Consider the following 55,187-nt stretch of genomic DNA (forward strand, 5'->3'; position numbering starts at 1 on the left):
TCGCATAGCACTTCTCCTCACACGAACAGGCCTTCGAACGGTCGACACGATACCGGGATACTGCCACGCCCGGCTAGCCTGTCATAGAGGACAAGCGCTCATCGCGCCGTCGGACATCGCCCCGGTGCGCCACCCTTCCCGGCCCCGCACTATGATCGACCACCTCACCCACCGCAGCGAAGGAGAAAGGATGAACCGCTTCCAGGATCACGTCGTACTGGTCACCGGCGCCGCTTCCGGCATCGGCCTGGCCGCCGCCCGCCGCTTCCTCGATGAAGGCGCCCGGGTCGTCATGCTTGACATCGACGAGGCCTGCCTCAAGGAATCGGCCGCGCCCCTCCCACAGGACCGCATCCTCGTGCTGGTCGGCGACACCGCGCACCGGGACACCGCGGCCCGGGCCGTCAAGGCGGCCGTTGAACGCTTCGGCGGCCTGCACGTCCTGATCAACAACGCCGGCATGGCCACCGAAGGCGACATCCTGCACACCAGCGAAGAAGACTTCGCGCGCGTGATGGCCGTCAACGTGGGCGGCTATTTCCACATGGCCAAGGCGGCGATGCCGGAACTGGTGAAGACCCGCGGCGCGATCGTCATGACCTCGTCCGTCTCCGGCCTCGGCGGCGACTGGGAACTGTTCGCCTATACCACCTCCAAAGGCGCGGTCAGCAACATGGTGCGCGCGATGGCCATGGATGCGGCCCGGGACGGCGTGCGCGTCAACGCCGTCAATCCCAGCTTCACCGTGAGCCGGATGACCGAGGACATGCTGGCCGACCCGGACCTGGTCGCCAAATTCAGGGAACGCATGCCGCTCGGCGCGCCCGAGGATCCGGAAGGCGTCGCGGCAGCCATCGCCTTCCTGGCAAGCAAGGAGGCGCGTCTCATTACCGGTGTCAACCTGCCAGTGGACAACGGCCTGCGCGCGTCGAACGGCCAGCCACCGATGTCCTGACCCATAAAAATGTCTGAATAACAAGCACTGTGTACGGCCGCGCACGGATCAACCAGGGTGCGAGGCGGATGATGGACGCATCGGGATCGCAGACAGCGCCAGGTCTGCTCCCTCATCCAACGGAGGTCAACATGCTGTATACCATTGCCATCATCCTGCTTGTCCTGTGGCTGCTCGGCCTGGCCACCTCGGTCGCCGGTGGACTGATCCACATCCTGCTGGTCGCCGCCGTCGTCGTCATCCTGATCCGCCTGTTCACCGGCAGGAAGGTGCTTTGACGACCTGCCGCGCACGCGGCTAGCGCCAGAGCCAGGGCCGGAACCAGGGGGTTCCGGCTTTTTTCTCGTCCAAGCATGCGACACGGCCTGGCAGGAGTTGTTAGGATTTCGTCAATTCCATCATACGAGGACACTTCCATGTCGACGTCCGTCACGGCCCGTCCGGCCTACCGAAGCCCGCCGGGCACGCTCCATACGATCCTGCTGGCAGGAACCGTTCCCCTCTTCCTCGGCGCCTTGCTGAGCGACATCGCCTACTACCAGAGCTACCAGATCCAGTGGAGCAATTTCGCCTCCTGGCTGCTGGCGGGCGCCGAACTGTTCGGCGGCCTGGCGCTGCTGTTCGCGCTGGTGAACCTGGTGCGCTCGCCGCGCAAGGGTGGCCGTCCCCTGCACTATGTCCTGCTGCTGCTGGCCACCTGGGTGGTGGGCCTGATCGCCTCGTTCCAGCATGCCAAGGATGCCTGGGCCGTGATGCCTGCCGGCCTGCTACTGACGATCGTCGCCACCGTCCTGGCCTGCGCCGCGGCCTGGGCCGGGCTGAATACGCGGTCGGAGGTGGCGCCATGAAACGGTCGATGCCCTTCACCCTGCTCGGCGCGGCCCTGCTGCTGGGCGCCTGCTCGAACGAAGCGAACAACACGCAAGCCTACGGGGCCGATCCGAAGCTGCCGGAACCGCAGCGCGGCATGCTGCCCAGCATGAAGATCGCCGAGCCCACCGCCTGGGGCGACCGCAAGCCCAGCGTGCCGCAGGGCTTTACCATCACGGCGATCGCTACCGACCTGGGCATCCCGCGCCAGACCCTGGTGCTGCCGAACGGCGACATCCTGGTGGCCGAAGGCCGCGGCGGCAAAGCCGCCAAGCTCAAGCCCAAGGACGTGATTGCCGGCTACATCAAGGCCAAGGGCAATACCAAGGTCAAGAGCGGCAACCGCTTGACCCTGCTGCGCGATGCGGACGGCGATGGCAAGTACGAACTGAAGACCGTGTTCGCGGACCAGCTCGATGCGCCCTATGGCCTGGCCTTCGCCAACAACAAGATCTACGTCGCCAACCAGGGAGAACTGGTCAGCTTCGACTACCAGCCGGGCCAGACCCAGGCCGCAGGTGCGCCGGCCAGCGTCGCGAAACTGCCGTCCGAGATCAACCACCACTGGACCAAGGCGCTGACCGTCAGTCCCGACGGGCGCTTCCTGTACGTCGGCATCGGCTCCAACAGCAACATCACCGAACGCGGCATGGAAGCCGAAGTCGACCGCGCCATGGTGTGGCAGATCGACGCCGCCACCGGCGCCTACAAGCCCTATGCGACCGGCCTGCGCAATCCGACCGCGCTGGCCATGCATCCCGAGACCGGGCAGCTGTGGTCGGTCGTCAACGAGCGCGACGAACTCGGTCCGGACCTGGTGCCGGACTACCTGACCTCGGTGCGCGAAGGCGGCTTCTACGGCTGGCCCTATAGCTACTGGGGCCAGAACGTGGACCCGCGCGTCAAGCCGCAGGATCCGAAGAAAGTGGCGGCCGCCATCAAGCCGGACTACAGCCTGGGCTCGCACGTGGCCGCGCTCGGCCTCTCGTTCTCGATCCCGGCCATGGGCGAGCGCTACGGGAATGGCGCCTTCGTGGGCGAGCACGGCAGCTGGAACCGCGACCATCCGGTCGGCTACAAGGTGATCTTCGTGCCTTTCCGTGATGGACGCCCGGCCGGCGAGCCGATCGACTTCGTCACCGGTTTTCGCGACGCGAACGGCAAGACGCGCGGGCGGCCGGTGGGCGTGACGGTCGATCCGCGCGGCGCCCTGATCGTCGCCGACGACCTGGCCAACACGGTGTGGCGGGTGACGCGCACCCCGTGAGGACTGGCCTGCCTCAGGCCGGTGCGTGGCGTTCGAAATGCAGGCGGTCGTACCACCGGCCGCCGTGCTCGACGCTGCGGCGCGAATGGCCGAACTGGACGAAGCCGTTGCGGATCAACACCCGCGCCGAGGCCAGGTTGTCGATGCGGCAGTCGGCCTCGATGCGCTGCAGGCGAAGCCGGCCGAAGGCGATCTCCAGCAGCTGGCGCACGGCCTCGCCGGCATGGCCCTGGCCGCAGGATGCCTGCCCGATCCGGTAGCCTAGCACCGCGCTATGGAAATGCGCCCGCTTCACCAGGCTCAGGTTGATCCGCCCGATGATCCGTCCTGTTTCGTCGAGCGCCAGGAACTGGTAGCCGGTATCGGCGAAGGCATCCGCCATCGCCTGCGCCACCGCCAGGCCCACCCCTTCGCGCGAATAGTAGGAAGCGGGACGCGCATTGATGCGGGCCTCGAAGAAGGCGCGGTTGTCCAGCTCGAAGGCGAGCAGCGCGTCGATGTCGCCGTGCGCCGGCGCGGCCAGGCGGATCATAGTTCGGCCCACATCCTGAGCAGGTTGTGGTAATGCCCGGTGATGCCGACCGTGGCTTCGTTCTCCCCATGGACGGCGCGGATCTTCTGGATGTTGGTGTCCAGCTCGTACAGCATGGCGCGCCTGCCGTCGTCGCGCACCATGCTCTGGGTCCAGAGGAAGGATGCGACGCGGTCGCCGCGCGTCACCGGCAGCACCTGGTGCACGCTGCCGGCCGGATACACGATGGCGTCGCCGGCCGGCAGCTTCACCTCGTGCGTGCCATAGGCATCGACCACCACCAGCTCGCCGCCTTCGTAGTCGTCCGGGTCGCTCAGGAACACCGTGGTCGAGACGTCGGCCCGCACCGGCGGCAGGCCGCCGCGCTGGGCGCGCACGGCGCCGTCCACGTGCAGTCCGTAATGCTCGCCGCCGCCGTAGGCGTTGAAGTAAGGCGCCAGGATGCGCAGCGGCAGCACCGCCGAGAAGAACTGGGGGTTGGCCATCAGGGCCGCGCTGACCAGCTGGCCCAGCTCGACACACAGGGGCGACCCTTCCTTCAGCTGGCGGTTGCGCTTGACCTGGGCGCCCTGCGGGCCGACGCTCTCGCGTCCGTCGACCCATTCCGGCGCCCCCGCCATGCGGGCGCGGATGGCGGCGACCTGCTCGCGCGTGAGCACACCCGGGATATGCAGCATCATGATCGTCGTCCTTCTCGAAAGAAAAAAGCCCTCCGGATCATATCAGGAGGGCGAATCCGGTTGCCCGGCGGGGGGTGGTACCCGGAAATCAGAACTTGAGGTTCGCCATCAGCGAGGCCGAGCGGCCCGCGCCCACGCCGGCGTAGTGCGGCGAGGAAACGCGGTCGAAGTACAGCTTGTCCGTCAGGTTCTGGATGTTGAGCTGGAACGACAGGTTCGGATTCAGCGTATAGGTGGCCATCGCATCGAAGCGGGTGTAGGCCGGCGAATACTTGGTGTTGTTGACGTTGGCGAACTGGCGGTCCACGAAGTTGGCGCCGCCGCCGATCGTCAGCGACTTGTTGAGCGCGTAGGTGGTCCACAGCGAAGCGCTGTGCTTGGGCGTGGTCGGGAAGGCATTGCCGTTGAACGGCGACGGCGTCCAGTTCGGCGCCGCCGCCGTGCCGCTGTTCACGTAGCCGTTGTCGGCGATCACGCCGTGCAGGTAGGTGTAGCCGCCAAACACGGTCCAGGCATTCGTGATGCGGCCGGACAGGCCGAACTCGACGCCTTCCAGTTCCTTGCGGCCCACGTTCTGCGTGCTGCCGTCCGGGGCGGTGACGCGGGCATTGTCCATGTCGCTCCTGAACACGGCGGCACTGGCCGACAGGCGGCCGCCCGGCAGCACTTCCCACTTGGTGCCCAGCTCGATGCTGCGGCTCTTCTGCGGCTGCAGGTTCTGCACCTGCACGGTCAGGGCGTCCAGGCCGTCGCCGCCGTCATTGCCCGGCGGGGTGGCCGAGGTCGCCCACGAGACGTAGATGCTGCCGTTCGCCTTCGGCTTGTAGACCAGGCCGGCCTGGTAGGTATCGAAAGTCGAATTGACTTCGGCCCGCGTGGCGGTGGCCGGGGTATCCAGGCGGCTCTGGAAATCGTCCCAGCGCGCGCCGATGTTGAGCAGCCACTGCGGCGTGAATTCGATGGTGTCGAAGCCGTACACGGCGCGGGTGCGGGTCTTGACGCTGGTCAGCGTCGGCGACTGGCTGCGGGTATAGGCCCAGGGCTCGTAGGGATTCGGATTGACCAGCGTGGTGCAGTTGTACAGGGTCGTGCTGCCTGCCGTCGGGCAGGTGAAGGTGCCGGTCAGCGGGTTGTTGGTGCCGGGGCTGAACACATAGCTGCCGCGGTCGGTCTGCTCGCGCGAGAACTCGACGCCCGCATTGAAGCTGTGCTTGATGCCGCCGGTGGCGAAGTTGCCGCTCAGGCTGGTCGAGTTGGCCAGGGTCTCGGTGTCGACGATGCGGGTGTTCGCGCGGCGCCACACGGTGCCGTAGCGGACGGTGTTGCCCTTGGAGTCGTCGGGCTGGGTCCAGACATAATCCTGGCCGCTCTTGCCCCAGCGCGTCACGTTGCGCAGTGCCAGCTTGGCGCTCAGTTCGTGGCGCAGGTCGACCGTGGCGACGTCGGTCTCGGTGTCGCGGAAGTCGCGGTTGGCCAGGCCATAGAAGGCTTCGCGGTCGACCGTGAACGGCGTGCCGCCGCCGTTCTTCGCCATGTCGGGGCCGCTGCTGATTGGGTTATCGAAGGGGATGCCCGTGTCCGGGATCTCGCTGCTCTGCATGTGGTAGTAGCTCAGCACGGCGCGGGTCGGGCCCGTCAGGCCGAAGGTCATGCTCGGGGCGATGCCCCAGCGGTCGCCGCCGACCACGTTGCGGCCGGGAACGTCGTTCTCGTGCGCCATCAGATTCAGGCGGAAGGCGGCGTTATTGCCCAGCACGCGGTTGATGTCGCCGGTGACGCGGCGGTACTTGTCGGTACCGATGCCGAGGCTTGCATTGTTGAAGTCGTATTCCCTGGCGGTCTTGGTCACGATGTTGATGCCGCCGCCGGCCGAGGAGCGGCCGCCCAGTGCCGAGTTCGGACCCTTGACCACTTCGACCTGCTCGATCGCGAAGATCTCGCGTGACTGCGAGCCGGAATCGCGCACGCCGTCGATATAGGTGTCCGTCTGGGCGTTGTAGCCGCGAATGAACAGGTTGTCGCCCACCGGGTTGCCGCCTTCGGCCGCGCCGATGGTGATGCCCGGGACGGTGCGCAGCGCATCGGTCAGTGACACGGCGCCGGTCTGGGAGATGGTTTCCGAGGTCACCACGGTGACCGATTTCGGCGTATCGAGCAGGGGTGCGGTGAATTTGTCGGAGCTGGCGCGCACCGGGCCCTGCACCGAACGGTCGGCGCCGGCATTGATGCGCACCTGCGGCAGGCTGGCGCCTTCCGGCAGCTCGGGGGCATCCTCGACCCCACTGGCGGCAGCCAGCGGCATCGCCAGCGACGCCAGCATCGCCAGGGCCGGGGCTGCCAGGGCGGGCATGGAAGGACGGACGTGTTTCTTGCTCTTGATAAAGGTCTTGCTGGCCTGCGCAGTGATCTTGGTCATTTTTTCTGGAGTGGGAAAACGGATCCTGGCGGCCCGATTTCTAAATTTTAATGAGAACGATTCGCATTATGATTTCGATGTAGATTTTTTGCAAGCGCTTCGCCCCGTCCGGTGCGGTGCGGTGCGGTGCGGTGCGAGCATGAACTCGTGGCCTGTGGCCGAATCAACTACAATACCGGAGATATGGGTTTATCATGACCTTGACCATTACTTGAAAAGAGAGACCCCTAGCGCCATGCGTCGTCCTTCCAAAGATTCATCCCCCAAACTCTCCGCCGAAAGCCAGCGTCTCGTCAGCATCGCGCAAGCCATCATGCAGGCCGCCAGCCGCGTCGAGGAACGGACCTGGGAGCGCCAACTGGACACGCAACTGCAGAAGCTGCTCAAGACGAATCACCAGGACAGCATCGACAGCGCGCTGAACGCCCTGTTCCGCGACGACCTCGGCGCCTATGACGTGCTGATGGATGCGGTGGAAGCCGTGAGCGAATCGGCCACCATGGTCGAGCAGCAGGAGGGCGGCGACGTGACCTGGCAGGCCCTGCTGGTGGCCGCGCCGGTGCTCGCCTGGACCCGCTTCAACATCGCCTCGGGCAATATCCCGCCGGAGATGCTGAGCACGCTGCAGGCCCATTTCTCGGCCCACCTGCTAGCCGAGGGCACCCGCGTCGCGATGGCCCCCACCCTGTATTCGATCGACCAGCTACCGCGCACCCATGCCGAAACCTATGCGCTGACCCACAAGCTGGCAGCCGCCGCACACAAGGGCGGCACGGTCAAGCCGGCGGCACGCGGCGAAGACACCGCGCCCTTCCTGGCCGACACCCGCTACCTGCTGGTGGCGATCGTCGCCCCGCAAGGTGCGCCCATGTTCCGCTGGCAGGAGCCGCAGCACCACATCGGCTTCGCCGAGGAACGCAACCGCGCGCTGGAACAATGGCGTGCCCAGGGCGCGGCGAATATCGCGCGCCTGCTGCCGGGCTGCGGCGTCGAACTGCTGCTGCCGGAAGCGTACTACGTGGCCTGCCGCGAGGCGGACAAGCTGATCCGCCCGATCTCGGTCCGCGCCGCCGTCCACTACCTGACCCATACGCTGGGCGTGGAGGCGTCGGACCTGCGCGCCGTGATCGCCGGCTTCGGGGAGGAATCGGCCGATATCCAGATCGACGAATACCGGGTCGCGTTCACGATGCGCCAGGACAGCGAAGTCATGTACGGCATCGTGTGGCCGCTGTACGGCCAGGAAGACGAGAATGGCACCCCCATGGAAGGACCGTTCGCGGCCGGTCCGGCCGCGCTGACCCCGATCAACGAGATCGTGGCCCACCTGAACGAGGCCGGCATCGCGCACATCAAGCGCATCGGCGAACGCTATGTCGCCGAATACTGCGACGACTGCGGCGCGCCCCTGTTCGCCGACCCTACCGGCGAGCTGGTGCATGCGGAAATGCCGGAAGATACGCCGGCCGGCACCGAGCACTTCCATTAACCGGGTCCCGCCCCGATCGCAGGGTGGCCGCGCTCCTTCGTCCACCCTGCCGCCCGGCTGCGAATGCAGGCCAGCGCAGGGTCAGCGCGGCAGGCTGGCGATGACCCTGGTGGCGAAGTCGGCGACATTGCCGGCATGCCATCGCCAGACGATCACGAGATCGTGCTTGGGCGACACGAGGATGGTGTTGCTGCCCGCGCCCAGTGCGGCGTAGGCGTCGGCGGGCAGGCCCGGCAGGTTCCTGCCCTTGGTATTGAGCCACCACAGGTAGCCATAGTCCGGCCCGTGTGCACTCGGGCTCAGGGCCTCCTTCACATACGACGCCGGCAAGATCCGCTTGCCGCGCCATTCGCCGCCGCGCAGCCACAGGTAGCCGAAGCGCGCCATGTCCCAGGAGTTGATCCACATGCCGCCGCCCCAGCGCGTGCCGCCGCTCACCGACGGTAGCTGCTTGCCGTTCAGCTCCACGTAGCTGTTATGGTAGGGAACCCACTTCCAGCTGTTCGAGGCTCCGATCGGGTCCATTACCTGCTGCTGGAACACCTCCGGCACGGGCTGGCCGAACACGCGCAGCAGCGATAGCGCAAAGCGGTTGATGCGCACGTCGTTGTATTCGTAGAAGCTGCCTGGCGCCTGCAGTTCGCGTGGCTTGCGTTCGCCCGCACCGAACGCTTCCCTGCCGATGAAGTCGGCGTTCTTGCCCCACAGGCTGCCTTGCCACTCCGTTTCCTGCTGCAGGTGCTGCTTCCAGGTGACCTTGTCATTGCGCGGCGCCACGTAGCCGCCGTCGTTCACGCGCCTGGCCACAGGTTCATCGACGGCGATGCGGTCGTCGCGCACGGCCACGCCGGCCACCGTCGCCAGCATGCTTTTCGCCACCGAATACGTCGGGTCCACGAAACTGGTGTCGCCGAATTCGGCCACCACGAAGCCCTTGTAAATCACCAGTCCGTTGGTACGGGCGCGCGCAGTCGGCATCGAGCCCAGGCGGGCCCCAAAAGTGGCTTCCTGATCCGAGAAGTCGAGCGCGCGCGTGGTTTCGCGCGATTGTGCGAACTGCACCGCGGCCGCCAGCGCGGCGGCGTTGATGCCGAGCTCGGCGGGCGACTTGCGCGCCCAGTCGCCGGCCGGCGGGAAATAAGGTGTCGGCGTTGCGGCTGCGGGTGTGACGGCGCCGGCGAAGGTTGGCAGGAATGCGGGCAGCAGCGCGCCCAGGCACAGCGCCAGCACACTGCGGGGCGAAACACGGTTCATCGATTGATTCACGAGATGGCCCACTGAGAAAATGGCAAATGGATCAGGCTGGAATTGTAGTAGCGCTTGTCGCCGGTAACTTCCTTGCCGATCCAGTCGGGTTTGTCGAACGGGGCGTCTTCCGACGGCAGTTCGATCTCGGCCACCACCAGGCCGGCGTTCTCGCCCAGGAACTCGTCGACCTCCCAGGTAAAGCCGGCATGCGCGATGCGGCGCCGGTATTTTTCGACCATCGGACGCTCGCACAGGGTGTCGAGCAACTCCTGCGCGTCGGAAAGCGGAATCGGATATTCCCACTCGCCGCGGCTGACGCCCGTGCCCTTGCTCTTGATGGTGAGCACACCGGCAGCGCCCTCGATGCGCACGCGCACGGTGCGCATCGGGTCCGAGCACAGGTAGCCCTGACGCAGCAGGACCGGCTCGCCAAGCCGGCGCCAGGCCTCGCCGCTGGGCAGGAATTTGCGCTCGATCTCGACGCCCATCCCCTGCCCTCAGTCGAGCGTCTGCAGGATCGGCGTCAGGATCGCCGCGCCCAGCGCCGCGCTGCGCGCGCCGTTCCAGCCGGTGTGCGGGTCGGGCAGGTTGGCATTGTCCTTGAACGGCATTTCCAGGGTCAGCGACAGGCACTTGAAGGTGTGGCCGATGTACTTCGAGGCCAGGGTCAGCAGTTCTTCGTTGTACTTGCTGGCCGCATAGCCATATTCGTTCTGGAAGTCGGGGCTGGCCGCCATGTAGCGTTCGATGAAGGCGGTCTGGGTCGCCAGGCGCTCCGGGGTGAAGTCGGCCAGCATTTCGCTGCCGGCCACGAAGTTGTAGGGCAGCGCTTCGTCGCCGTGGATGTCGAAGAACATGTCGACCCCGGTCTCATGGATCTTGTCCTTGACGCACAGCACTTCCGGGCTGCGCTCGCGCGAAGGCGTCATCCATTCGCGGTTCAGGTTGGCGCCGGCCGCGTTGGTGCGCAGGTTGCCGCGCACCGAGCCGTCCGGGTTCATGTTCGGCACGATGTAGAACACGGCGCGCTGCAGCAGCTTGCGTGCCACCGGGTTGGCGCTGTCCAGCAGCGCATCCATCATGCCCTCGACGAACCATTCGGCCATGGTCTCGCCCGGATGCTGGCGCGCGATCACCCAGATCTTCTTTTCCGCCTGCGGATTGCCGATCACGACCAGGTTCATGTCGCGGCCGTCGACCGTGGTGCCGATGTCGAGTACGCGCGCGACCGGGTTTTCGGCCACTTCGCCCAGCAGGCGCAGGTGGCGCTCCCAGGTGTAGGGCTCGAAGTAGGCGTAATAGATGCTGTCGAGTTCCGGCGTATGGTTGACCGTCATCACCTGCCCATCGAAGCTGGTCGGCACGCGGAACCAGTTCTCGGTATCGTAGCTGGCCGCCACCTGGTAGTCCTCGAAGCCCTTCGGATAGGTGGCCTGGCCGGCGTTCAGGAAGCGGATCGTGCAGGCCTGGTCACGCACGCCCTGCAGGCGGAAGTGGAACCACTGGTGGATGTCGGCGTGCGAGTCCTTGCGCAGGTTCAGGTCGATCGCTTTCGGGCCGTCGGCGCGCACGACCTCGATGGCGCCGGAATCGAAGCATTGGCTGATTTTGATGGGCATGGCGGTTCCTTCTTTAGCGGGTCGAAAAATGCGCACCGTGCCGGAGCGGGCGGGCGCTGCCGGCCCTGCCCGCCCGGCGCCGGATCACTGCGCGTCGAGGTCGATCAGGTCCTTCGCGTACATGATCATGATCTGGCGCATCAGCTCGACGTTGCCGCGGTCGAGCACGACGGTCAGGTCTTCCTTGGCGTCGAGGACGAAGGTCATGCGGATCGCGCCGGGCAGTTCCTTGCACTGCACGTACTGGGCGCGCGGCGTGTAGGGATTGTCCCAGTCCTGCTGGGTGATCGCGGGAGGAGCCGGCGGCGCCTGCAAGTTCGGATCCTGGTTGACCGGCAGGTGCTTGAGCAGCCAGAACACGATGACGGCTGGCACGTAAATGCAGAGGTCGCTTGCGCCCTTGCTGGAAAACTTGACCAGCAACAGGTTGCCGACCCGGTCGCAGGACATGGACATGCTCTTGACTTGACGAATTACCGCTGGTTTCACGACGACGTTCCTAGGGAAAAGGTTGAAAAAGGCGCAGCGATTCTACCGCATCCCACCGTCCCGTTGTGTGGTATCGCGGTCGCCAAAACAAAACGGGGAGCTTGCGCTCCCCGTCATCATCTGCCTGTCACCCGTGGCGGGGCAAGCCGCGCCGCGCCCTATTCCTTCGAGCCACGGCCCCCCTGGGAATTGCGGCCGCCCTTGGAGGAGGAGGCGCGCGATGGGCCGCCCGAACCGGCGCTGGCCGACTGGCGGTTGCCGTGGCTCATGCTGCCGGCACGGCGGGCTTCTTCCGAGGTGAATTCGTGGGCCGTACCCTTGGCATGGGCGGCCTTGCCGCCCTGGCTGGCGATTTCCCGCTGGCGCGCGGGATCCATCGATGCGAAACCGCGGTTGCGGGTGCCACTGCTCTGGCTGTTACCGCCCTGGTTGCCACCTTGCTTGCTACCTTGATTACCTGAGGCCATGATCATGTTCTCCCTTGTACGCTATGAACCGCCGCGTCCTGCGGCAGGCTTGCTCCGGCTGCACCCGAAGCCCGATGAGCAGCCGGCAAAATCATCTTAGGTAGGACGGATGAATGCCGGTATAGGACGTTTTCAGATGACTTTGTAGGACTTCACGCGACAGAAAATGCACCAGTGAAAATACACTTCCAGTAGTCAACAAACCGCCGGCCAGCCCTTCCGTATCCGTCCTACACGACACCCCTACGTCTTCCTATACTGTATTCATGGATAGCGGAGCATCATGGCAATTTCAGGCGCGGCCGAGGCCAGCGCCGGCATCTCGAAAGGAGTCGACATGGACGCGAACCAACGTAGCGAGTTCAACAACCAGACGAATAACGGCGCCAACGAAAAGTGGACGCCCGGCGCCAGGGGCAACACCGGAAGTGGTCCGCTCGACCACACTTACCCACAGGGTCCGGGACAGGACGCGGTGGTCCGCGGCGAGAATGCAATGCAGGCCGGGCAGGACCCTTCGCGCATGGGCCAGCAGCAAGTCGCCGCCGAGGATGGCGGCCGGGCCGACCATGAAACGACACTGCCGGGCGCCGTTACGGCAGACTTGCCGGGCGGTTCGCTGCAAAGCCAGCAAACTGGCGGCTCGGGGCCGCAGCAGGGCATCACCGACAGCCACCAGCGCGCCATGGAGCAGCATTCGCAGGCCTGGGGCCTGCTGGAGCAACCCGTTGGCCACCGCGCCAGGGGTTCCGGCACCGACCTGCGCGCCCATCCGGCCAACCAGGCCGGCCACAGCCAGGACGCGCATGCCATGAACCCGCAGGATCCGGCCCAGCCCGAACTGCAGGGCGGCTCGCTCGGCGCCCACCATGGCATGGCACCCGGCACCCACCAGTCCCAGGGTACAACCGCCCAGGTCGGCTACGGCAACCAGCAGAGCGCGGCAGCCCATCGCGAGGGAACTGGCATGGCGATCGGCCCGCATCCACAGCAACAGCCCAGGAGGGAACAATGAACAATCCACATCAGCAGGACCAGCAGGACAGCACTGACCGCAGCGGCTCGCAGACCGGCCGGGACGGACGCGAAGCCGGCAGCGCCGACGTGCACCAGTCGAACGACGTGACTGGCGGCCTGCCGCGCAGCCCGGGCAATAGCGGTCCGCGCACCGAGGACCAGGGCTGGAAACCGGGCCAGAGCGTGCAGGCCGAGACCGATCCGGTCCACGAATCGAACGACGTGGCCGGCGGACTGCCGAAGAGTCCGGCCGGTGCCAACCGGCTGGCGGGCGACCGCAAGATGGACGACGACACCGGTTTTTCACGCCAGTAGTTTTTTCCCATGGCGGAGAGGCTGCCGCCTCCCCGTCCTCTTCCCATGAATCCTTGATCCACATCCAGGCTACCCCAGCCGGGTGGAACCGCGCCTTCGCGCCCTGACTCCAAACCTACTCGACACGCCCTGGCGTTCGCGGCTGCAGCTGTGGCTTGCGATCCGGCCAGGCGCGTCCAGGCCAATGTGGAGACGGGACATGCCTGATAGTACGGATGAAGACAACATTGCAGTATCGGTGATCGTGCCGGCCTGCGGCCGCCTCGACCTGCTCGACCGTTGCCTGGACGCACTGGTGCGCCAGGCGCTCGACCCGCGGCACTACGAGATCGTCGTCGTCGATGACGAGCCGAACCACAATACCCTGCACCTGGTCTCCGGCTGGCGCAGCCGCAGTGTCGAGCGCGGCCCGCGCCTGTCCTATGTCGCCAATCCGGGACCGGCCTGCCCCGCATCGGCCCGCAACCGCGGCTGGCGTACCGCGCGCGCGCCCATCCTTGCCTTCACCACCGATGACGCAGTGCCCGACCCGCGCTGGCTGGCGGCCGGGCTGGCCGCCTTCGGCGACGGGGCCGATGTCGTCTGCGGCCGCATCCAGACACCGGCTCCCGCGCGCGCCGCCGAGCGGCCGTTGCACGCGCCGGGCCCCGTGGAAGCGGGCTTCACCAGCGCCAGCTGTTTCTTCCGCAAGCACGTGCTGGAGGGCCTGGACGGCTTCGACGAGCGCTTCAGCCTGCCGCGCGCGGGCGATGCCGACATGTACTTCCGCCTGCTGGAACAAGGCTTGCTGATCGTACGCGCGCCGGACGCGCTGGTGGACTACCCACTGCCCCCGCCGCCCTGGGGCGCGAGCCTGCTGCAGATCCGTCATGCGGTGTTCGATGCCCTGCTCTACAAGAAACACCCGGCGCTGTACCGGCAGATGGTGGAGCCGCGTCCATGCTGGAACCACTACGCGATCACCGGCCTGCTACTGCTCGCGCTGGCCGGGCTGCTGGCTGGCCTGCCGGTCCTGGCTGGCCTGGCCTGCGCCGCCTGGCTGGCGCTGACGGCGCGCCTGTGCGCGCAGCGCTTGCGCGGCCTGGCGCACACGCCGCCCCAGCTGGCCGAGATCATACTCACGTCCATCCTGCTGCCGCCCTTGACGGTATTCTGGCGGCTGGCGGGCGCGCTGCGCTACCGGGTGCGATTCGCATGAGGCCCTCATGAGCGGAGCGATCGCCAGCAGGCGCTACCACATCGCGCTCATCAGCGCACATGCCTCGCCGCTGGCCCCGGCCGGTGCTGCGCATGGGCTCCCCCAAGCCTGCGTGGCCGGGCTCGCACGCGAACTGGGCCGCGCCGGGCACAGCGTGGACGTGTTCACGCGCCGCGTCGCCCCCGGGCAGCAGACGCTGGTGCACTGGCACGACCGGGTCCGTGTGATTCACGTGCCGGCCGGGCCGGCAGGCTACCTGTCCGGTGCGCAGCTGCCGCCCCACGCCGATGCGTTCGCCCGCTTCGCCACCCGCTTCTCCGCCCATTCAGGGCGCCGCCAGGACCGGCCCTACGATATCGCCCATGCCAGCTCGACCGCTTCCGGCCTGGTCGCCCGCCAGCTGAAGGACCTCCTGGGCCTGCCCTTCGTATTCACCGTCCACGCGCTGGCGCGGCCGCGGCGCCACGGGCCGGGCGCGGCCGACAGCCTGGCCGCGGCCCGCATGCGCATCGAAGCCGAGCTGATGCGTGCAGCCGACCGCGTCATCGCCGGCAGCGAGCAGGAGCGCCACGACCTGGAGCGCCTGTACACGGTGCCGCTCTCGCGCATTGCGGTCGTGCCCTGCGGTTTCGCGCCCGAGGAGCTGTGGCCGCTGCCAATGGCCGAAGCCCGTACCCGCCTCGGCCTCGATGCGGACCGCTTCACGGTGCTGCAGCTGGGACGACTGGCGCCACGCAAGGGCACCGATACCGTCCTGCAGGGCCTGGCCCTGCTGCGCCACCGGCATGGCATCGATGCCCAGCTGCTGGTCGTGGGCGACGCCGGCGCCGACGCCGACGGGCGGCCGGGCGACAGCCTGGAAACGGCCCGCCTGCGCGGGGCCGCGGCCGAGCTCGGCATCGGTGCGCACGTGCGTTTCACGGGCCAGCTGCCGCGTGGCGCGCTGCGCGACTACTATGGCGCCGCCAATGCGGTGGCCTGCCTGCCCTGGTATGCGCCCTGCGGCATTACGCCGCTCGAGGCCATGGCTTGCGCGCGCCCGGTGCTCGGCTCGGAAGTGGGCGGCATGCCCAGCCTGGTCGAAGACGGAGTGAGCGGCTTCCTGCTGCCCCCGCGCGATCCGGCGGCGCTCGCCGAGCGCCTGGCGCGCCTGCAGCGCCACCCCGCACTGGCGCTGGCGATGGGCGCGGCCGGACGCCGGCGCGCCTGCGAACGCCATACCTGGCGCCAGCTTGCCGGCCAGGTGGCGGCGCTATACACCGAGGTACTGGCCGACCGGCAGCCTGGGCCTGGCGCCGGGCCCGGGCCGCGGCGCGTGGTGCTGACATGAAAGCGGTTTTCCTCGACAAGGACGGTACCCTGGTCGACGCCCCGCCCTACAACGTCGAACCGCGCCACGTCCGTTTGGTCAGTGGCGCCGGCGCCGCCCTGCGCCTGCTGGCGCGGCTCGGCTACCGCTTCTTCGTCGTCGCCAACCAGTCCGGCATCGCGCATGGCTGCTTCGGCGAAGAGGCCATGGCGCCGCTGGCCCAACGCCTCGCCGAACTGCTGCTGGGTGAACAGCTGAGGCTCGAAGGCTTCTATTACTGCCCGCACCATCCGCTCGGCACGGTCGGGGCCTATGCCCGGTCCTGCGCCTGCCGCAAGCCTGCACCTGGCATGCTGCTCAAGGCGGCCACCGAGCATGCGATCGACCTGCGCGCCTCCTGGATGATCGGCGACATCCTGCACGACGTGGAAGCGGGCAACCGCGCCGGGTGCCGCACCCTCCTGATCGACAATGGCAACGAGACCGAATGGCGGCTCGGTCCGCGCCGGGTGCCGACCCGCATGGCGCCCGACCTGTATGCGGCGGCGGTGCTGATCGCCGGCCACGACGAGGCCCGCGGCGCAGCGCATTGACGTGCCTGCCTGTGTCACCGCAAGAAGCTGGCGGGCAGCCTATTACAAAAACTCAAGTTTTTGGACGAGCTCTGATATAATTTCGGAGTTCGTCGGGGCGTAGCGCAGCCTGGTAGCGTACCTGCATGGGGTGCAGGGGGTCGGAGGTTCGAATCCTCTCGCCCCGACCAACACAATCAATGAGTAAGGCCAGCCATGGAGCTGGCCTTTTTCATTTCGGGGGGCTCTGGTGTCCGGCAAGCAGCCGGATTCGAGATACATCATTCGCAGGAGTGAGTGCGAAACGCCTGCTCGGGCGCGCGGTGTCGCGCTCGTCGCCTTGCTGGACAATACGTAGGGCGGTCGAAGGTGAGCTTGCAAGGCGGATTGCCTTCGCCTATCGCCAGTCACCTCGCAAGGCCAGCACCTGCTGCTGCAGGTATTCGGGCGAAGCCGCTTCCGGCGCCACCGGCTGCCCCACCGCCAGGGCCAGCCTCGAGCGGATGCCGCGCGCAAACGAGCGCTCGAACACGTTCGACGGATCGCGCGTAAACACGCTGCCCCACAGGCCGCGCAGCGCCATCGGGATGACCGGCACCTTGCTGCGCTCGACGATCTTGGCGATACCGCCGCGGAATTCGTTGAGCTCTCCCGTGTGAGTCAGCTTCCCTTCCGGGAAGATGCACACCAGCTCGCCCTCATGCAGGGCCTGGGCGATGTCCACGAAGGCGCGTTCCATCATGAAGGGATCTTCCTTGGCGGGGGCGATCGGGATCGCCTTCGCGGCCCGGAAGATCCAGCCGAAGAAGGGGGTCTTGAAGATACGGTGGTCCATCACGAAGCGGATCGGGCGCGGGCTGGCGGCGCCGATCACCAGCGCGTCGACATAGCTTACGTGGTTGCAGACCAGCACCGCCGCGCCCTGCTCGGGAATACGGTCGGCGTCGATGGTACGCACCCGGTAGCCGGTGTGGATCAGCATCCAGGCCAGGAAGCGCATCAGAAATTCTGGCACCAGCGAGAAGATGTACACGGCCACGCAGGCGTTCAGCAGCGCCGTCACCAGGAACAGCTCGGGAATCGTGAAGCCCTGACCCAGCAACACGATGGCGACGCCGGCCGCGGCCACCATGAACAGCGCATTCAGGATGTTCATGCCGGCGATGGTGCGCGAGACGTGCTTCTGGTCGCAGCGGGTCTGGATCAGGGCGAATAGCGGCACGATGAACAGGCCGCCGAACACGCCGATCAGCACCAGGTCGGCCATGATCCGCCACGCGTCCGGCAGGGCCAGCAGCGCGAGGGCGTCCACCGTCGCGGTATTCGTATACGCCACGCTGGCGAAATACAGGTCGATCCCGCACACCGACAGGCCGATCGAACCGAAGGGCACCAGCCCGATCTCGACCTTGTGGCCGGACAGTTTTTCGCACAGCAGAGAACCGGCGCCGATCCCGAGCGAGAACACGGTCAGCAGCAGCATGATGACGCTGTGGTCGCCATGCAGGTAGTCCTTGGCGTACAGGGGAAATTGTGACAGCACCAGCGCGCCATAGAACCAGAACCAGGAATTGCCCAGCATTGACAGGAACACGGTGCGGTTCTGGCGCGAGAACTTCAGGTTGCGGATCGATTCGGCCAGCGGGTTGCGGCTGATTCTCAGCTCGGGCGCCGGTGCCGGCGACGGCGGAATGCGCCAGCTCGCCGCCAGCCCCAGCAGCGCGCACAGCAGCGTGCCGCCGGCAACCAGCTCGATGCCCCAGGGCTTGTAGCCGACCAGCAATGTCCCCACCACCTCGCCCAGCAGGATGCCGACGAAGGTACCCATCTCGATCACGCCATTGCCGCCCACCAGTTCTTCCGGCTTGAGCTGCTGCGGCAGGTAGGCATACTTCACCGGCCCGAACAGGGTCGAGTGCAGGCCCATGCCGACCACGGCCGCCACCAGGATCCACAGCGTGTGCGTGAGCCAGCCGATGCCCGCCACCAGCATGATGGCGATTTCCAGCAGCTTGACGAAGCGCGCCATGCGCCCCTTGTCGAACTTGTCGGCGATCTGGCCCGCGGTTGCCGAGAACAGCACGAAAGGCAGGATGAACAGGCCGGCCACCAGGTTGTTCAGCAGGGCCGGATCGGCACTGGTCCAGTTCGCGGTGTCGAAGGTCAGCGCAACCAGCAGCGCGGTCTTGAACAGGTTGTCGTTGAATGCGCCGAAAAACTGGGTCCAGAAAAACGGACCGAAGCGGCGTTGCGTCAGCAGGGAAAACTGGCTCGGTTGGCTCATGCGATGGGCTCGGTTGACGTGCGAATCAGGAAGAATCAGTAAGAATGAGTAAAGATTAGGAAACCATAATCTACAACAGGAAATTGGGGTAATACAAAGCTTATTGCCCACTTCCATCTTTGCGTCGCCGATGCTAATCCTTGCGGTCTCACCTGGCGATACGCCAAAAGGAGCCCGCATATTCAAGGAATAGAACACTGAAACCAGGGAGAGTCTGCCACGCGGCAGAGGCAAGTTTTCGCCTGGAAAGACGCATTGAGCAACTTGGTTGAAGTGGATCAATGCCTTGCCATGGCCAGCGATCGTGCGCGGCTACGCGGGATAGAATCGGCGGATGGCTTCTTCGAACTTCCTGCTGTGCTATGCGAGCGTGACGACCGCCCTGTTCGAACACATCGAAGACGACATGCTGGACCAGTCGCTGGCTTTGCTGGATGACGATTTCCTCGACGACGGCGCGCCGCCCGCGCCAGTCACTGGTGCGCGAGCGCTGCCGCTCCTCGACTTTCGCTGCCACCCTTGCCTCGAACTACGTGCCGATCCGGACAGCCCCGAAAAATGATTCGAATTCAGGGTCATTAAGCCAAATTCGAATCATGTTCAATACTGCACCGCGGTCCGGCTTCAGGCCAGCGCTTCCAGCCGGATGCGGGTCACCTTGCCGATGACGGCAGGCAGCGCCTCGATCTTCCCGATCGCGGCATTGATGTTCTTCTCCCGGGTCTGGTGGGTCAGCATGATGATGTCGAGATTGACCTGGTTGCCCGGCTCCTTCTGCAGCACGGCATCGATCGAGATGCCGGCGTCGGCCAGGATGCGGGTCAGGTCGGCCATCACGCCCAGCTGGTCCTTCACATACACGCGCAGGTAGTAGCTGGTGGTGATCTCGTCCATCGGCACGATGGCGACATCGGTCATCTGGTTCGGCTGGAAGGCCAGGTGCGGCACGCGGCAATACGGATCCACGGTGGCCAGGCGGGTCACGTCGACCAGGTCGGCGATCACGCTCGAGGCGGTCGGTTCCGCGCCGGCGCCCTTGCCGTAGTACAGCGAGGCGCCGACGGCGTCGGCCTGCACCAGCACCGCGTTCATCGCGCCTTCCACGTTGGCGATCAGGCGCGCGGCGGGGATCAGGGTCGGGTGCACGCGCAGTTCGATGCCCTCCCCTTTTTCGGTATGCGTGCGGCGCGTGATGCCCAGCAGCTTGATGCGGTAGCCGAGCTGCTCCGCATACGAGATATCGCGCGCCTGCAGCTGGCTGATGCCCTCGATGTAGGCCTTGTCGAACTGCACCGGGATACCGAAGGCGATCGCCGACATCAGGGTCAGCTTGTGCGCCGCGTCCACGCCCTCGATGTCGAAGGTCGGGTCGGCCTCGGCGTAGCCGAGTTCCTGGGCCTGCTTCAGCACGGTGGCGAAATCCAGGCCCTTCTCGCGCATTTCGGTCAGGATGAAATTGGTGGTGCCGTTGATGATGCCGGCCACCGATTCGATGCGGTTGGCGGTCAGGCCTTCGCGCAGCGCCTTGATGATCGGCACGCCGCCGGCCACGGCCGCCTCGAAGGCGACCGTCACGCCCTTGGCCTGGGCCGCGGCGAAGATCTCGTTGCCGTGCAGCGCCAGCAGCGCCTTGTTGGCGGTGACCACGTGCTTGCCGTTGGCAATGGCCTGCAGCACCAGCTCGCGCGGCAGCTCGTAGCCACCGATCAGCTCGACGACGATGTCGATGTCCGGGCTGTTCACCACCGCGAACGGGTCGGCGACCACCTCCACGCCCGTGCCGACGATCGCGCGCGCCTTGTCCAGGTTGCGCGCCGCCACCATCGTGATCTCGATTCCGCGGCCGGCGCGGCGGCGGATGTCTTCCTGGTTGCGCTGGAGGACGTTGAAGGTGCCGGCGCCGACGGTGCCGATGCCCAGGAGGCCTACTTTGATGGGTTTCATGATCTCGCTTCTTGTGATGGTACGAGCTGACGCGCTCAGCGTCCGTGGCGCCGGCGGTAGCCGTCCAGGAAGCGCGCGATGCGCCCGCAGGCGTCGGTCAGGTCGTCGGAATTGGGCAGGAACACCAGCCGGAAATGGTCGGGGGCGATCCAGTTGAAGCCGGTGCCTTGCACCAGCAGCACTTTTTCCTCGGATAGCAGTTCGCAGATGAACTGCTGGTCGTCCGTGATCGGGTACATCTGCGGATCGAGGCGGGGGAACATGTACAGCGCCGCTTTTGGCTTGACGCAGGACACGCCCGGAATATCGGTCAATAGCTTGTGCGCCAGGTCGCGCTGTTTCAGCAGGCGTCCGCCGGGCCCGACCAGGTCGGCGATGCTCTGGTAGCCGCCGAGCGCGGTCTGGATCGCGAACTGGCCCGGCGCGTTCGCGCACAGGCGCATCGAGGCCAGCATGTTCAGGCCTTCGATGTAGTCCTTCGCGTGGCGCTTCTCGCCCGACACCACCATCCAGCCGGCGCGGTAGCCGCAGGAACGGTAGTTCTTCGACAGGCCATTCAGGGTCACGCACAGCACGTCGTCGGCGAGCGAGGCCAGTGACACGTGCTCGGCGCCGTCGTACAGGGTCTTGTCGTAGATCTCGTCGGCATACACGATCAGCCCGTGCTGGCGCGCCAGTTCGAGGATCTCCAGCAGCACTTCGCGCGGATACAGGGCGCCGGTCGGGTTGTTCGGGTTGATCACCACGATCGCGCGCGTATTCGACGTGATCTTGCGGCGCATGTCGTCGATGTCGGGCAGCCAGCCGGCGCCCTCGTCGCACACGTAGTGGATCGGCGCGCCGCCGGCCAGGCTGACGGCGGCCGTCCACAGCGGATAGTCCGGCGCCGGCACCAGCACTTCGTCGCCGCTGTTGAGCAGGCCCTGCATGGCCATGACGATCAGCTCCGAGGCGCCATTGCCCAGGTAGATGTCGTCGATGCCGACCCCGGCGATGTTCTTGCTCTGCGTATAGTGCATGACCGCCTTGCGCGGCGCAAACATGCCCTTCGAGTCGGTATAGCCGGCCGCGCCGTGCATGTTGCGGATCATGTCGTGCACGATCTCGTCGGGCGGGTCGAAGCCGAACACGGCCAGGTTGCCGATGTTCAGCTTGATAATCTTCTGCCCCTCTTCCTCCATCGTCCGTGCCCGTTCCAGGGCGGGGCCGCGGATCTCGTAGCAGACGTCGTCGAGCTTGTTCGATTTCAGGATCGGTCGCAAGATGCCCTCGGTATGGTGGCGCCATGCGGCACGCATGCCGCAATGTGTCGCAGTGGGTCGCAATCGGCGCACTTTTGTTGCAGTGCGAAAAATACCATTCTGCCGAAAGCGACCGATTTAAGCAACCTCGGCCATGTTGAGCCCTGCTCCCGCGATGCAGCAATACAGCAATACAGCATCCCGTCCCGGCTTCAGCCCCAGACGAAGTCGGCCACGCTCGGCGCGCCGGTATTCCCGTACATGAGGAACACCATGTCCACGCCGCCATTGAAATTGCCGTCGCCATCGATGTCGACGAACAGGTAGCCGTCCTCGTCGCCGAAGCTGCCGAAAGCGAGCGAGCGATTGGTGCCGCCATCGTTGAAGAAGCCCGCGCCATTGCCGATCACGTCGTTCAGCGCCGACCAGTTGTTCGAATACATGTCGTGCACGGCGATCGCGGCGCGGTTGGCGCCGGCCGCCAGGTGCAGGCTAGAGAGGTCGATCTTGTCCACGCCCGACTGGAAGTAGTAATAGGTGTCGATCCGGTCGACCGGATTGCTGCTCGGGACGAAATAGGAATCGCTGGCCTTGGCGAAGCGGATGATGTCGGCGACACCCTCCTCGCGCGACAGCATCAGCTCGTCCTTGCCGCCATTGCCCTGGAAGACGATGCCGACGTCGGTGCCTTCGACCCCATCCTTGCCCGCGCTGCCCAGGTAGGTCAGGCGGCTCGCCATGCCGTCGGCCGTGTTGACGACACCGGCGAAATCGATGTCCCCGCCCGATGCGCTGGCGTCGAACAGCGACAGCGTGCTCGCATACACGGCGGTGAGGTCGAGGCTGGCGTTGCCGGTCACCTTCAGGGTCTTGGCGCCATCGATGTTGAGATAGGAAATCGCATTCGCATAGTCGGCCGCCATCCTGCCCTGCTCGACCGTGCCGACAGCCGAATGCAGGTTGATGGTCTCGATGCCCTTGGCCTCGATGGTGTTGACCTCGACCTGGCCGTCCGCCAGGCCGTTGGCGATGCCGTCGCGCGCCGTCAGCGAGATCGACAGGACGTCGTTGGCGCCGGAAGCGTCCTTCAGGCCGAAGGTGATATTCCCGCGCATCCACAGCGACTCGGCGGCCTTGCCGTCGATGTCGATGTTGACCGGCTCCGAGACCAGCTTGATGCTGGAGTTGGCCCGCCCGTTGACGAACTCGACGTCCTCGCGCAGCTGCTTGCTGGCGTACAGGGTGGTCACGCTGCCCGCCTTGTCCAGGTCGTATTCGCCCTTCCCGCTCGAGAAGTCCAGGGTCTCGAAGTTGGTGAACACCTGGCCCGGCGTCGCCAGCAGGGCCGCGTCGTTGACGATCATCCAGTCGTCGCCGCCGACGCCGCCGTCTACCTTGGCGCCCTGTTGCGCGGCGCGGCTGAAGTCGAACACGTCGTTGCCGGCGCCGAGCTGGATCGTGGCGCTGCCGGCCAGCGCGCCGGTCAGGACCAGGTGGTCGTTGCCACTACCGCCCTTGACCGACAGGTTGGTGGCGCTGGCGATCGTCAGCCGGGTGTTGCCGCCATAGGTACTGGCATCGAAGGCATTGAAGGGCAGGATGCCGGACAGGTCGGCCTGCATGCTGCCGCTGCCCTTGAGGGTGATGGTCTTGAGCGCATCGGCCGCCGCCAGTGCCGTCGTCACCAGTTCCAGGCCGCCGACGGTCGTGATGTTCAGCGCGGCCGCCTTGGCCATGTCGAGGTTGGCCTTGACCCGCACCGGCACCTGTTCCGGGATCGTCACTTCGGGCGCGCTGGTGCTCAGGTTGACCGTGGTGGCTTCGGCGTCCTTGATGGTCGCGCCGCCGGTGACCAGTGCCAGGCCCAGGTCGAGCGTGTGGCCGGCGGTGGCGTTGACGATGGTGGCGTCCTGGCTGGTGTTGGCCAGCGTGACCTTGGTCAGCGCATTGCCGGTGAGGGTGGCCACCCCGGTATGGCCGCTGACGGCGATCGCCTTGCCGCCGGCCACGGTCACCGCGCCCGCCGTGGTCGTGATGCTGGCGCTGGCCGCATCGCCGATCTTCAGGCTGACCGCGCCCCTGGCGTCGAAGCTGAGGGTGCGCATGTCGGCCTGGCCGCTCAGGTCGTAGGCCGCGCCGGCGCTGCCGACGCCGGCGCCCGAGCGGCCGACGAAGTTCTCGATGCCGCTGGTGCTCACGCCGGCCGGCAGTGCCGCCAGGCCGTTGCCATTGACGTCGTCCAGGACCAGGGTGTCGTTGCCGCCGCCGCCCTTCAGGGTGTCGCCGGCACCCAGGGTCGCGGCGGTGGCGCGGAAGGTATCGTCGCCGCCACCGCCGGTGAAGGCCACGCCGGCATCGACGTTGGCGGTGAGGTCGAAGCTGATCGGCGCGCGGCTGGCGGCGACGAAGGCGGCCACCGAGGCCGCCAGCTTCTCCGGCGTGATCGCCTCGGCCAGCGAGGCGTCGGTGGTGATCGGCTTCAGGAAGGCGCGGGTGGCGGCGTGCGCTTCGTCGCCCAGGTAGGCGGCGCGTTCCGGGTGGGTATCGAGCGCGGCGGTGAAGGCGGTGGCCGCCGTCACCTTGTTGTTGAAGGCTTTCAGGTCCTCGTTCTGGGCGCCCTTGGCGATCTCGGTGACCACCACGTCGATCGTCATCAGGCGCTTGTCGAGGGCGTTCGACCAGAAATCGACGCCGGCCGCCTCGGGCTCGCGCCCGAACAGGTTGATGTACACGGTGCGCACGATCTCGTAGTTGTTCTTGCCGGCAAAGGTCAGCTGGTATTCGTTCGACTTGGCGAACTCGGCCGAGATCATCGAGGTGTCGCCGTTGGCGCCAGCCACGATGCCCTCCCACCACTCCAGGCCACCGGCATCGGCGGGACGGCTGAAGTAGGCGACATAGAGTTTCTGGATTGCGGTGGTGTAGAGAGCCATGTGATGTTTCCCGGTTAAGTTTGCTGGAACGAACAGAGCGCATTAACCCATACACATGCCTGGCCGGAATACCCCCCGGCATGGGGGGTATGGCCGCACTATCGGGCCGGGCGTGCGAAGCGGACTGCCGCTCCGGTTACAATGGCTGCTTTCGATCCGGCCACGCGCGACGATGAAGCTTCATTCCGACAATACCCAGCAATACCAGACGGTTACCGGCTACGATGCCAGCGGCGTCGAGATCAATGCCCAGCGCTACCAGTACAGCCTGACCGTGATGCCCGAGACGCCGCCGCGCGCCTGGAACGTGGCGCGCTTCGAAGACCTGAGCGCCGCCCATTTCGAGGAGATCGCGAAGGACAGGCCCGATGTGGTGGTGCTCGGCACCGGCGAGCGCCAGCGCTTCGTGCATCCGAAGCTGGTGGCCAGCCTGTCGGCCATGCACGTCGGGGTCGACTGCATGGACAGCCAGGCCGCCTGCCGCACCTACAACGTCCTGATGGGCGAAGGCCGCAAGGTCACCCTGGCCCTGATCATCGGCGCCGGCGCCTGAGCCCGCATGGCTGGACACTTCCGCACCCGCGTGCGGCGGGCCCGGCCGTGCCTGTGCAACCCCTGACAATCGCAACATGAACCCATCGGCCTTTGCCTTCATCATCACCGGCGTCATCCTGAACGCCGCCGCCCAGCTGCTGCTCAAGGCGGGTACCAATGCCCTCGGCGGCGCCATCCACCTGACCCGCGACAACTGGCTTGCCACGGGCCTGAAGGTCGCGACCCAGTGGCCGATCGTGGTCGGCATGCTGTGCTACGGCGTCTCGCTGGTGGTCTGGATCCTCGGCCTGTCGCGCACCGACGTCACGGTCGCCTATCCGATGCTCTCGCTGGGCTACGTGATCGGCGCGGTCGGCGCCTGGATGTTCCTGGGCGAAGTCATTTCGCCCCAGCGCATGCTGGCGATCGGGGTCATCATGCTGGGCGTGGTTTTGCTGGCACGCAGCTGATCACCAGCACGGCGATAAATATTTCCACTTTGTATCTTGAAGAAATGAAAACCTGCACCATATCGCCGGGAAACACCCCGTCCACGCAGGACTAGCAAGGGGCGGCGGCGGCGATTATCATTCCGGTATCCCTACCCTGCTCCGCAGGACCCGGCGGCAGCGCCGCCATGACACCAGGAGAGCCCCGTGGCCGAGAGCCCAACCGCCGCAACCGTCGAGAACTTTTCCGCCCCGATGACGGGCGACCAGACCTTCCAGCTGGCAGGCCGTCCAGCCAAGTACACCGTGCTGTACTTCTACCCGAAGGACAATACCCCGGGCTGCACCACGGAAAGCATCGCCTTCCGCGAAGCCTGGCCGGAGTTCCAGGCGGCCAATACCGAGATCTACGGGATCAGCCGCGACTCGCTGCGTTCGCACGAGAACTTCAAGGCCAAGCTCGGCCTGCCCTTCGAACTGGTCTCCGACCCGGAGGAAACGGTGTGCACGCAGTTCGGTGTCATGAAGATGAAAAACATGTACGGCAAACAAGTGCGCGGCATTGAGCGCAGTACGTTTATCATTGACGCTCAAGGCCGATTGGTGAAAGAATGGCGTGGCGTGAAAGTCAACGACCACGTGGCCGAAGTGCTGGAATTTGTGAAGAGCCAGCCTTGATACGGAAGGCTCTCCTTTCCACCAGTTGATCAACTTGCTGGATACCCGCCACCTATTTTGAGTCACACCGCAACCCATCAGCACGCAATCTCCCGCTGGCAGCCGGACCGGCATCCTCCGGCTGCAGCCCTTGCCTCAGCAATCCCCCAAGTAGCATCGTTTTCGTGCAGCGGCGCGCCCCTGGCAGCGCCCGCACGTCCATATAAGTCCATTTTCGAATCGAGAACCTGATGCCACTGCCAAAAATGCCAACCAAGCCGGCGACCATGCTGCTGGCCAAGGATTACCCCAAGGCCGAACCGGGCAAGTCGCCCGTGCGCCCCGCGGCCGCCAAGAGCGAACCCGAACTCGAAGAACTGATCAGCGGCCAGGCCGTGGCCGCGCCAAAGCCGGCCCGCGCCACCAGGGGCCGCGGCAAGGCCGCACCGGCCGCCGCCAATGACGCCGCCGCCGCCGTGCGCGGCGCCGCTCCGGCCGACGCAGTCGCCGCCCCTGCCCCGGCTGCTCCCGCGGACGAGGCGCCTCCGGCCAAGGCGCCGGCGCGCAAGTCGAAGGACGGCGCCGGGGCGCGCCTGCCGGCTGTCCGTCTGCGCGAGACGGACGCGGACCAGCCGCATCCGGCCAAGCACAAGCCGGTCGAAGTCACGGTCAAGTCTTCCACCAGCCGCAAGGCCGACAAGCTCGGCGCCACCAAGGTGTTCGTGCTCGACACCAACGTCCTGATGCACGATCCGACCTCGCTGTTCCGCTTCGAGGAACACGACGTCTACCTGCCAATGATGACGCTGGAAGAACTCGACAACCACAAGAAAGGCATGTCGGAAGTCGCGCGCAATGCGCGCCAGGTGGCGCGCACCCTCGACGCCCTGATCGCCAATGTCGATGACGACGCGATCGAGGCCGGCATCCCGCTGGCCAAGCTGGGCAACAAGGATGCGCGGGGCCGCCTCTACTTCCAGACCAACCTGGAATCGGCGCCGCTGCCGGAAGGCCTGCCAGAAGGCAAGGCCGACAACCAGATCCTGGGCGTGGTGCGCGCGCTGGAACAGCGCATGGCCGGACACGCCATCGTGCTGGTGTCGAAAGACATCAACATGCGCATCAAGGCGCGGGCACTGGGCCTGCCGGCCGAGGATTACTTCAACGACCACGTGCTGGAAGACACCGACCTGCTGTACTCGGGCATCGTCCAGCTGCCGGACGATTTCTGGAACAAGCATGGCAAGGACATGGAGTCCTGGCAGGAAAACAAGAACGGCAATTCGGCCACCTATTACCGCGTGACCGGCCCGGTGATCCCGACCTTGCTGGTCAACCAGTTCGTGTTCATCGAGCCGCAGGGCGGCGAAGCGCCCTTCTATGGCCAGGTAAAACAGATCAACGGCAAGACCGCCGTGCTCCAGACCCTGCGCGACTACAGCCACAACAAGAACAACGTGTGGGGCATCACGGCGCGCAACCGCGAGCAGAACTTCGCGCTGAACCTCCTGATGAACCCGGAGTGCGATTTCGTCACCCTGCTCGGCCAGGCTGGTACCGGCAAGACCCTGCTGGCGCTGGCCGCGGGCCTGGCCCAGGTGCTCGAGACCAAGCAGTACAACGAGATCATCGTCACCCGCGTCACGGTGCCGGTGGGCGAGGACATCGGCTTCCTGCCGGGCACCGAGGAAGAGAAGATGTCGCCGTGGATGGGCGCGTTCGACGACAACCTGGAAGTCCTGATGAAGTCCGACAGCGACGGCGGCGACTGGGGCCGCGCCGCGACCCAGGACCTGATCCGCTCGCGTATCAAGATCAAGTCGCTCAACTTCATGCGCGGCCGCACGTTTGTCAACAAGTTCCTCATCATCGACGAGGCGCAGAACCTGACGCCGAAACAGATGAAGACCCTGGTCACGCGCGCCGGTCCCGGCACCAAGATCCTGTGCCTCGGTAACATCGCCCAGATCGACACGCCTTACCTGACCGAGGGCTCGAGCGGCCTGACCTATGTGGTCGACCGCTTCAAGGGCTGGAGCCACAGCGGCCACGTCACCCTGGCGCGCGGCGAACGCTCGCGCCTGGCCGACCACGCCACCGAAGTGCTGTAAGCCTGCCGCGGCCTGCAGTCCCGCAGGCATGTTCCGGAACGCTCGCCGCAAGGCGGGCGTTTTTCATTTCCGCCCTCTATTCCTGCCGCATGATCCTGCTCCTGAAACTCCTGCTCGTCCCTTCCCTGATCGCCCTCGTTACCCTGGCCGGCCGGCGCTGGGGACCGGCGGCGGCCGGCTGGCTGTCCGCCTTCCCCATCGTCTCGGGTCCGATCCTGCTCGTCATCGCGCTCGAACAGGGCGCGGACTTCGCGGCGACGGCCAGCGCCAACACCCTGCTGGCGGTGCTGGCCATCCTGGCGTCAGCATCGTCTATGCGCGCTGCGCCCGGTTCGGGATGGCGCGTGCCATGCTGGCCGCCCTGCTCGCCTATGCGCTGGCGGTGGCGCTGCTGCAGGCGTCCACGCTGGCGCCCTGGCCCGCCTTCGCCGCGGTGCTGCTGGCGCTGCTGCTCGCGCCACGCCTGTTCGGGCCGGCCCCGGCCGCGGCATCGCACCGCGCCGCCACCGGCAAGCCGGGGGCCGACCTGCCCTGGCGCATGCTGGCCGGCGCCGTGCTCGCGTTCGGCGTGAGCCAGGCCGCGGCCGGCATCGGCCCGCGCCTGTCGGGCCTGTTCGCGATGTTCCCTGTGATGAGTACGGTATTGGTGGGCTTCTCGCACCGCGCCAGCGGTCCCGCTTTCGCCGTGGCCCTGCTCAGGGGCATGGTGAATGGCTATGTTGCTTTCGCGGCCTTTTGCATGGCGCTGTCGCTGCTGCTGCGCACGCATCCGCTCCGCCAGGCCTTCGCCCTGGCCACCGCTGCCGCGCTCGCGGTGCAGCTGGGCGTGAAGGGCGTGCTGCTGGTGCGGGCGCGCCGGCCGGCGGGCACGGGCCGGGCGTCCTAGGGCCGGTAGCCGGGGATGCGGGACTCGTCGACCGCGTCGATCTGGCGTGCATCCATGTTCTTGTGCGCGAACTGCAGGTAGACGCGCTCGCGCACGAAGATGTCGAACAGGTCCCGGTCGATGTGGCCGTTGAGCGCGAAGCGGCCCAGGATGTGCAGCGATTCGGACAGCGTCTTGCCCCTCTTGTAGGGCCGGTCGCAGGCGGTAAGGGCCTCGAAGATGTCGGCGATCGCCATGATCCGCGCCTGCACCGACATCTGCTCGCCCACCAGGCCTTTCGGGTAGCCCTTGCCGTCCATGCGTTCATGATGGCCGCCCGCGTACTCCGGCACGTTCTTCAGGTGCTTCGGCCAGGGCAGCGACTCCAGCATGCGCACGCTGACATCGATGTGGTTGTTGATGATCTTGCGCTCGGCCTCGGTCAGGGTACCGAAGCGCACGGTCAGGTTTTCCACTTCGTCCGCGCCGAGGAAGGGCCGCTCCTGCCCGTCGGGACCGGTCCAGCGGTAGGCGCCGATGCGCCGCACGCGCGCCTGGTCTTCCGGCGACATGCCCTCGCTGCCGACATTGGCGCGGCGCAGGAAGTCGCGGTCGGCGCGCAGGCGCCCCTGTTCCGAACGCAGGCGGTCGTCGATCGCCGCCGGATTGGCGTCCGGCGCGCAGCGCGCGCGCAGGGCGCGGATCTCGGCGTCGCGCAGCAGCACCTCGAAGCGCGTGTCGATCAGCGCGATGCGGTCGAAAATGGTTTCCAGCTTGGTCGACTTGTCGACCACGTGCACCGGCGTGGTGATCTTGCCGCAGTCGTGCAGCAGGCCGGCCAGCCACAGTTCCTTGCGGTCGGCATCGGTCATGCGGAAGTCCGCCAGCGGTCCGCTGCGGGTCTGGTGCACCGCTTCCGCCAGCATCATGGTCAGCTCCGGCACGAACTGGCAATGGCGGCCCGTATACGGCGATTTTTCGTCGATGCCGATGTTGATCAGGTTGACCAGCGCTTCGAGCAGGTCTTCCAGCTGCTGGACGAGGAGCTGGTTGGTCAGCGCCAGCGCGGCCTGCGCCGCCAGCGCCTCGATGAAGCGCTGGTCGGTCTCGGTAAACGGGCGAATCCTGCCCTCTGCTCCGTCCTCGGCCGGGGTCCTGGCGTTGACCAGCTGTAGCACGCCGACCATCTCGCCTTCGTGGTCGGCCATCGGCACCGTCAGGATCGATTGCGAGCGGTAGCCGAAGCTGGCGTCGAAGCGGCGGATGCCGGAAAAATTGAACACGTCGGCCTGGTAGACATCTTCGATGTTCACCGACTGGTGGAAGTTGGCGGCATAGGCCGCCACCGAGCTCACGTTCTGGTTGCCGTGGCCGTCGTAGAGCGGCACCGGTGCCATCGCGATCGGCGCGCCATGCACGCCGCCCTGGCAGATGCCAAGGGTGTCGTAGATCGAGATGTGGAAGCACAGGTGGCTGCGGTCTTCGCTGGGACGGTACAGGGTACCGCCATCGGCGCCTGTCATGTGCTTGGCGACCCGCAGAATACGGTCGAGCAGCGGGTCGAGCGGGTCGAGCCGGGCGGCGGAGCCGTGCATGTACCCGAGCGCCAGGCTGACCTCGGTCAGCTGGTGCAGGCGCTGCGCAATCTGCTCGGGGTTCAGCTCATCCATGATGGTGGTTCTGCGATACATACCATTACAGCAATTTTATTTGTCAAAAAGCAATTTTACGCAGTGTAGCTTTCTTGTGTCCGGCTGTATATGGGCATTGGGTAAATAGCCCGACAATTACAAATTTGAGACGCTTTTCAGGACAAACCCGCGATGATGATTTGATGTTCAAAAGCATAACGATCAATGCGCGGACGCCTTGCATCCTGCCGGCGCGCCAAGGAATTGCCGCCCTCACCGATAACAAGACGGTCAGGTTGGCTTGCCTCAGGTAGTTGCGCTACCTGCCTTCCATCCTTCAGGAGAAGTTTGATGAAATACCTGCCTCTTTCCGCGGCCCTCGCCCTGGTCTTCAGCCTGGCCGGCTGCGCCACCGAAACCCCGGCCAATGGCGAGAAAGTCGTTCGCGAAGAAGCCTATGCGCCGGTCGGCACCATGATTCCACGCAAGAACGGCACCGGGCTGGGCGCCGCGCCGATCACCGCGGTCAGCAAGACCGCCGTCGAGAACGCCCGTGCGATGCAGTCGAACGGCATCGCCGGCCTGCCGGCCCAGCCTTGAAGCGGCGCGCGGGCGCGCCCTGTCCGGTAGCGGAACCAGGCGCGGCAACGCTCCTGGTTTTTTTGCGCCCGCGCTCCATCCTGACAGGGTAATTGCAGGTCGAAGAGCCAAAAAAAGGTTTTTTACCTTGATGTAACACTACAATGGCTGAGGCCAGTTTCAGTAATCGGCGATCCATGCATGGCGCCTGGATCGCCCTTGAAAGGAGGTGAGCGGTGATGAAGAACATTCTTGGCTTGGGCCTGACATTGGCCTGTGGCATGCTGGCCGGCTGCGCCAGCCCGGGTTCCAACCCACCGGGCGCGAAGGTCGCCGATACCAGCGGCTATGCGCCGACCGGCACCTTTATCAAGCGCAAGGATGGCGAGGGGCTGGGTCCGACCCTGATCGGCACCGTTCCCAAGCAGGAGACCGAGAACGCGCGCGCCATGATGTCCTCGGGACAGGGTTCACGCTACTGGTAAGCCAGGGGCGGCAAGCGCCTCTCACAAATCGACAGAAAAGGAGCAGTACCAAGATGAAGAAGTTGATGATGGCCGCCGCGGCCAGCACCCTGCTGGGCGGTTGCGCCTACTACGCTCCATCCGCGGGCGAGAACGTGGCGGCGGAAGGACGCTATGTCCCCACCGGCAGTAATATTCCACGCAAGAAGGGCGAAGGCACGAGCGTGGTCAGCACCATGAGCGCCGTCGAGCTTGAAAGCGCGCGCATGAATCCGGGCACGGCGCCAGAACTGCCGCCTGGCCAGTAAGCCACTACGCCGCGCGCCCGGCAAGACGCGGAAGGCGGCGTCCGGTCCGCCCATCTGCTGATCGCGAAAAACAAAAGGCCAGGAATCCTGGCCTTTTGTTTTGGTGGCCCGCCACAGCGGGCGCGCTTACATGATATGGGTGCCGATCCACCAGGCAATCGCAGCCATGAAGGCGGATGCCGGGATGGTGAAGATCCAGGCCCAGACGATGTTGCCCGCCACGCCCCAGCGCACCGCTGAGGCTTTCTGCGAGGCGCCCACGCCGACGATCGCGCCGGTGATGGTGTGGGTGGTCGAGACCGGGATGCCGAAGAAGCTCGACATCAGGAGGGTCATGGCACCGCCGGTTTCCGCGCAGAAGCCGCCGACCGGCTTGAGCTTGGTGATCTTCTGGCCCATGGTCTTGACGATGCGCCAGCCGCCGAACAGCGTGCCGAAGGCGATCGCCGCGTAGCAGGAAATGATGACCCAGGCCGGCGGATGCGTATCGCTGGCGCTGACGTAGCCGGCCGCGATCAGCAGCATCCAGATGATGCCCATGGTTTTCTGCGCATCGTTGCCGCCGTGACCCAGCGAGTAGGCGGCGGCCGAGACCAGCTGCAGGCGGCGGAACCAGGTGTCGACCTTGCGCGGGGTCGATTTCACGAACAGCCAGGACACGATCAGCATGATGATCGAACCCAGCACGAAGCCGAGCAGCGGCGCCACCACGATGAAGGCCACGGTCTTGATCAGGCCGCCGGAGACCAGCGAGCCGGTGCCGGCCTTGGCCACGGCCGCGCCGACCAGGCCGCCGATCAGGGCGTGCGAGGACGAGGACGGGATGCCGTAGTACCAGGTGATGATGTTCCAGGTGATCGCCCCGACCAGGGCGCCGAAGATCACGTAGTGGTCGACCACATGCGGGTCGATGGTGCCCTTGCCGATGGTCTGGGCGACTTTCATGTTCACCACGAAGATGGCGATGAAATTGAAGAAGGCAGCCATGGCCACCGCGTGCTGCGGCTTGAGGACACCGGTCGACACCACGGTGGCGATCGAGTTCGCCGAATCGTGGAAGCCGTTCATGAAGTCGAACACCAGTGCCAGCAGCACCAGGAAGCCCAGCACGTAAATGCTGATGGTTATAGTTTCCATGTTTATTCTTGTTGTGCGCGTGGCGCGGTTGACCGTTACGCGTTTTCGACGATGATGCCTTCGACAATGTTCGCCACGTCTTCGCAGCGGTCGGTGACGGTCTCGAGGATCTCGTAGATCGCTTTCATCTTGATCAGGTTGCGCACGTCCGGCTCGTCGCGGAACAGCTTGGACATGGCGGCGCGCATCACGTGGTCGGCATCCGACTCGAAGCGGTCGATCTCTTCGCAGATGGCGACGATCTTCTGGGCGTTGCCCATGTCGTGCAGCAGGGAAACGGCTTCCTGTACCTTCTTGCAGGCCGACAGGCACAGCTCGGCCAGGCGTGCCGCTTCCGGGGTCACCGCGTGCAGGTCATACAGCGACACGGTCTGGGCTGCGTCTTCCATCATGTCGAGGATGTCGTCCATGCTGGTGATCAGCTTGTGGATGTCGTCGCGGTCGATCGGGGTGATGAAGGTCTTGTGCAGCAGGTCGACGGTGGTGTAGGTGATCTTGTCCGCCTGTTTCTCGATGCTCTCCACCGCATGGGTGCGGTTTTCCAGGTCGTCGAAATGGGTCATCAGGCCGACCATTTCCTGCGCACCTTTCACGCACAGCGCGGCGTGCTGGTTGAACAGGTCGAAAAATTTGCCCTCCTGGGGCATCAGGCGTCCAAACATATTGTTCTCCGTTATGAATCTCTTGGGACTTCGCCACCGCCGCCAGGACTGGCGGCGGCAAAGTACATTGACTTCGAATGTGCGGCTTAGTCGCCCTGGTAGATGGCGAGGTTGCCGCTGTAGTTGCCAAACTTGGTATAGGAGCCGATCCAGGTAAGGCGAATCGCCCCGATCGGGCCGTTACGCTGCTTACCGATGATGATCTCGGCGGTTCCCTTATCAGGCGAGTCGGGGTTGTAGACCTCGTCGCGATACAGGAAAATGATAACGTCCGCATCCTGTTCGATAGCGCCCGATTCGCGCAGGTCGGACATGACGGGTCGTTTGTTGGGTCGCTGTTCCAGCGAGCGGTTCAGCTGGGACAGTGCGATGACTGGGCAATGCAGTTCCTTGGCCAGGCCCTTGAGCGAACGCGAGATCTCGGAAATCTCGGCTGCCCGGTTGTCGCCCGGCTGGCTGCCCTGCATCAGCTGCAGGTAGTCGACGATGATCAGGCCCAGCTTGCCGCACTGGCGCGCCAGGCGCCGCGCACGGGCGCGCATCTCGATCGGGTTCAGCGCCGGGGTCTCGTCGATGTAGAGCTGGGCGTCGTTCATCTTCTGGATGGCGTGCGTCAGGCGCGGCCAGTCCTCGTCGTTCAGGCGGCCAGTACGCAGGCGGTGCTGGTCGAGCTGGCCGACCGAGCCGAGCATACGCATGGCCAGCTGGGCGCCGCCCATCTCCATCGAGAACACGGCCACCGGCAGGCCGGCTTCGATCGCCACGTTCTCGCCGATGTTGACCGAGAACGCGGTCTTGCCCATCGAGGGACGGCCGGCGACGATGACCAGGTCGCCCGGCTGCAGGCCCGAGGTCATGCGGTCGAGGTCGATGAAGCCGGTCGGCACGCCGGTGATCTCGCCCTGGTTCTCGCGCGAATACAGTTCGTCGATGCGCTCGACCACCTGGGTCAGCAGTGGCTGGATCGGGTTCCAGCCCTGCTGGCCGCGCGCGCCGGTCTCGGCGATCGCGAAGATCTTCGACTCGGCTTCGTCGAGCATCTGCTTGACTTCCTTGCCCTGCGGGTTGAAGGCGTTGCCCGAGATTTCGTCGGCCACCGTGATCAGGTTGCGCAGGATGCCGCGGTCGCGCACGATCTCGGCATAGCGGCGGATGTTCGCTGCCGAGGGCGTGTTCTGCGCCATCGCGTTCAGGTATTGCAGGCCGCCCACTTCCTCGGCCTTGCCCAGCATGTTGCAGGCTTCATAGACCGTGATCACGTCGGCTGGCTTGCCGGCGTTGATCAGGCGGACCATCTGTTCGAAGATGATGCGGTGGTCGTAGCGGTAGAAATCCTCCGCGTGCATGAAGTCGGCGATGCGGTCCCACGCGGCATTGTCGCGCAGGAGGCCGCCGATGACGGACTGCTCTGCTTCGATGGAATGCGGTGGGATGCGCAGGGAATCGACTTGCGGATCGGATGGGGAATTCATGGCGGGCATTATACCGTTTCCGGTCATCCGGCTGAAATAATTGGCGAGTTTCCAGGAATAAAAAAAGCCGGGCGAACCCGGCTTTTTCATTTATACAACAACTGCTTAGGCAGCTTCGCCCACCACCGCGATGGTGATTTCCGAGACGACGTCGGTGTGCAGCGCGACGGCGACCGGGAACTCGCCGGTGGTCTTCAGCGGACCGGTCGGCATGCGGACTTGCGACTTCTCGACGGCGAAACCTTGCTTGCTCAGGGCTTCGGCGATGTCGAAGTTGGTGACCGAACCGAACAGACGGCCGTCCACGCCCGCCTTCTGGGCGATGGTGACGGTCATGCCGCTCAGCTTGTCGCCTTGCGCCTGGGCAGCCGACAGCTTTTCAGCTGCTGCTTTTTCCAGTTCGGCGCGCTTGACTTCGAACTCGGCCACGGCGGCCTGGGTGGCGCGGCGCGCCATCTTTTGCGGGATCAGGAAATTACGTGCGTAACCGTCCTTGACTTTGACGACGTCGCCCAGGTTGCCGACGTTGACGACTTTTTCGAGCAGAATAACTTGCATGTTTTTTTCTCCAGGATTTCTAGCTGACGTGCCGCAATTTAAGCGTTGTGCAGGTCGGTGTACGGCAGCAGCGCGAGGTAGCGTGCGCGCTTGATGGCGGTGTCGACCTGGCGCTGGTAGTGCGCCTTGGTGCCGGTCAGGCGTGCCGGCATGATCTTGCCGTTTTCCTGGACGAAGTCCTTCAGGGTGTCGACGTCCTTGTAGTCCACCTGTTCCACGCCTGCGGCGGTGAAGCGGCAGAATTTCTTGCGCTTGAACAGCGGATTCTGCTGTTTGCGCTTCATTTTTTCTTTGGCTTTGTTTTTGTCGAACTTTTTACCGAATGCCATTTTGAGGCTCCTGTATCTGTAATCTAAATAGGCCGGGTACTGTTACGCGGCACTGAAATCAATGATGTGAAACACCAAGGCTTTGCTGTTGCGGTTCTTCCTTGCGAGGAATCCTTCGAAGCGGTAGGCGGCGCCGAGTTCAGCGCTTTCCAGCCTGCCTGAAATCTCGCCCGCGCCGAGCGCAGGGATTTCAAACGCGACCTGCCTTGCCACTCCGGCCTCGACCTGCTGCGAATCGTGCATCAGGATCGCGCCCACGATGGGGACGCCGGCCGGGGTGAAACGCAGTACGTCTCGCTCCGCGATGGTCGCGATGAGCTGGAACTGATTCACTGCGCTCTACGAATTCCCGAGAAAAACTTAAGCAGCTGCGGCCGGGGCAGCGGCTGCTGCTTCTGCGCGGTGGCTCTTGGCTGCGTCTTCGCGCTGGACCGACTTCATCATCGGCGACGGTGCGGTTTCGGCCTTCTTCATCTTGACGGTCAGGTGACGCAGGACGGCATCATTGAACTTGAATGCGGTTTCCAGCTCGACCAGGGTCTCGTTGTCGCACTCGATGTTCATGCAGATGTAGTGGGCTTTCGGCAGCTTCTGGATCTGGTACGCCATTTGACGGCGGCCCCAGTCTTCCACGCGATGGATGTTACCGCCGCGGCTGGTCACCGTGGTCTTGTAACGCTCGATCATCGCCGGAACTTGCTCGCTCTGGTCCGGGTGGACGATAAAAACGATTTCATAATGACGCATGCAACACTCCTTGAGGACGTTTAAACAAATGCCCACCTCGGCGTCAAGACGAGTGTGGGAAGGGAAAGCCTGACATTATAGCCGGAAAATCACGCGGATGGGAACCGGGACCTGGCTGTCATGGTCGCGATGGCGCCTTCGACTGCGTGGCGTACGCCACAATCGGGCGCACGCGACCCGCGTTGCAGCATTTTTTTGCAGTTTTCCCGTGTTTGCCCTTGCGCATCCGGGAATACTGTACAAAAATACAGTCTGCTCTTATAACTCATGCCGTAGACCACCCATGCTCAAGCTCACTGTAAGGCAAGAACAGATCCTGAACCTGATCAAGGAAGCGATCGAAAACACCGGCTTTCCGCCGACCCGCGCCGAAATCGCGGCCGAGCTGGGTTTCAAGTCGGCAAATGCCGCCGAAGAACACCTGCAGGCCCTGGCGCGCAAGGGCGCCATCGAGATCTCGCCAGGCACCTCGCGCGGCATCCGCCTGGTTGGCGCCTCGGTCGAGCAGATCCCGATGCCGCCCCCGAATCTCATGATGTCGCTGCCGCTGGTCGGCCGCGTCGCCGCCGGTTCGCCCATCCTGGCCCAAGAACACGTGGAAGCCACCTACTCCGTCGATGCCGCGATGTTCTCGGCCCGTCCCGACTTCCTGCTGAAGGTCAAGGGCTGGTCGATGCGCGATGCGGGCATCTGCGACGGCGACTTCCTTGCCGTCAAGAAAATCGACAGCGCCAAGAACGGCCAGATCGTGGTGGCGCGCCTGGGCGAAGAGGTCACCGTCAAGCGCTACCGCAAGACCGGAAACCTGGTCGAACTGCTGCCGGAAAATCCGGACTTCAAGGTCATCCAGGTAAAGCCAGAAGACGAGTTCGCGCTGGAAGGGCTGGCGGTCGGGCTGATGCGCAGCTGGCACTAAGGCTGAGACTGACACTAGCGGACTGCCTGTCAGTGAAGAGGTGCTGCTCATCCTTAGCGTGGGCGGGTCTCCCGCCCACGCGATCAAATTACACTACTGCAGCCCGCGCGACTGTTCATATCACGTCGATCACCGCGTGGGGTGATCCGGTCCAGTGGACCGGATCACGAGCCGCCCACCCTACGATCATCCTTCACTGACTGGCATTGGGCTGCATGCCTGCCTTTTTTGCCCTTTATTTACCCTTCAGCAGGGTCGAGTTGTTGCTCTTGACCATCTTGTTGTGCTCGGAGACATAGGCGTCGGTCGCCTTGCGCCAGGCCTCGAAGTCGGCCAGCACCAGTTTCGAACTCACCTTCGCCTCTTCCTGCAGGTTGGCCTGCAACTGCTCCAGGTAGGCGGTCGACTTTTCCAGCTCGTCCTTCTTCATCAGCTTGCGGATGTCGTCGGGGACGCGCTTGGTGAGCGGCGTGGCCGCGTTCAGGTTGGTCACGTACCGGTTGTAGCAATCCTGCCAGGTCGTGATGGCGGCGCCGATGCGGTCGATGTCGGCATTGATCTTCGACATCGTCGGAATGCGCGGTGTCGCGCAGCGGAATTCGCCCGATTTCAGGTCTTCGCCGTCGTAGCCGCTGATCCAGTAGTCGATGTCCTTGCGGCGCTTGACGCGCTGCTCCATCACCGCAAGCGAGGCGGCCGCGACCTTGTTGCCCTTGGCGGCCGATTTCTTGAACAGCGCCTCGGCCTTGGCCTCGTCCACCTGACCCGCTTCGCCGTACCAGTACATCTGGCCCAGCGCCTGCTGTGCTTCCGGGTTGCCGGCATCGGCCAGCTTCGTATAGATCTTCAGCGCGCCCGCATAATCCTTCTTCTCGAACAGGGCGTTGGCGTTGTCCAGTTCGCCGGCATGGGCGGCGCCGCACAGCAGCAGGGATGCAAGGAACAGCTTGGTTTTCATGGCAGCTCGGAGTGGCAAAAGAAGACCCATGATAAGGGCAAGCCGGTACCCCGCTCAACCGCTGAAACAAAAATGGCAGCCCGCGGGCTGCCATGATGATGTTTCGGGTGCTCAGGACGCAAGCGCCTGGCGGAAGTCCGCCAGCAGGTCTTCGGTATCCTCGATCCCCACCGAGACGCGGATCAGGGACTCGGCGATGCCCATGCTGGCGCGCCGCTCCGCCCCCATCTCGAAGAAGATCGTGTGCGCCACCGGAATCACCAGGGTACGGGTATCGCCCAGGTTGCTGGCCGGGATGCCGAGTTTCAGGCGGTTCAGGTAGTCGAAGGGATCGATCTCGTCAACCAGCTCGAAGCTCAGCAGCGAACCGCCGCTGCGGAACAGCGATCCCACCAGGGCGTGCTGCGGATGCGAGGCCAGGCCCGGGTAGTGCACCGCGGCCACGCGCGGATCGGCTTCCAGCATGCGCGCCAGCGCCAGCGCATTGGCGCAGGTGCGCTCCATGCGCAGCGCCAGCGTCTCGGCGCCCACCGCGATATGGTGCGCCGCTTCCGGCCCCAGCGCCGCGCCGAAGTCGCGCAGGGCCTTGGCGCGCAGCTGGGCCAGGCCCTGGTTCGCTGGCGCCTGCTTGCGGAAGTTGGCGGCGATGTTCGGATACGCGCTCCAGTCGAACAGGCCGGTGTCGGTCAGGGCGCCGCCCAGCGCGATGCCATGCCCGCCGATCGACTTGGTCAGCGAATTGACCACCAGGCCCGCCCCCACCGCCCTGGGACGGAACAGCCAGGGCGTGGTCATGGTGTTGTCCACCACGTACAGGATGCCGCGCTCGCGGCACAGCTGGCCGATGCGCGCCAGGTCGGCCACCTGGGTGCGCGGGTTGGCGATGGTCTCGACGAAGACGATGCGCGTGTCCGGCCGCAGCGCCGCTTCGACCTTGGCGGCATCGGTGGCGTCGACGAAGTCTACCGCCACGCCCTGTCCGGCCACCGTCTGCCACAGGCTGTTGGTGTTCCCGAACAGGAACGAGGACGAGACCACATGGTCGCCCGACTTCAGGAGCGCCTGGAACAGCGCGCCGATGGCGCCCATGCCGGTGGCGAAGCACAGGGTGCCGACGCCGTCTTCCATCTTGCTGATCTTGTCTTCCAGCGCGGCGACGGTCGGATTGCCCTGGCGCCCGTAGCGGAAGCCCGGCTCCCGGCCCTGGAACACGGCCGCCAGCTGGCGCGCGTCGCCGTAGCCGAAGGCGACCGAGGTGTGCACCGGCTTGTGCAGCGAGCCCTGCTCGACCGGCTTGCGGCGGTCGTTGTGCAGGATGGTGGTAGTGAAGCCGTAGGGGTTCGTTTCGCTCATGGCAGTCGCCGTCCCGCCTACTCGGCCACCGCCGGGGTGTTCAGGTTGAGCTGCGTGCGCACCGGATCCTCGACCTGGCCGGTCTTCGGGCTGTGGCGCGCGGATTCCTGGCGGTCCAGGTATTCCGGAGTCACGTCGCCGGTGACATACACGCCGTCGAAGCAGGATGCCTCGAAGTTGGTCAGGGCCGGGTTGACGTCCGAGATCGCTTTTTTGAGCGCATCGATGTCCTGGTAGACCAGGCGGTCGGCCGTGATCTCCCTGCACACTTCCTCGACCGTGCGGCCGTGGGCGATCAGCTCGTCGCGGGTCGGCATGTCGATGCCGTACACGTTCGGGTACAGCACCGGCGGCGCGGCCGACGCGAAGAACACCTTGCGCGCGCCGGCGTCGCGCGCCATCTGCACGATCTCGCGGCTGGTGGTGCCGCGCACGATCGAATCGTCCACCAGCAGCACGTTCTTGTCCTTGAACTCGGAGGCGATCGCATTGAGTTTCTGGCGCACCGATTTCTTGCGCATGCCCTGGCCCGGCATGATGAAGGTGCGGCCGATGTAGCGGTTCTTGATGAAGCCTTCGCGGTATTCGACGCCCAGCTTCAGCGCCAGCTGGATCGCGGCCGGACGCGAGGAATCGGGGATCGGCATCACCACGTCGATGTCCTCGACCGGGATCTCCTGGCGGATCTTGTCGGCCAGGTATTCGCCCATGCGCAGGCGGGTCGCGTAGACCGAGGCGCCATCGATCACCGAGTCCGGGCGCGCCAGGTACACGTATTCGAAGGCGCACGGGTTCAGCGAGGGGTTCTCGGCGCACTGCTGCTGCGACATGTTGCCGTCGTTGTCGATGAACACGGCCTCGCCCGGCGCGATATCGCGCACGAAGCGGAAGCCCAGGCCTTCCAGCGCCACCGATTCGCTCGCCACCAGGTACTCAAGGCCGGCTTCGCCCTCGTTCACGCCCAGGCACAGCGGACGGATGCCGAACGGATCGCGGAAGGCCAGCATGCCGTGGCCGGCGATCTGCGCCACCACGGCGTACGCCCCGCGCACGCGGCGGTGCACCGCGGCCACAGCCTTGAATACGGCGTCCTTGTCCAGCTTGTAGCCGTCGGCCGCTTCCTGGATCTCGTGGGCCAGCACGTTGAGCAGCACCTCCGAGTCGGAATCGGTGTTGATGTGGCGGCGGTCGTTGCGGAACAGCTCTTCCTTGAGCTGGGCCTGGTTGGTGAGGTTGCCGTTGTGGGCCAGCGTGATGCCGAACGGGGCGTTCACGTAGAAGGGCTGCGCTTCCTCTTCGCTGGACGAGCCGGCGGTCGGGTAGCGGCAATGGCCGATCCCGGTATTGCCCTGCAGCGAGCGCATATTGCGCGTACGGAACACGTCGCGTACCAGGCCATTGGCCTTGTACATCGAGAACATGCTGCTGTGATTGGTTGCAATGCCCGCAGCGTCCTGGCCGCGGTGCTGCAGCAGCAGCAATGCGTCATAGAGAAGCTGGTTGACGGGATTGTGCGAGACGACGCCGACGATGCCACACATGGTGCGCTCCTAGAACTGGACTGCCTGATTACAAGAATGTCAAAACGAATCTAAAAATGGATGTGCTGCGCCAGTGCAGCAGGAAGGAAAGGTTTCACCGTGCGCGCCCCGGTTTCCGCCATTGGCGAGAGCAGCGCGTTCCTCCAGAAATCCTGTTGCGGGATGGCAGTCATCCCGCACAATATGACGGCGCTCAGCACGATTACAATGCCGCGCGCCAGGCCGAACAGGCCTCCCAGACCACGGTCCGCCAGGCTCAGCCCGGTGGCCGTGATCAGGGCGCCAATCGCCAATGACAGCAGGCCCATCAGTATCCGCACGCCCAGGAACAGGATGATGAAGGCCGAGATCAGGCGCGCCGTCTCGCCCGGCAGCAGCCCGGGCAGCAGGGGCGCCAGCTGCGCGCCGTAGGCGTTGGCCACGACGAAGGCCACGATCCAGCCCAGCAGCGACAGGATTTCCTTCACCAGCCCGCGCAAGGTGGAAATGATGACGGACGCGCCCAGCACGAACAGCACCAGGTAATCGAAAATCGTCACGCCCCGCGCACCTTCCCGTTCAGAGCGGCATCAGGCTGCCGGACAGGCCCATGCCGATGAGCTTCGAACGGATCTTCTCACCCTCTTCCTTGGTGTACGGGCCCACGCGCACCCGGATCAGGGAACCGGATTTCTCGGTGAAGGAAGACACGCCGGCCGCGCGCAGGCGGCCCTGCAATTCGTCGACCTTTTCCTGGGTCGCCAGCGCCGCCACCTGCACCACGTATTTCTGGACCGGGCCAGCCGCGCTGGCCGGCTTGCCTTCGAGGATGGCGATGGCGCGCGCGGCATCGTCCTGGCGCGGGCGTGCTTCGGCCGGTTTCGGCTCGGCCGGCTTCACTGCCGGCTTCTTCGCTTCCTGTTCGGCGAGCCTGGTCGGGGCCTCGGCCTTCGGTTCGCGCTTCGGTTCGGGCGGCGTTTCGTGTTTCAGCGGCGCCGGCGTGACGGTGCCGGACTCCAGCTTCGCTTCCGGCTTCGGTACCGGGGAAGGAGCCGGGGTATCGAGCGTGCGCAGGGGCGGCGGATCGGCCGGCGCCGGCTCGGTGGCCTCGGGCTCGACGATCTCCTCGCCGCTATCGACGCTGGCGGCGGCCGGCACCGGCAGCGGCGCGGCCTTGTCCTTGGCAGGAATGTTGATGGCGATATCGGCGCCGAGTGGCTGGGGCCCGGAATCGAGCAGCATCGGCAGGCCGACCGCGGCCGCCAGCGCCAGCGCGATCGCACCGACCAGGCGGCGGCGGGCGCGCTTCTTTTCGGGGAGGATGGGGTCGGCGCCACGTCCGCGGCGCGCGCCGTCGCCGGCGTGCGAGGCGCGCTTGGCGCGGGCCTGCTGGCCATAGGCGGCATCGTCGTCCTTGACGAAATGGCCGCTGTCCCGGACCGTGTCTTGCCTGTTTTTGCTACCGAACGAGAACAAGCCCATGCGATTCTAGAGTCAGTGTAGAGAGGATTTGCGGGCCGCCATCACGCCGGCGACCGTGTAGAACGAGCCAAAGACCACAATTCTATCATTCTCCCCTGCCCGGCTCACGGCGTTTGCATAGGCCTCGGCCGGCGTGGCGAAGGCGGTCACCGAGAACTCGCCTTCTTTCGCGCCGGCCGGCGCCAGCGCCGCCAGCCTGTGCGCCAGCTGCTGCGGGTCGCTCGCGCGCGCCGAAGGCAGCCCGCACACGCACCAGTGGTCGACGATGCCCTTCAGCGGGGCGATCACGGCGTCGATGTCCTTGTCTTCCATGATGCCGAACACCGCATAGGTGTAGCGGTGGAAGCCCATGTTGCCGAGGTTGTGGGCCAGCGCGGCGGCGGCGTGGGGGTTATGGGCCACGTCCAGCACCTGGGTCGGGCGCCCCGGCAGCACCTGGAAGCGGCCCGGCAGCTCGACCATGGCGAGGCCGGCGCGCACTTCCTGGGCGCCGCAGGGCAGCTGCAGGCGCAACACTTCGAGCGCGGCCAGCGCGGCCGAGGCGTTGAGCAGCTGGTTGGCGCCGCGCAGGGCCGGATAGGCCAGCGCGTTGCGGCGCTGCGTGCGACCGCCGTAGCTCCACTGCTGCTGGTCGCCCTGGTAGTTGAAGTCGCGCCCCAGCAGCCACAGGTCGGCGCCGATGTCCTCGGCATGCTTGATGAGCGTTGCCGGTGGCACCGGATCGCTGCAGATCGCGGCCTTCCCGGGCCGGAAGATGCCCGCCTTCTCGAAGCCGATCTGTTCGCGGGTATCGCCCAGGTAGGCCGTATGGTCGATGTCGACGCTGGTGACGATCGCCACGTCGGCGTCGATCACGTTGACGGCGTCCAGGCGTCCGCCCAGGCCGACCTCGAGGATGGCCACGTCCACGCCGGCATGCGCGATCAGGTGCATGATCGCCAGGGTGGTAAATTCAAAATAGGTCAGCGGCACCTCGCCGCGCACGCGCTCGACCGCCTCGAAAGCCTGCACCAGCGCGGCGTCGCTCGCCATCTCGCCGTTGATGCGGGCACGCTCGTTAAAGTCGAGGAAGTGCGGCTTGATGTACAGGCCGACGCGGTAGCCGGACTGCAGCAGCACGGTTTCCAGCATGGCGCAGGTCGAGCCCTTGCCATTGGTGCCCGCTACCATGATCACGGGGCAATCGAAGGCCAGCTGCAGGCGCTCCTTGACGGCGCGCACGCGGTCCAGGCCCATGTCGATGTGGGTTTCGGCATGGCGCGACTCGAGCAGCGCCAGCCAGTCGGGCAAGGTGGTCGGGAGAGGTGGCATTGGATGAACTTCGGTATGCGTGCGGAGAGCACGGGTGCGGAGGCCGAGGCGTCCGCACCGGATGGGAGGTTAAGCTGTCACTCAGGCCAGCGCGTCGGCGGCCTGGTTTTGCAGCAGCGCCAGCAGGCGGGCGATTTCTTCGCGCATCTTGCGGCGGTCGACGATCATGTCGACGGCGCCCTTCTGCACCAGGAATTCGGCGCGCTGGAAGCCTTCCGGCAGCTTCTCGCGCACGGTGTTCTCGATCACGCGCGGGCCGGCGAAGCCGATCAGGGCTTTCGGCTCGGCGATGACGACGTCACCCATGAAGGCGAACGAGGCCGAGACGCCGCCCATGGTCGGGTCGGTCAGCACCGAGATGAAGGGCAGCTTTTTCTCCGACAGCTTGGTCAGCATGGCGGTGGTCTTGGCCATCTGCATCAGCGACAGCAGGCCTTCCTGCATGCGGGCACCGCCGGTGGCGGTGATGCAGATGAAAGGCACCTTCTGTTCCAGCGCCACCTGGGCGCCGCGCACGAAGCGCTCGCCGACGACCGAACCCATCGAGCCACCCATGAATTCGAATTCGAAGCAGGCGACGACGACCGGCAGGCTCATGATCGAGCCGCCCTGCACGATGAGGGCATCGGTTTCGCCGGTGGCGTCCATGGCCTGCTTGAGGCGGTCCGGGTATTTCTTGCTGTCCTTGAACTTCAGGGTATCGACCGGCAGGGCTTCCTGGCCGATGTCATAGCGGCCGCCCTCGTCGAGCAGCGCATCGAGGCGCTCGCGGGCGCGGATGCGCATGTGATGGTCGCACTTGGGGCAAACGTGCTGGTTGGTTTCCAGGTCGGCGCGGTACAGCACCGATTCGCACGACGGGCACTTGACCCACAGCCCTTCGGGCATGGTCTTGCTCTTGGCGGCATCGGAGCGCTGGATCCGTGGGGGCAGCAGTTTTTCTAGCCAACTCATCTTTTCTCCTTGCGGCAAGTCTTCGAAGTGGCGGTAGTGTAGCCGCAAGCGCCCCGCTTGTCGAATGATGTCGCCCCACCAATTATCTTCCTGCCAAGATTGGGGTCAGAGTCAAATTGTCGAGCAATTACCCGCGCCTCAAATAGGGTCAGAGTCGAATTATTGGGAAACTCTGCAATCTTTCCCAACAATTCGACTCTGACCCTCATTGTTAATGGACGTCGGTGGTGGTGAATTCGAAGCCGCCGATCTTGCTGGCGACGAGGTTGTACACCCAGGCGCCCAAGGCGGTGAAGATGAAGCCGAAGACGGTGTACAGGACCGGCATCAGGACCAGCATGCCGAGCGAAAACCCCTGGCCGGATGCCATGGCCGGGATGGCCATCAGCAGCACCATCGGCACCGACAGCACCAGGTAGATGACCGCCATGACCTTGGCGGATTGAAGAATGGAAACGTTGACGATCTGCTTTTTCATGGCGTGCCTGGTGGGTTGATTGACGGATTGCTACCTCACCAATGTAACCCAGGCCGTGGCATTCGGGAATGCCCCGGCGACATCCCATTCATGGCGCGTAAAACGGGACGCCACGCAGGCGCCCCGTTTCCAGCGAGCTCAGGCGTCGAGCGCGCTGCGGATGCCGGAGGTAAAGGCGCGCACCGCCTCAACCGCCCCTTCCCGCGGCACCGATTCCAGCTCCTGAATGATGCGGCTGCCGATCACCACCGCATCCGCCACCTGCGCCACCGCGCGCGCCGTGGCGCCATCGCGGATGCCGAAACCGACCCCGATCGGCAGCTTGACGTGCTCGCGGATCGCGCCCACCCGGCGCGCCACGTCTTCCGTATCGATGCTGCCCGCCCCGGTCACGCCCTTGAGCGAGACGTAGTAGCTGAAGCCGCTGCCGTAGCGCGCCACCTGCTGCACGCGCTGGGTGGTCGAGGTGGGGGCCAGCAGGAAGACCAGGTCGAGGCCGTTCGCGCGCATGGCCTCGGCAAAGGCTGCGCACTCTTCGGGCGGATAGTCGACCACGATCGCGCCGTCGGCACCGGCTTCCTTCGCGCAGCGGATGAAGTTGTCGGGGCCGATGCGTTCGATCGGGTTGGCGTAGCCCATCAGGACCACCGGGGTCGTCGTGTTCGTCTCGCGGAATGCGCGCACGAAGCCGAACACGTCGTGCAGGCCGACGTTGAACTTCAGTGCGCGCTCGCAGGCGCGCTGAATCACCGGGCCTTCGGCCATCGGATCGGAAAACGGCACACCCAGTTCGAGGACGTCGGCGCCGCCCTCCACCAGGGCGTGCATCAGCGGCACGGTCAGGTCGGGACCGGGGTCGCCGGCGGTGATGAAAGTGACCAGGCCGGTCTTGTTCTGCGCCTTGAGGGCGGCAAAGGTCGATGCAATACGGGACATGCTGTTCTATCCTTTAAAAGTTCACGAAGCTGCGGGAAGACGGTCAGCTGAAATCCAGCCCCATCCTCTGCGCCACCGTGTGCATGTCCTTGTCGCCGCGGCCCGACAGGTTGACCAGGATCAGCTGGTCCTTCGGCAGCGTGGCCGCCAGCTGCGTCGCGTAGGCGATCGCGTGCGAGGATTCCAGCGCCGGGATGATCCCTTCGATGCGGCAGCAGTCGTGGAAGGCCGCCAGAGCCTCGTCGTCCGTGATGGTCACGTACTGCGCGCGCTGGATATCCTTCAGCCAGGCGTGTTCCGGTCCCACGCCCGGATAGTCCAGGCCGGCCGAGACCGAGTGGGTCTCGATGATCTGGCCATTGTCGTCCTGCAGCAGGTAGGTGCGGTTGCCGTGCAGGACCCCCGGGATGCCGGCGCTGAGCGAAGCCGCATGCTTGCCCGACCCCAGGCCCTCGCCTGCCGGCTCGACGCCGACCAGTTTCACGCCCGGCTCGTCGATGTAGGGATAGAAGATGCCCATGGCGTTGGAGCCGCCACCGACGCAGGCCAGCACGTAGTCCGGCTGGCGGCCGGTCATGGCCGGCATCTGGACCCGGCATTCCTCGCCGATCACCGACTGGAAGTCGCGCACCATCATCGGATACGGATGGGGACCGGCCACGGTGCCGATGATGTAGAAGGTGTTCTCGATGTTGGTGACCCAGTCGCGCATCGCTTCGTTGAGCGCGTCCTTCAGGGTCTTCGAGCCGGATTCCACCGGGACGACGGTTGCGCCCAGCAGTTTCATGCGGTAGACGTTCTGCGCCTGGCGCTTGACGTCTTCGCTGCCCATGTAGACCACGCATTCCATGCCGAAGCGGGCGCAGATGGTGGCGGTGGCCACGCCGTGCTGGCCGGCGCCGGTCTCGGCGATGATGCGCTTCTTGCCCATGCGGCGCGCCAGCAGGGCCTGGCCGATCACGTTGTTGATCTTGTGCGCGCCGGTGTGGTTCAGGTCTTCGCGCTTGAAGAAGATCTGGGCGCCGCCGAGCTGTTCGGACCAGCGCCGCGCGTGGTACACCGGCGACGGACGGCCGACGAAGTGGGCCAGTTCATAGCGGAATTCTTCGAGGAATGCGGGGTCTTGCGAATAGCGCGCGTAAGCCTCGTTCAGCTCGGCCAGCGCATGCGACAGGGTCTCGGCGACGAAGCTGCCGCCATAGGGGCCGAAGTGTCCCGACCTGTCGGGCAACTGGTAGCCAGTGTTCTTGAACAGCGGAGCGTTTCCGCTAGGACGATCTTTCATGATGGTTCTCACTCGAATGGATGGCGTCGGCGGCCCGCACGGCCTTGATGAAGTCATCAATCCTGCGGGCATCCTTGATGCCCTTCTGCGCTTCGACGCCACTGCTGACGTCGACCGCGAACGGGCGAACACGTAGCACCGCGTCAGTCGCGTTTTGTACGTTCAAGCCACCACTCAAAACGACCCGAGGCGCGAGCTCTTTTGGGACGAGAGACCAATCGAATGCCTTTCCTGCGCCGCCGTAGGCGTCCACCCAGGTATCCAGCAACAGGCCGGAGAACCAGGGACTGGCGGCGCGGTATCTACGCTCGTATTCTAGCAGTTCGTCCGGGCTTGTGTCCGGCCTGACCCGGAAGGCTTTCACGAAAGGACGCTGGACGGCGGCGGCAAGCGTTGCGCACTCTTCGACCGTTTCGTCGCCGTGAAACTGGATCAGCGCCAGCGGCGCCGCTGCAGCGACCGCCCTCACCTTGTCCAGCGTCGCGTTGACGAACAGCGCGACCGCGCTCACATAGGGCGGCAGCGCCTGGCACAGGTCGGCCGCCTGCTGCGGGGTGACGTAGCGCGGGCTTTTTGGATAGAAGACGAAACCAAGCGCGTCGGCGCCGGCACTGACGGCCGCGCGCAGGTCTTCCTCGCGCGTGATGCCGCAAATCTTGATACGGGTGCGTTGCATGACGATCCTCGAACTTACAGCCAGGGCAAAGGGTGCGCAGGCTCCTGGGGCAGGCCCCACTTGGGATCGTAATCGATTTTGGCGAGATACAGGCCGTCCGGCATGAAGGTCGGCGCCGCGACGTCGCGCGAGCGGCTCTCCAGCACCTCTTTCATCCAGTCCGGCTCGTTGCGGCCGGTGCCCACGTAGATCAGCGAGCCGACGATGTTGCGCACCATGTGGTGGAGAAAAGCGCTGGCGCGTACCGTGAACACCAGCACGTCGCCGTAGCGCCGGATGCTCACCTCGTGCATCTGCTTGACCGGCGAATTGGCCTGGCAGCCGGAAGCGCGAAAGGCCGAGAAATCGTGCTCGCCAATCAGGTGCTGGCCGGCCTGCACCATGCGCTCCACGTCCAGCGGGCGGAACACCCAGCCGGCCCGGCCGGCCAGCAGCGCCGACGGGTTCGGGTGGTTGTAGAGCACGTAGTGATAGGTGCGCGCGCGCGCCGAGAAGCGCGCATGGAATTCGTTGCCGTCCGCATCGGGCGCGACCTCGTGGGCCCAGCGCACCACGATCGAATCGGGCAGGAAGGCGTTCACGCCGCGCACCCAGCTCTGCATGGCGCGGTCCAGTTCCGTGTCGAAGTGGACCACCTGCTCGATGCCGTGCACGCCGGCGTCGGTGCGGCCGGCGCAGGTGGTATTCAGGGGCGTGCAGGCGAAGCGCTCGAGGGCGATCTCGAGCCGGTCCTGGACCGTGTTGCGCGCCGGCTGCTTCTGGTAGCCGTTCCAGTCGGTGCCGACATACTGGACACCCAGTGCGATGCGCCTCACGCCAGCAGGGAGCGCATTGCGCTGGCCTTGCTCACCTGTTCGCTGTTGCCACCCTTGATGACTTCATCGAGCAGCTCGCGTGCGCCTTCCTTGTCGCCGATTTCCTGGTAGGCGAGTGCGAGGTCGAGCTTGGTTTCCATTTCCATGAGTTCCGGCGACAGCGCTGCCGCTTCCAGTGCGGGTTCGGAGGCCGCGCCTGCCCCCGGCGCCGCCGGCGCCGCCGGCATGTCGAGGGCAGGCAGGTCGAGGTCGATGTCGGCCAGGTCGAAGGCCGCGTCCTTCGGTGCCGGGGCGGATGGCTCGGGCAGCGCGAACGGATCGTCCAGCGCGCCGGCGGCGGGCGCAACGTCGAACTCGAAAGGCGCGAATGGTGCCGGCGCGGCCGACGCGGTTGGTGCGGCCGGGGCAGCGGTCGTGTCGGCCGGATCGCCGAAGTCCATGGCATCGAGGTCGAACAGCGGATCCCCGGCCGCCGGCACTGCCGGCGCCACCGCATTCTCAGGGCCGAGCTGCTCCAGCATCTGGTCGTGGAAAGGCGTCGCCTCGGCCACCGCGCTGGCCGCGGCCGGCGTGGCCGGCTGGCCGAAGTCCATCATGTCGAGGTCGAACAGCGGATCCTCTTCGGCGGCCGCGGCCACCGTGTCTTCCTCCACCGCCGGCAGCGGCGGCAGGTCGAACTCGGCGGCCAGGCCGGCCAGGTCGATGTCGGTGTTCGGCGCCGCCGCGTCCACCGGTGCCTCGGCCGGCGGCGCGCCAGCCGGCGCTTCCGGATCGGCGAAGCTCATGTCGAAGGCCAGGTCGAAGGGCTCCTCGGCGGACGCTGCCGGCGCCGGCGCCTCCTGCAGGTCGGCCGGAGTGACGGGGTCGAGCACGAAATCGAGGTCCGGCACGGCGGTGTCGTCGCTCTCCGGAGCCTGTTCCGGCTCGCCCGCGCCCACCGGCTCGAAACTCAGGTCGCCCAGGTCGAAGTCGAGCGCGTTGTCATCGTGCGCCGCGTCCTGTGCCGGCACGGCGGTCGCGTCCTGGGCGTCGTCCAGGTCGGCCGCCGACATCGCATAGGCCGCGCCGACCGCCGGCGCGCCGCCGCGGAAGGCGTCTTCGAGCTGCTTCGACAGCAGCGACTGCTGGTCGCGCTCCTGCGGGCTCTGGACGGGCGCCACCGGGACCGCCCCGGCGCCGGCGTACAGCGGATTGGACGGATCGATGCCCAGGCCAAGCGCGGCCGCCTGGGCCCACTCGTCGCCCTGGCCGCGGGTCAGGCCAAACAGTTCGCTGGCCTGGGCCTCGAAGGCGCGCAGGTCCTTGCGCGCGGCGTAGATCTCGAGCAGCTTGAGGCGCACCGGATGGCGTTCCGGATGGGTGCGCAGCGCCTCCTTCAGGATTTCCTCGGCCTGGGCATCGCGGCCATAGGCGATATACACGTCGGCTTCGGCGACCGGGTCGACTTCATTGGTATCGAGCTGCGAGGCGGAGGGCGCGAAGCTCGAGTTGAACACGCTGTTGCTGGTATCGACGCTCTGGCCGCCCGTTTCCGAGTACAGCGAGTGCGCGGCCTGGCCCGGCACGCCCAGCACCGAGGGCTCGGCCACCACCGGCCGCGCCTCCTCCTGGCGCTTCTTGCGGCGCTGCGAGATGCCGAGTGCCGCCAGCAGCAGCACGATGGCGCCGCCGGCGACGTAGTTGATGTTGTCCATCAGGGTGTCGGCGAGCCCCTTCTCTTCGGGAGCCGGCGCCTTCGGCTTGGCGCTGGCGGCGGGCGTGGCCGGCTTTACCGGCCGGGCGGGCGCGGGGGCGGCCGCCTCGGCGTCGCTGCCGGCGTCGGCACCGGCGGCGGCATTCTGCGCCTCGCTGCCGGCCCGGCTCTTCACCGTCATCATCTGTTCCAGCTCGCTGACGTTGCGCTCGAGTTCCTTCACCCGTTCCTGGGCCTGGGCCAGCTCGCGTTCGCGCGCGATCGCGTCCTCGGCGCTGGCGGTGTCGCCGCCCGTGCCGCCGGCCGCCTGGGTCGCTTTCGACAGGCGCAACTGGTCCTGCGCTTCCCTGGCCGCGGTCGGGCCTTCCTCGACCTTGGCGGTGATCCTGCCGGACGCGCTCTGGCCCGCCTGCGGCGTGCGCTGCGGCGCCGCGTTCGCCACCTGCCCCGCCAGCTTGTTGCGGTAGGCATTGAAGTCGGCCGCATGCGCGACGACCACGCCGCGCGCTTCGGTTTCGCCACCGCCGCTGCGCATGGCGTCGGTATCGGGCACCGCCAGGATCTGGCCCGACTTCAGGCGGTTCATGTTGTTACCGATAAAGGCATCCGGATTGGCGCGGTACAGGGCCACCAGCATCATGTCGAGCGAGATGTCGGCGGGCTTCAGTCGCGCCGCGATCTTGCCGAGGGTGTCGCCGCGCCGCACGCGGTAGCTGGACGGCGGCTGCGCCGCTGTTGCTGGTGCTGCTGCTGCGCTTGCCGCCGCGGCGGCGCGCGGCGCCGGTGCGGCCGTGTCGCGTCGCGCCTCCTGGGGTGCGGCCGGCGTGACCGGCGCCGCCGGCGCTTGCGGCGCCGGTCGCGTTGGCGCCGCCGGCGCGGCCTGGGCCGGCTGGGTGGCGCGTAATTCGGCCGGGTCGAGCAGGAAGGTGTATTCGCGCACCAGGCGTCCGCTGTTCCAGGACAGCTCGATCAGCATGTCGACGAAGGGCTCGTTCAGCGGCTGGCCGGAACTGACGCGGATATAGGGGCGTCCGGCGCGCTGCTCGACGCTGAAGCGCAGCGACAGCAGCGCCGGGTTGAATTCGATGTTGGCCGTACGGAAGGCTTCCGGGGAAGCCAGCTTCACGGCCATGCTGGACACGTCCTCGCCAGCGGTCGTCGTCAGTTCGATTTCGGCGCGCAGCGGCTGGCCGAGCGCCGACAGCACCGTCAGCTTCCCGAGGCCCGCGGCATGCGCGGCAGACGACAGGAGCACGGCACTGGCCACAGCCGCGGTGACCGCTTTCAGCGCTGGTGCCATGAACGGAGGACGATGTGGAAAATGCATAGTGGACAGTGAGGACAGTTGGCCAAAGAAAGTTGACTCTAGGAAAGGCGATTTCCCGGGTGTCCCAACATATCATCATGCCTTGGAGCATGCAAGCATCCCGCATGCATCGCCACTCCCGCAGCAAGCGATCTGTGGCCAGAATGCGCGCTGCAGGCCGGGAATGATAATGTTTGATTACCAGCGATTAGCAAGATGGCAGCAGGTATGGCAAGCCTGCCAATGAAGGATGCCTGGCCGCGCGCGCGGCCAGGGGACGCTTTACTGGTCCAGTACGATGCGCAGCATGCGGCGCAGCGGCTCGGCCGCGCCCCACAGCAGCTGGTCGCCGACGGTGAACGCGGACAGGTAGTCATTCCCCATCGCCATCTTGCGCAGGCGGCCGACCGGAATGCCCAGCGCGCCGCTCACGGCGGCCGGCGACAGCGCGCGCATCGAGGCTTCGCGCGTGTTCGGCACCACCTTCACCCACGCATTGTGGGAGCCGATGATGTCCTCGATCTCGTCGAGCGGAACGTCGCGGGTGAGCTTGATGGTCAGCGCCTGCGAATGGCAGCGCATCGCGCCGATGCGCACGCACAGGCCGTCCACCGGAATCGGCTGCGTGCCCGCGAAGCCGGCGCCGCGGCCGAGGATCTTGTTGGTCTCGGCGCCGGCCTTCCACTCTTCCTTCGACTGGCCGTTGCCCAGGTCCTTGTCGATCCAGGGAATCAGGTTGCCGGCCAGCGGCACGCCGAACTGCTTCGTTTCCTCGGGCGACAGGCCGTGCTGGGTGGCCAGCACCGTGCGGTCGATCTCGAGGATGGCCGAGGCCGGGTCGTCCAGCAGCGGCCTGACGGCGCCGTTGATGGTGCCGAACTGGCTCAAGAGTTCGCGCATGTGCTGGGCGCCCCCGCCGGATGCCGCCTGGTAGGTCATGGAGCTCATCCACTCGACCAGGCCCTGCTCGAACAGGCCGCCCAGGCCGATCAGCATGCACGACACGGTGCAGTTGCCGCCAATGTAGTTCTTCACGCCGCGCGCCATGGCGTTCTTGATCACGTCCTGGTTGACCGGATCGAGCACGATGACGGCGTCGTCGTTCATGCGCAGGGTCGAGGCGGCGTCGATCCAGTAGCCGTTCCAGCCGGAAGCGCGCAGCTGCGGGAACACCTCGGTCGTGTAGTCGCCGCCCTGGCACGAGACGATGATCTCGCACTTGGCCAGCTCGGCGATATCGAGCGCGCTCTTGAGCGTGGTCTCGTTCTTCGCCATCTTCGGCGCGGCGCCGCCCGGGTTCGAGGTCGTGAAGAACACCGGCTCGATGTGGTCGAAATCTCCCTCTTCCTGCATGCGCTGCATCAGGACCGAGCCCACCATGCCACGCCAGCCTACCAGGCCTACTAATTTCATCATTGTCTTTCAGGTATAAAAATGGATTGAATCGGCTTAACGCATCAGCCCAGCGCCGCGACGACAGCGTCGCCCATGTCGCTGGTGCCGACCCGGCTTGTGCCCGGCTCGTGGATGTCGGGCGTGCGCAGGCCCTGGGCCAGCACGCGCTTGACGGCGTCCTCGATGCGTGTGGCCTGCCCGGCCAGGCCGAAGCTGTAGCGCAGCATCATCGCCGCCGACAGGATGGTCGCGAGCGGATTGGCCACGCCCTGGCCGGCGATGTCCGGCGCCGAGCCGTGCGAAGGCTCGTACAGGCCTTTGCCGGACGCATCCAGCGAGGCCGAGGGCAGCATGCCGATCGAGCCGGTCAGCATGGCGGCCGCATCCGACAGGATGTCGCCGAACATGTTGCCGGTGACGATGACGTCGAATTTCTTTGGCGCCCGCACCAGCTGCATGGCTGCGTTATCGACATACATGTGTTCGAGTTCGACGTCCGGGTAGTCGGCGTGCACCTCGGTGACGACGTCGCGCCAGAACTGGAAGGTTTCCAGCACGTTCGCCTTGTCCACGCTGGTCACGCGCCGCCCGCGCTTCCTGGCCGCCTGGAAGGCGACGTGGGCGATGCGGCGGATCTCGCCGTCGGCGTAGCGCATCGTGTCGAAGCCTTCGCGCTGGCCGGCGAAGGGCCCGTCCGGACAGGTGCGCACGCCGCGCGGCTTGCCGAAATAGATGTCGCCGGTGAGTTCGCGGATGATCAG

The 55,187-nt window shown here is 65.8% G+C and carries 55 protein-coding genes and 1 tRNA gene (1 of these 56 cut by a window edge); 21 read left to right on the plus strand and 35 right to left on the minus strand.

Translation table 11 applies throughout. The features are described 5' to 3' along the window. The first annotated feature begins 190 nt into the window (after positions 1 to 190). From LCI23_RS01355 to LCI23_RS01370, 4 genes are all read left to right on the plus strand, one after another. On the plus strand, positions 191 to 955 hold the full coding sequence (locus tag LCI23_RS01355) for an SDR family NAD(P)-dependent oxidoreductase (RefSeq protein WP_224942748.1): 765 nt from the start codon (positions 191 to 193) through the stop codon (positions 953 to 955). Between the two features lie 131 nt (positions 956 to 1,086). Beyond that, complete coding sequence (locus LCI23_RS01360) at positions 1,087 to 1,233, plus strand: lmo0937 family membrane protein (RefSeq protein ID WP_224942750.1); 147 nt, start codon at positions 1,087 to 1,089, stop codon at positions 1,231 to 1,233. A 138-nt stretch (positions 1,234 to 1,371) separates the two neighbouring features. Then, positions 1,372 to 1,803: a DUF2231 domain-containing protein gene (locus LCI23_RS01365; protein WP_224942751.1), complete on the plus strand. Its 432-nt coding sequence runs from the start codon at positions 1,372 to 1,374 to the stop codon at positions 1,801 to 1,803. Then, on the plus strand, positions 1,800 to 3,092 hold the full coding sequence (locus tag LCI23_RS01370; RefSeq protein WP_224942753.1) for a sorbosone dehydrogenase family protein: 1,293 nt from the start codon (positions 1,800 to 1,802) through the stop codon (positions 3,090 to 3,092). The genes LCI23_RS01365 and LCI23_RS01370 overlap by 4 nt, the downstream gene beginning before the upstream one ends. Positions 3,093 to 3,105: 13 nt before the next feature. Here the strand turns inward: LCI23_RS01370 and LCI23_RS01375 are convergent, their stop codons facing one another. From LCI23_RS01375 to LCI23_RS01385, 3 genes are all read right to left on the minus strand, one after another. Further along, positions 3,106 to 3,624: a GNAT family N-acetyltransferase gene (locus tag LCI23_RS01375; protein ID WP_224942754.1), complete on the minus strand. Its 519-nt coding sequence runs from the start codon at positions 3,622 to 3,624 to the stop codon at positions 3,106 to 3,108. Next, positions 3,621 to 4,304, minus strand: coding sequence for a Fe2+-dependent dioxygenase (locus LCI23_RS01380; RefSeq protein WP_224942755.1), 684 nt, complete (start codon positions 4,302 to 4,304; stop codon positions 3,621 to 3,623). The genes LCI23_RS01375 and LCI23_RS01380 overlap by 4 nt, the downstream gene beginning before the upstream one ends. 88 nt (positions 4,305 to 4,392) lie before the next feature. Then, a complete protein-coding gene (locus LCI23_RS01385; RefSeq protein ID WP_224942759.1) occupies positions 4,393 to 6,720 on the minus strand; it encodes a TonB-dependent siderophore receptor in 2,328 nt (775 codons plus the stop codon). 235 nt (positions 6,721 to 6,955) lie between these two features. On the opposite strand from LCI23_RS01385, the gene LCI23_RS01390 reads away from it, so the two are divergent. After that, a complete protein-coding gene (locus LCI23_RS01390) occupies positions 6,956 to 8,209 on the plus strand; it encodes a DUF2863 family protein (RefSeq protein ID WP_224942761.1) in 1,254 nt (417 codons plus the stop codon). 81 nt (positions 8,210 to 8,290) lie between these two features. On the opposite strand, the gene LCI23_RS01395 is transcribed toward LCI23_RS01390, so the two are convergent. The 5 genes from LCI23_RS01395 to LCI23_RS01415 all read right to left on the minus strand — a co-directional run bounded on the left by LCI23_RS01395 (position 8,291) and on the right by LCI23_RS01415 (position 12,032). Continuing rightward, positions 8,291 to 9,463, minus strand: coding sequence for a serine hydrolase (locus tag LCI23_RS01395; RefSeq protein ID WP_224942763.1), 1,173 nt, complete (start codon positions 9,461 to 9,463; stop codon positions 8,291 to 8,293). Between the two features lie 8 nt (positions 9,464 to 9,471). Then, positions 9,472 to 9,945, minus strand: a complete 474-nt coding sequence (locus tag LCI23_RS01400) for a CYTH domain-containing protein (protein ID WP_224942775.1) — start codon at positions 9,943 to 9,945, stop codon at positions 9,472 to 9,474. A gap of 9 nt (positions 9,946 to 9,954) precedes the next feature. Then, positions 9,955 to 11,076 carry a M14-type cytosolic carboxypeptidase gene (locus tag LCI23_RS01405; protein WP_224942781.1) on the minus strand — a complete coding sequence of 374 codons (1,122 nt, stop codon included), beginning with the start codon at positions 11,074 to 11,076 and terminating at the stop codon, positions 9,955 to 9,957. Between the two features lie 84 nt (positions 11,077 to 11,160). Continuing rightward, positions 11,161 to 11,532 (minus strand): hypothetical protein, encoded by a 372-nt coding sequence (locus LCI23_RS01410; RefSeq protein ID WP_224942782.1) that lies wholly within the window; start codon positions 11,530 to 11,532, stop codon positions 11,161 to 11,163. A gap of 191 nt (positions 11,533 to 11,723) precedes the next feature. Next, positions 11,724 to 12,032, minus strand: coding sequence for a KGG domain-containing protein (locus tag LCI23_RS01415; protein WP_224943020.1), 309 nt, complete (start codon positions 12,030 to 12,032; stop codon positions 11,724 to 11,726). Between the two features lie 283 nt (positions 12,033 to 12,315). Between LCI23_RS01415 and LCI23_RS01420 the strand changes: the two genes are divergently transcribed. The 6 genes from LCI23_RS01420 to LCI23_RS01445 all read left to right on the plus strand — a co-directional run bounded on the left by LCI23_RS01420 (position 12,316) and on the right by LCI23_RS01445 (position 16,634). Next, the gene (locus LCI23_RS01420) at positions 12,316 to 13,047 is read left to right on the plus strand and encodes a hypothetical protein (RefSeq protein WP_224942783.1); all 732 of its coding nucleotides are present in this window, start codon (positions 12,316 to 12,318) and stop codon (positions 13,045 to 13,047) included. Then, positions 13,044 to 13,364 carry a hypothetical protein gene (locus LCI23_RS01425; RefSeq protein WP_224942788.1) on the plus strand — a complete coding sequence of 107 codons (321 nt, stop codon included), beginning with the start codon at positions 13,044 to 13,046 and terminating at the stop codon, positions 13,362 to 13,364. Before LCI23_RS01420 ends, LCI23_RS01425 begins: the two co-directional genes overlap by 4 nt. 199 nt (positions 13,365 to 13,563) lie before the next feature. Continuing rightward, positions 13,564 to 14,562 carry a glycosyltransferase family 2 protein gene (locus LCI23_RS01430; RefSeq protein WP_224942791.1) on the plus strand — a complete coding sequence of 333 codons (999 nt, stop codon included), beginning with the start codon at positions 13,564 to 13,566 and terminating at the stop codon, positions 14,560 to 14,562. Between the two features lie 7 nt (positions 14,563 to 14,569). After that, on the plus strand, positions 14,570 to 15,892 hold the full coding sequence (locus LCI23_RS01435) for a glycosyltransferase (protein WP_224942794.1): 1,323 nt from the start codon (positions 14,570 to 14,572) through the stop codon (positions 15,890 to 15,892). After that, complete coding sequence (locus LCI23_RS01440) at positions 15,889 to 16,464, plus strand: HAD-IIIA family hydrolase (RefSeq protein WP_224942797.1); 576 nt, start codon at positions 15,889 to 15,891, stop codon at positions 16,462 to 16,464. Before LCI23_RS01435 ends, LCI23_RS01440 begins: the two co-directional genes overlap by 4 nt. A 93-nt stretch (positions 16,465 to 16,557) precedes the next feature. Further along, positions 16,558 to 16,634 (plus strand) — tRNA-Pro (locus LCI23_RS01445). A 206-nt stretch (positions 16,635 to 16,840) separates the two neighbouring features. Here LCI23_RS01445 and LCI23_RS01450 read toward each other — a convergent pair. Then, positions 16,841 to 18,727: an MFS transporter gene (locus LCI23_RS01450; protein WP_224942800.1), complete on the minus strand. Its 1,887-nt coding sequence runs from the start codon at positions 18,725 to 18,727 to the stop codon at positions 16,841 to 16,843. A gap of 334 nt (positions 18,728 to 19,061) precedes the next feature. Between LCI23_RS01450 and LCI23_RS01455 the strand changes: the two genes are divergently transcribed. Next, positions 19,062 to 19,289, plus strand: coding sequence for a hypothetical protein (locus LCI23_RS01455; protein ID WP_224942802.1), 228 nt, complete (start codon positions 19,062 to 19,064; stop codon positions 19,287 to 19,289). A gap of 62 nt (positions 19,290 to 19,351) precedes the next feature. Here the strand turns inward: LCI23_RS01455 and LCI23_RS01460 are convergent, their stop codons facing one another. The 3 genes from LCI23_RS01460 to LCI23_RS01470 form a co-directional block, all read right to left on the minus strand. Then, complete coding sequence (locus tag LCI23_RS01460) at positions 19,352 to 20,671, minus strand: homoserine dehydrogenase (protein WP_224942804.1); 1,320 nt, start codon at positions 20,669 to 20,671, stop codon at positions 19,352 to 19,354. A gap of 35 nt (positions 20,672 to 20,706) precedes the next feature. Continuing rightward, the gene (locus LCI23_RS01465; protein ID WP_224942807.1) at positions 20,707 to 21,933 is read right to left on the minus strand and encodes a pyridoxal phosphate-dependent aminotransferase; all 1,227 of its coding nucleotides are present in this window, start codon (positions 21,931 to 21,933) and stop codon (positions 20,707 to 20,709) included. A gap of 191 nt (positions 21,934 to 22,124) precedes the next feature. Then, complete coding sequence (locus LCI23_RS01470) at positions 22,125 to 24,845, minus strand: DUF4214 domain-containing protein (protein ID WP_224942812.1); 2,721 nt, start codon at positions 24,843 to 24,845, stop codon at positions 22,125 to 22,127. Between the two features lie 172 nt (positions 24,846 to 25,017). On the opposite strand from LCI23_RS01470, the gene LCI23_RS01475 reads away from it, so the two are divergent. The 5 genes from LCI23_RS01475 (at position 25,018) to LCI23_RS01495 (ending at position 29,482) form a co-directional block, all read left to right on the plus strand. Beyond that, positions 25,018 to 25,398 carry an Mth938-like domain-containing protein gene (locus LCI23_RS01475; RefSeq protein ID WP_224942814.1) on the plus strand — a complete coding sequence of 127 codons (381 nt, stop codon included), beginning with the start codon at positions 25,018 to 25,020 and terminating at the stop codon, positions 25,396 to 25,398. A gap of 76 nt (positions 25,399 to 25,474) precedes the next feature. Next, on the plus strand, positions 25,475 to 25,849 hold the full coding sequence (locus tag LCI23_RS01480) for an SMR family transporter (RefSeq protein ID WP_224942816.1): 375 nt from the start codon (positions 25,475 to 25,477) through the stop codon (positions 25,847 to 25,849). A gap of 186 nt (positions 25,850 to 26,035) precedes the next feature. Beyond that, positions 26,036 to 26,506 carry a peroxiredoxin gene (locus LCI23_RS01485; RefSeq protein WP_224942818.1) on the plus strand — a complete coding sequence of 157 codons (471 nt, stop codon included), beginning with the start codon at positions 26,036 to 26,038 and terminating at the stop codon, positions 26,504 to 26,506. Between the two features lie 230 nt (positions 26,507 to 26,736). Beyond that, on the plus strand, positions 26,737 to 28,596 hold the full coding sequence (locus LCI23_RS01490) for a PhoH family protein (RefSeq protein WP_224942820.1): 1,860 nt from the start codon (positions 26,737 to 26,739) through the stop codon (positions 28,594 to 28,596). Between the two features lie 349 nt (positions 28,597 to 28,945). After that, positions 28,946 to 29,482 (plus strand): hypothetical protein, encoded by a 537-nt coding sequence (locus LCI23_RS01495; protein WP_224942822.1) that lies wholly within the window; start codon positions 28,946 to 28,948, stop codon positions 29,480 to 29,482. On the opposite strand, the gene LCI23_RS01500 is transcribed toward LCI23_RS01495, so the two are convergent. After that, the gene (locus tag LCI23_RS01500; RefSeq protein WP_224942826.1) at positions 29,479 to 31,131 is read right to left on the minus strand and encodes an HD family phosphohydrolase; all 1,653 of its coding nucleotides are present in this window, start codon (positions 31,129 to 31,131) and stop codon (positions 29,479 to 29,481) included. The genes LCI23_RS01495 and LCI23_RS01500 overlap by 4 nt on opposite strands. 312 nt (positions 31,132 to 31,443) lie before the next feature. Here LCI23_RS01500 and LCI23_RS01505 point away from each other — a divergent pair, with 312 nt between their 5' ends. The 3 genes from LCI23_RS01505 to LCI23_RS01515 all read left to right on the plus strand — a co-directional run bounded on the left by LCI23_RS01505 (position 31,444) and on the right by LCI23_RS01515 (position 32,443). Then, a complete protein-coding gene (locus tag LCI23_RS01505; RefSeq protein WP_224942828.1) occupies positions 31,444 to 31,692 on the plus strand; it encodes a hypothetical protein in 249 nt (82 codons plus the stop codon). A gap of 218 nt (positions 31,693 to 31,910) precedes the next feature. Next, a complete protein-coding gene (locus LCI23_RS01510) occupies positions 31,911 to 32,156 on the plus strand; it encodes a hypothetical protein (protein WP_224942830.1) in 246 nt (81 codons plus the stop codon). 53 nt (positions 32,157 to 32,209) lie between these two features. Continuing rightward, positions 32,210 to 32,443, plus strand: a complete 234-nt coding sequence (locus tag LCI23_RS01515) for a hypothetical protein (protein ID WP_224942832.1) — start codon at positions 32,210 to 32,212, stop codon at positions 32,441 to 32,443. A gap of 126 nt (positions 32,444 to 32,569) precedes the next feature. Here LCI23_RS01515 and LCI23_RS01520 read toward each other — a convergent pair whose 3' ends face one another. The 7 genes from LCI23_RS01520 to rpsF form a co-directional block, all read right to left on the minus strand. After that, positions 32,570 to 33,580 (minus strand): inorganic phosphate transporter, encoded by a 1,011-nt coding sequence (locus tag LCI23_RS01520; protein ID WP_224942834.1) that lies wholly within the window; start codon positions 33,578 to 33,580, stop codon positions 32,570 to 32,572. A gap of 35 nt (positions 33,581 to 33,615) precedes the next feature. Then, positions 33,616 to 34,242, minus strand: a complete 627-nt coding sequence (locus tag LCI23_RS01525) for a DUF47 domain-containing protein (protein ID WP_224942841.1) — start codon at positions 34,240 to 34,242, stop codon at positions 33,616 to 33,618. Between the two features lie 86 nt (positions 34,243 to 34,328). Next, complete coding sequence (locus LCI23_RS01530; RefSeq protein ID WP_224942844.1) at positions 34,329 to 35,714, minus strand: replicative DNA helicase; 1,386 nt, start codon at positions 35,712 to 35,714, stop codon at positions 34,329 to 34,331. 105 nt (positions 35,715 to 35,819) lie between these two features. Continuing rightward, positions 35,820 to 36,272 (minus strand): 50S ribosomal protein L9, encoded by a 453-nt coding sequence (rplI, locus tag LCI23_RS01535; protein WP_224942846.1) that lies wholly within the window; start codon positions 36,270 to 36,272, stop codon positions 35,820 to 35,822. A 38-nt stretch (positions 36,273 to 36,310) separates the two neighbouring features. Further along, complete coding sequence (gene rpsR, locus LCI23_RS01540; RefSeq protein WP_027866749.1) at positions 36,311 to 36,601, minus strand: 30S ribosomal protein S18; 291 nt, start codon at positions 36,599 to 36,601, stop codon at positions 36,311 to 36,313. 42 nt (positions 36,602 to 36,643) lie between these two features. Further along, positions 36,644 to 36,934, minus strand: coding sequence for a primosomal replication protein N (priB, locus tag LCI23_RS01545; RefSeq protein WP_027866748.1), 291 nt, complete (start codon positions 36,932 to 36,934; stop codon positions 36,644 to 36,646). Positions 36,935 to 36,961: 27 nt separating this feature from the next. Beyond that, positions 36,962 to 37,348 (minus strand): 30S ribosomal protein S6, encoded by a 387-nt coding sequence (gene rpsF / locus LCI23_RS01550; protein WP_020656856.1) that lies wholly within the window; start codon positions 37,346 to 37,348, stop codon positions 36,962 to 36,964. A 283-nt stretch (positions 37,349 to 37,631) separates the two neighbouring features. On the opposite strand from rpsF, the gene lexA reads away from it, so the two are divergent. Then, positions 37,632 to 38,264, plus strand: coding sequence for a transcriptional repressor LexA (gene lexA / locus LCI23_RS01555; RefSeq protein ID WP_224942848.1), 633 nt, complete (start codon positions 37,632 to 37,634; stop codon positions 38,262 to 38,264). A 235-nt stretch (positions 38,265 to 38,499) separates the two neighbouring features. Here lexA and LCI23_RS01560 read toward each other — a convergent pair whose 3' ends face one another. From LCI23_RS01560 to leuB, 15 genes are all read right to left on the minus strand, one after another. After that, positions 38,500 to 39,222: a tetratricopeptide repeat protein gene (locus LCI23_RS01560; protein WP_224942849.1), complete on the minus strand. Its 723-nt coding sequence runs from the start codon at positions 39,220 to 39,222 to the stop codon at positions 38,500 to 38,502. Positions 39,223 to 39,333: 111 nt separating this feature from the next. Beyond that, positions 39,334 to 40,575, minus strand: a complete 1,242-nt coding sequence (locus LCI23_RS01565) for a cystathionine gamma-synthase family protein (RefSeq protein ID WP_224942850.1) — start codon at positions 40,573 to 40,575, stop codon at positions 39,334 to 39,336. A 17-nt stretch (positions 40,576 to 40,592) separates the two neighbouring features. Next, positions 40,593 to 42,116 (minus strand): amidophosphoribosyltransferase, encoded by a 1,524-nt coding sequence (gene purF / locus LCI23_RS01570; protein WP_224942854.1) that lies wholly within the window; start codon positions 42,114 to 42,116, stop codon positions 40,593 to 40,595. Positions 42,117 to 42,166: 50 nt separating this feature from the next. Further along, positions 42,167 to 42,655: a CvpA family protein gene (locus LCI23_RS01575; protein WP_224942858.1), complete on the minus strand. Its 489-nt coding sequence runs from the start codon at positions 42,653 to 42,655 to the stop codon at positions 42,167 to 42,169. Between the two features lie 19 nt (positions 42,656 to 42,674). Then, positions 42,675 to 43,577: an SPOR domain-containing protein gene (locus tag LCI23_RS01580; RefSeq protein ID WP_224942860.1), complete on the minus strand. Its 903-nt coding sequence runs from the start codon at positions 43,575 to 43,577 to the stop codon at positions 42,675 to 42,677. A gap of 12 nt (positions 43,578 to 43,589) precedes the next feature. Beyond that, entirely contained in the window at positions 43,590 to 44,888 is a 1,299-nt protein-coding gene (gene folC / locus LCI23_RS01585) for a bifunctional tetrahydrofolate synthase/dihydrofolate synthase (RefSeq protein ID WP_224942862.1), read from the minus strand. A gap of 81 nt (positions 44,889 to 44,969) precedes the next feature. Beyond that, positions 44,970 to 45,842, minus strand: a complete 873-nt coding sequence (gene accD / locus LCI23_RS01590) for an acetyl-CoA carboxylase, carboxyltransferase subunit beta (RefSeq protein ID WP_224942865.1) — start codon at positions 45,840 to 45,842, stop codon at positions 44,970 to 44,972. Between the two features lie 211 nt (positions 45,843 to 46,053). Beyond that, the gene (locus LCI23_RS01595) at positions 46,054 to 46,320 is read right to left on the minus strand and encodes a hypothetical protein (RefSeq protein ID WP_224942868.1); all 267 of its coding nucleotides are present in this window, start codon (positions 46,318 to 46,320) and stop codon (positions 46,054 to 46,056) included. Positions 46,321 to 46,458: 138 nt separating this feature from the next. Then, positions 46,459 to 47,256: a tryptophan synthase subunit alpha gene (trpA, locus tag LCI23_RS01600; protein ID WP_224942871.1), complete on the minus strand. Its 798-nt coding sequence runs from the start codon at positions 47,254 to 47,256 to the stop codon at positions 46,459 to 46,461. Positions 47,257 to 47,299: 43 nt separating this feature from the next. Next, entirely contained in the window at positions 47,300 to 48,541 is a 1,242-nt protein-coding gene (trpB, locus tag LCI23_RS01605; protein ID WP_224942875.1) for a tryptophan synthase subunit beta, read from the minus strand. Beyond that, the gene (locus LCI23_RS01610; protein ID WP_268824691.1) at positions 48,525 to 49,241 is read right to left on the minus strand and encodes a phosphoribosylanthranilate isomerase; all 717 of its coding nucleotides are present in this window, start codon (positions 49,239 to 49,241) and stop codon (positions 48,525 to 48,527) included. The genes trpB and LCI23_RS01610 overlap by 17 nt, the downstream gene beginning before the upstream one ends. Continuing rightward, on the minus strand, positions 49,232 to 50,032 hold the full coding sequence (gene truA / locus LCI23_RS01615) for a tRNA pseudouridine(38-40) synthase TruA (RefSeq protein ID WP_224942896.1): 801 nt from the start codon (positions 50,030 to 50,032) through the stop codon (positions 49,232 to 49,234). Before truA ends, LCI23_RS01610 begins: the two co-directional genes overlap by 10 nt. Beyond that, a complete protein-coding gene (locus LCI23_RS01620) occupies positions 50,029 to 52,980 on the minus strand; it encodes a FimV/HubP family polar landmark protein (RefSeq protein ID WP_224942899.1) in 2,952 nt (983 codons plus the stop codon). The genes truA and LCI23_RS01620 overlap by 4 nt, the downstream gene beginning before the upstream one ends. A gap of 333 nt (positions 52,981 to 53,313) precedes the next feature. Further along, a complete protein-coding gene (gene asd, locus LCI23_RS01625) occupies positions 53,314 to 54,444 on the minus strand; it encodes an aspartate-semialdehyde dehydrogenase (RefSeq protein WP_224943037.1) in 1,131 nt (376 codons plus the stop codon). Between the two features lie 44 nt (positions 54,445 to 54,488). After that, positions 54,489 to 55,187: the 3' portion of a 3-isopropylmalate dehydrogenase gene (gene leuB, locus LCI23_RS01630; protein WP_224942900.1), read on the minus strand. The gene runs 372 nt beyond the window's last position; the window shows 699 of its 1,071 coding nt (coding positions 373-1,071); its start codon lies beyond the right edge, outside the window; it ends in the stop codon at positions 54,489 to 54,491.

The sequence above is a fragment of the Massilia sp. MS-15 genome, from assembly GCF_020176695.1.
Taxonomy (GTDB): Bacteria; Pseudomonadota; Gammaproteobacteria; order Burkholderiales; family Burkholderiaceae_D; genus Telluria; species Telluria hydrophila.

What these genes read in the sequence shown, in the direction of transcription:
- LCI23_RS01525 (WP_224942841.1), bottom strand. Translation starts at nt 34,242, where the DNA reads ATGTTTGGACGCCTGATGCCCCAGGAGGGCAAATTTTTCGACCTGTTC.
- LCI23_RS01560 (WP_224942849.1), bottom strand. Translation starts at nt 39,222, where the DNA reads ATGAAAACCAAGCTGTTCCTTGCATCCCTGCTGCTGTGCGGCGCCGCC.
- LCI23_RS01580 (WP_224942860.1), bottom strand. Translation starts at nt 43,577, where the DNA reads ATGGGCTTGTTCTCGTTCGGTAGCAAAAACAGGCAAGACACGGTCCGG.
- LCI23_RS01395 (WP_224942763.1), bottom strand. Translation starts at nt 9,463, where the DNA reads ATGAACCGTGTTTCGCCCCGCAGTGTGCTGGCGCTGTGCCTGGGCGCG.
- rpsR (WP_027866749.1), bottom strand. Translation starts at nt 36,601, where the DNA reads ATGGCATTCGGTAAAAAGTTCGACAAAAACAAAGCCAAAGAAAAAATG.
- LCI23_RS01455 (WP_224942802.1), top strand. Translation starts at nt 19,062, where the DNA reads ATGGCTTCTTCGAACTTCCTGCTGTGCTATGCGAGCGTGACGACCGCC.
- LCI23_RS01415 (WP_224943020.1), bottom strand. Translation starts at nt 12,032, where the DNA reads ATGGCCTCAGGTAATCAAGGTAGCAAGCAAGGTGGCAACCAGGGCGGT.
- trpB (WP_224942875.1), bottom strand. Translation starts at nt 48,541, where the DNA reads ATGAAAGATCGTCCTAGCGGAAACGCTCCGCTGTTCAAGAACACTGGC.
- LCI23_RS01425 (WP_224942788.1), top strand. Translation starts at nt 13,044, where the DNA reads ATGAACAATCCACATCAGCAGGACCAGCAGGACAGCACTGACCGCAGC.
- LCI23_RS01510 (WP_224942830.1), top strand. Translation starts at nt 31,911, where the DNA reads ATGAAGAACATTCTTGGCTTGGGCCTGACATTGGCCTGTGGCATGCTG.
- LCI23_RS01505 (WP_224942828.1), top strand. Translation starts at nt 31,444, where the DNA reads ATGAAATACCTGCCTCTTTCCGCGGCCCTCGCCCTGGTCTTCAGCCTG.
- LCI23_RS01470 (WP_224942812.1), bottom strand. Translation starts at nt 24,845, where the DNA reads ATGGCTCTCTACACCACCGCAATCCAGAAACTCTATGTCGCCTACTTC.
- rplI (WP_224942846.1), bottom strand. Translation starts at nt 36,272, where the DNA reads ATGCAAGTTATTCTGCTCGAAAAAGTCGTCAACGTCGGCAACCTGGGC.
- LCI23_RS01520 (WP_224942834.1), bottom strand. Translation starts at nt 33,580, where the DNA reads ATGGAAACTATAACCATCAGCATTTACGTGCTGGGCTTCCTGGTGCTG.
- LCI23_RS01405 (WP_224942781.1), bottom strand. Translation starts at nt 11,076, where the DNA reads ATGCCCATCAAAATCAGCCAATGCTTCGATTCCGGCGCCATCGAGGTC.
- LCI23_RS01515 (WP_224942832.1), top strand. Translation starts at nt 32,210, where the DNA reads ATGAAGAAGTTGATGATGGCCGCCGCGGCCAGCACCCTGCTGGGCGGT.
- LCI23_RS01440 (WP_224942797.1), top strand. Translation starts at nt 15,889, where the DNA reads ATGAAAGCGGTTTTCCTCGACAAGGACGGTACCCTGGTCGACGCCCCG.
- LCI23_RS01410 (WP_224942782.1), bottom strand. Translation starts at nt 11,532, where the DNA reads ATGTCCATGTCCTGCGACCGGGTCGGCAACCTGTTGCTGGTCAAGTTT.
- LCI23_RS01530 (WP_224942844.1), bottom strand. Translation starts at nt 35,714, where the DNA reads ATGAATTCCCCATCCGATCCGCAAGTCGATTCCCTGCGCATCCCACCG.
- LCI23_RS01380 (WP_224942755.1), bottom strand. Translation starts at nt 4,304, where the DNA reads ATGATGCTGCATATCCCGGGTGTGCTCACGCGCGAGCAGGTCGCCGCC.
- LCI23_RS01495 (WP_224942822.1), top strand. Translation starts at nt 28,946, where the DNA reads ATGCTGGCCGCCCTGCTCGCCTATGCGCTGGCGGTGGCGCTGCTGCAG.
- purF (WP_224942854.1), bottom strand. Translation starts at nt 42,116, where the DNA reads ATGTGTGGCATCGTCGGCGTCGTCTCGCACAATCCCGTCAACCAGCTT.
- trpA (WP_224942871.1), bottom strand. Translation starts at nt 47,256, where the DNA reads ATGTCCCGTATTGCATCGACCTTTGCCGCCCTCAAGGCGCAGAACAAG.
- accD (WP_224942865.1), bottom strand. Translation starts at nt 45,842, where the DNA reads ATGAGTTGGCTAGAAAAACTGCTGCCCCCACGGATCCAGCGCTCCGAT.
- asd (WP_224943037.1), bottom strand. Translation starts at nt 54,444, where the DNA reads ATGAAATTAGTAGGCCTGGTAGGCTGGCGTGGCATGGTGGGCTCGGTC.
- LCI23_RS01420 (WP_224942783.1), top strand. Translation starts at nt 12,316, where the DNA reads ATGGCAATTTCAGGCGCGGCCGAGGCCAGCGCCGGCATCTCGAAAGGA.
- LCI23_RS01400 (WP_224942775.1), bottom strand. Translation starts at nt 9,945, where the DNA reads ATGGGCGTCGAGATCGAGCGCAAATTCCTGCCCAGCGGCGAGGCCTGG.
- LCI23_RS01565 (WP_224942850.1), bottom strand. Translation starts at nt 40,575, where the DNA reads ATGAGCGAAACGAACCCCTACGGCTTCACTACCACCATCCTGCACAAC.
- LCI23_RS01360 (WP_224942750.1), top strand. Translation starts at nt 1,087, where the DNA reads ATGCTGTATACCATTGCCATCATCCTGCTTGTCCTGTGGCTGCTCGGC.
- LCI23_RS01595 (WP_224942868.1), bottom strand. Translation starts at nt 46,320, where the DNA reads ATGAAAAAGCAGATCGTCAACGTTTCCATTCTTCAATCCGCCAAGGTC.
- LCI23_RS01435 (WP_224942794.1), top strand. Translation starts at nt 14,570, where the DNA reads ATGAGCGGAGCGATCGCCAGCAGGCGCTACCACATCGCGCTCATCAGC.
- LCI23_RS01385 (WP_224942759.1), bottom strand. Translation starts at nt 6,720, where the DNA reads ATGACCAAGATCACTGCGCAGGCCAGCAAGACCTTTATCAAGAGCAAG.
- LCI23_RS01480 (WP_224942816.1), top strand. Translation starts at nt 25,475, where the DNA reads ATGAACCCATCGGCCTTTGCCTTCATCATCACCGGCGTCATCCTGAAC.
- LCI23_RS01365 (WP_224942751.1), top strand. Translation starts at nt 1,372, where the DNA reads ATGTCGACGTCCGTCACGGCCCGTCCGGCCTACCGAAGCCCGCCGGGC.
- folC (WP_224942862.1), bottom strand. Translation starts at nt 44,888, where the DNA reads ATGCCACCTCTCCCGACCACCTTGCCCGACTGGCTGGCGCTGCTCGAG.
- rpsF (WP_020656856.1), bottom strand. Translation starts at nt 37,348, where the DNA reads ATGCGTCATTATGAAATCGTTTTTATCGTCCACCCGGACCAGAGCGAG.
- LCI23_RS01390 (WP_224942761.1), top strand. Translation starts at nt 6,956, where the DNA reads ATGCGTCGTCCTTCCAAAGATTCATCCCCCAAACTCTCCGCCGAAAGC.
- LCI23_RS01490 (WP_224942820.1), top strand. Translation starts at nt 26,737, where the DNA reads ATGCCACTGCCAAAAATGCCAACCAAGCCGGCGACCATGCTGCTGGCC.
- LCI23_RS01370 (WP_224942753.1), top strand. Translation starts at nt 1,800, where the DNA reads ATGAAACGGTCGATGCCCTTCACCCTGCTCGGCGCGGCCCTGCTGCTG.
- LCI23_RS01500 (WP_224942826.1), bottom strand. Translation starts at nt 31,131, where the DNA reads ATGGATGAGCTGAACCCCGAGCAGATTGCGCAGCGCCTGCACCAGCTG.
- LCI23_RS01460 (WP_224942804.1), bottom strand. Translation starts at nt 20,671, where the DNA reads ATGAAACCCATCAAAGTAGGCCTCCTGGGCATCGGCACCGTCGGCGCC.
- LCI23_RS01355 (WP_224942748.1), top strand. Translation starts at nt 191, where the DNA reads ATGAACCGCTTCCAGGATCACGTCGTACTGGTCACCGGCGCCGCTTCC.
- LCI23_RS01475 (WP_224942814.1), top strand. Translation starts at nt 25,018, where the DNA reads ATGAAGCTTCATTCCGACAATACCCAGCAATACCAGACGGTTACCGGC.
- LCI23_RS01375 (WP_224942754.1), bottom strand. Translation starts at nt 3,624, where the DNA reads ATGATCCGCCTGGCCGCGCCGGCGCACGGCGACATCGACGCGCTGCTC.
- lexA (WP_224942848.1), top strand. Translation starts at nt 37,632, where the DNA reads ATGCTCAAGCTCACTGTAAGGCAAGAACAGATCCTGAACCTGATCAAG.
- LCI23_RS01430 (WP_224942791.1), top strand. Translation starts at nt 13,564, where the DNA reads ATGCCTGATAGTACGGATGAAGACAACATTGCAGTATCGGTGATCGTG.
- LCI23_RS01450 (WP_224942800.1), bottom strand. Translation starts at nt 18,727, where the DNA reads ATGAGCCAACCGAGCCAGTTTTCCCTGCTGACGCAACGCCGCTTCGGT.